The organism is Pseudomonas sp. SDO524_S393 (assembly GCF_054071875.1).
On sequence record NZ_JBSVVZ010000006.1, the window covers coordinates 1 to 57,671 of the forward strand.

Sequence of the window (57,671 nt, forward strand, 5' to 3'; positions counted from 1 at the left end):
CAGATATTTCAGCTGAACCACCGCATTCGCGAGCAAGCCCGCTCCCACACAAGCCTGCTCCCACACAGGCCTGCTCACCACAAAAAGCGCTCGCTCTCTTAATAGTGATACCACTTCACTTCCAGCATCACTTCATTGACCGGCGTGGACAAATGGCTGTACTCGCGTTGTGCACTCAGGCGCAGGCCCAGGTTGCGCGACAGTTCCCACTGCTGGTTCAGGCTGATGCTGCGGCGGACTTCGCCATTGGTGAAGAAGTCGCCCTTGGCTTCCAGGCTGAGGTTGCCCAGAGGGTTTTTCCACAGCACGCCGGTATTGAAACCGGCGGCGGGGGAGATGGCTTCGCTGAAATCATTGTTGTGTTCCACGCGCACGGTGCCGAGGGCGAAGCCGAGCATGTCGTCGCGCAGTTGCCAGGTGCCGCCGGCGCCGCCGTTGACGTGGCTGACCAGGGTTTCATCGTCGTGTTTGCCCGGCACCCGCTCCAGGCCGCCGGTGACTTGCCAGGACCACGGCTGCAACAGCGCGTTGCGAGGGGTCAGGGAGCGAATGGTGGCCAGGTCCAGTTGTTGCAACTGCCAGTGGTTGCCTTCGTACTGGCGCAGTTTCATTTGCAGGATTTCGATCTGTGCGCCCAAGGGGAAGCCTTCGGCGTTGTCATTGAGGTCGTGGTAAGCCATGCGCAGGCCATATTCGCCGTAGGCCTTGTCGCCACGGGTACCGATGCCGGCTTGCCAAGTGCGGGATTCGTGGCCGTTTTCCGGCAGGCCGGGCGGTGTGATCTTGAGATCCGGCGCGGGGTTCTGGTTGATCGCGCGCAGCAGTTCGAAGCTGCGCTGGGAACGTTCGCTGTCGCGCTCCAGGCCATTGGCGCGGTAGCGGCCCAGGCGATAGGCAGCGTCGATGATCAGGGCTTGGCGGTCTTTGGCGAGGGCCTTGAATGCCGGGGCTTGCAGTTGCTTGGCGTCGTCGCTGATGTTCAGTACCCATTGCTGCTCGTCACCGTCCAACGGTTTGGCGCGTTCCAGCAACTCGCGTTCACGGGAAGGGCGATAGTCGATCTTTTCCACCAGACCTGCGTCTTTCACGGCCTTGACCGTGTCCGTGGGGATGGCGGTCAGCGGGAACTGTTCGGTCAGGCGCAGGCCGGGGCGGGCGACTTGCAGCAGTTCCAGCAGGCGGTAGGAGCAGTTCTCGTCGAAGAAGAAGTAGTCGAACTGGATCTGCTTGAGTTCCCACACGTGCTCGACCATGCGCTGGGTTTCGACTTGTGTGAGGTTGAGGCGGTATTCCCACAGGTCGCGGTTCTCGAGGCTGCGGTATTCCGAGAGTTTTTCCTGATAGGGCACCAGGGCGAACAGGCCGGGGTAGCCGCCCATCAGGCCTTTCCAGGCATAGAGGATGCTGTTGTCCGAGCCTTCGATATAGGCGCCGAAGTTGATCGCATAGCTGAGCAGAGCGGTTTTGTCCCGTTGCACGTCGGCCTGGTCGATGCGCAGCAGGGTGTGACCGAACATCGACGACGGGCTGTTGAGGTAGGCCGCCGGGAAGATCATCACCGCGCTATGGGGCGCGACGTCTTTGAACCATTGTTTGAATTCCGTGCAGTCCACGGCGGGCAGGTCGGTCAGGTGCAACTGATCCTTGAGCCAGCGGGTGCGTGCGGGGTAAACGCATTGAGCGTGTTTTTCGCCCAGGCTGGCCGGCGCGTAGAGCGCTTCCACGGTGGCCTTGAGCTCGGCATCCGGATGATGGGCGCCGTCGGGGGCGAGGAAGAATTTCTTGTCGCTGACGTAACTGCGCCAGCCGCTGAGCTTGCCGGCTTCGTAATGGCCAAGGGAATGCCAGAACGGATCGTTGGCCAATTGCTGCAAACGTTGATCATCCAGATGCGGGGCCGCGTAGAGCGGGGCGCAGGCGAAGAGTGCCAGCCAGGCAAAGCGTTTGAGCATAGGGGCAACTTAAGTCGGAAAAAGAGAGACCCAAAGGGGAGGCGGGTCCAAAAATAAAGCCCGCGCCTCGAAAGACGCGGGCGGGTCGAGCTTATGCCTGGGTGGCGTATTTGGCCAGACGGGCATCGCCTTTCAAGACGGCGAGGGTGTTGGTGTGCACGTCGTCAGCGGTCACGTCGGCTTTGCTGAAGATTTGCTGGAAGTGCTGGTGAGTCACTGCTGCGAAGTGCTCGCGGTCTTCCGGTGCCACGCCCAGTACCACCGCGTAGGTGGTCAGCGCTTCGCCATTGCCTTTGGCCATGTCTTCGGAAAGCTCGTTCATCATGCCGTTCATGGCAATCCAGGACTTGCCGCCGTAGGTCAGGGCGCTGTTGGTGCTGCAGCCGTTGGTGCCCGAGGTCATGCCGAACGTGGCGTTACCCGAGGTGCCGTTGGTGGTGGAGGCGAGGAAGTGAGCCGGAGTGCCGCGCTGGCCTTCGAACAACATGTTGCCCCAACCACAGTTCGGGCCACCTGGTGCTTCTGCCATTGCATTGAGGGAAACGACGGTGAAGAGAGTACCAAGAAGGATCCGTTTCATAGCTTTGTTCTCTTTGTGTGCAAACCAATGGACAAGGGTTCAGGCGCGTCGCAGCGCCCTGAGGGATCGGTTATTAGTCCAACCCGCGCAGTTTGGAGTTTAGGCACGTTCCAGGGGTTCCGTGGTTTTTTATAAAACAATCAGCGATGTCGCGATTTTTTTGTAGGACGTCTCCCGTGTCTATGCTTTCCCAACGGCTTGCCTTGCCAGAGCGCGCAAGCGAGAGCCAGAATGCCGTCATCTGCCCCGCCTGATGTAAGGAAGCCCGATGCCTGATCCTGTTGCTGCCAGCTTGCGTCTAGCGCCCGAAGCGCTGACACGTCCTTTCTCCGCTGAACAGTTCAGCTTCTCGACCACCAATGATTTGGAGCCCTTTCGCGGTGTGCTTGGCCAGGAACGCGCGGTTGAAGCGTTGCAGTTCGGTGTGGCCATGCCACGCCCCGGTTACAACGTATTTGTCATGGGCGAGCCGGGTACCGGTCGCTTTTCGTTCGTCAAACGCTACCTGAAGGCCGAGGGCAAACGCCTGCAAACCCCGGCGGACTGGGTTTATGTGAATAATTTCGATGAGCCGCGCGAACCCCGTGCGCTGGAACTGCCAGCGGGCGGCGCGGCGGCGTTCATCAGTGACATCAGCGGGTTGATCGACAACCTGGTGTCGACCTTCCCGGCGGTTTTCGAACACCCCACTTACCAGCAGCGCAAAAGCGCCATCGACCGCGCGTTCAACCAGCGTTACGACAAGGCTCTGGACGTGATCGAGCGCCTGGCCCTGGAAAAGGACGTGGCGCTGTACCGCGACAGCTCCAACATCGCGTTCACCCCGATGCTCGACGGCAAGGCGCTGGACGAGGCCGAATTTTCGCAATTGCCTGAAGCTGATCGCGAGCGTTTCCATACCGATATTTCCGAGCTGGAAGAGCGCCTGAACGAAGAACTCGCCAGCCTGCCGCAGTGGAAACGCGAGTCCAACAACCAGCTGCGCCAGTTCAACGAAGAAACCATCACCCTGGCCTTGCAGCCTTTGCTCGCGCCGCTGTCGGAAAAGTACGCGGAAAACGCCGCGGTCTGCGGCTATCTGCAAGCCATGCAGGTGTATCTGCTCAAGACGGTGGTCGAGCAACTGGTGGACGACGCCAAGACCGATGCCCAGGCCCGCAAGCTGCTTGAAGAGCAATATTGCCCGAGCCTGGTGGTGGGACACCCGGTCAACGGTGGGGCGCCGGTGGTGTTCGAGCCGCACCCGACCTACGACAACCTGTTCGGCCGTATCGAATACAGCACTGATCAGGGCGCGCTCTACACCACCTATCGCCAGTTGCGCCCGGGTGCGCTGCACCGTGCCAATGGCGGTTTCCTGATCCTCGAAGCCGAGAAGATGCTCGGCGAGCCCTTCGTGTGGGACGCCCTCAAGCGCTCCTTGCAGTCGCGCAAACTGAAGATGGAGTCGCCGTTGGGCGAGCTGGGCCGTCTGGCCACCGTGACCCTCAACCCGCAGATGATCCCGTTGCAGGTCAAGGTGATCATCATCGGCTCGCGCCAGCTGTACTACGCGTTGCAGGACGCCGATCCGGACTTCCAGGAGATGTTCCGCGTACTGGTGGATTTCGACGAAGACATCCCGATGGTCGACGAGAGCCTGGAGCAGTTCGCCCAGTTGCTCAAGACCCGTACTTCGGAAGAAGGCATGGCACCGCTGACCTCGGACGCAGTGGCGCGCCTGGCCACCTACAGCGCACGGCTGGCAGAGCACCAGCAGCGCTTGTCGGCGCGAATCGGAGATTTGTTCCAGTTGGTCAGTGAGGCGGACTTCATTCGCCACCTGGCGGGCGACGAGATGACCGACTCCGGCCATATCGAGCGGGCGCTCAAGGCCAAGGCCACGCGCACGGGCCGGGTGTCGGCACGGATTCTCGACGACATGCTCGCCGGGGTCATCCTGATCGACACCGCCGGCGCAGCCGTCGGCAAGTGCAACGGGCTGACGGTGCTGGAGGTGGGCGATTCGGCCTTCGGTGTGCCGGCACGAATTTCCGCCACGGTTTACCCGGGCGGCAGCGGCATTGTCGACATCGAGCGTGAGGTCAACCTGGGCCAGCCGATCCACTCCAAGGGCGTGATGATCCTCACCGGTTACCTGGGCAGCCGGTATGCCCAGGAATTCCCTCTGGCGATCTCGGCGAGCATCGCGCTGGAGCAGTCCTACGGCTACGTGGACGGTGACAGTGCGTCGCTCGGCGAGGCGTGCACCTTGATCTCGGCCTTGTCGAAGACACCGCTCAAGCAGTGCTTTGCCATCACCGGCTCGATCAACCAGTTCGGCGAAGTGCAGGCGGTGGGCGGGGTCAACGAGAAAATCGAGGGCTTCTTCCGCCTGTGCGAGGCCCGTGGCCTGACCGGCGAGCAAGGGGCGATCATTCCCCAGGCCAACGTCGCCACGCTGATGCTCGACGAGAAGGTGTTGCAGGCCGTACGCGCCGGGCAATTCCATATCTATGCGGTGCGCCAGGCCGATGAGGCCCTGAGCCTGCTGGTGGGCGAACCGGCGGGTGAGCCGGACGAGGAAGGGCAATTCCCCGAAGGCTCCGTGAATGCGCGGGTGGTCGAGCGCCTGCGGGTGATTGCGGAGATGATCAGCGAAGACGATTTGAAAGAGGCTGAAAAGGAGCTGGCGCAACAGGCACTGGCCGAGGCCAAGCCGAGCTGACGCTTTAGCGGAGTCGTTGTTGTCACTGGGTTTGCTGTGGCCACTGGACTTGTTGTGGAGAGAGGGCTTGTTGAAATGGGCGGGCTTGTTGTGGTGACGGGGCTTGTTGTGGTGAGCGGGCTTGTCCCGCGCTGGGCTGCGAAGCAGCCCTGAAACCAGTCAACGCAGTGTGCCTGGTAGAACGCACCAGCCTTGTTGGGGCCGCTTCTCGCCCCAGCGCGGGACAAGCCCGCTCACTACAAACATGCCTGTTCACCCCATGGCAGGTTTGCTCACGCCCGCGAAGGTATTTTTGTCAGTAAATTGACTCTGATTCACTGGGGCCAACGCCCGTTGGTCCCTACAACCTTGGTTTGTCGTGGTTTTCTTCTATTCTCAGCTCAAGGGATATCCACAGGAGTCGCTGGATAGAAACAGCCCCATCGTGCGGTGAGGCTGAACACCGATCTACCGAGGGTCGCCGCCATGCCGCGCAACCTTTGCCTTACCCGCCAGTGCCTGGGCCTGGTCACCCGTATCGAATGCTCCATTCGCCCTCTCGCGGGGGATAACGGGATGTGGACCTTGTTGTTTGCCGCCGGAATGACCGGCGAACAACCCTCCACCATCAAGTCCCAGGGCCCGTTCCCCGGGCCCTTCGTGGCAGAAAACATTCTGGAATCCATCGTGGAAAGCCTGACCTTGCACGGCTACGAGCTGGCAGATGATCCACAGATCTGGTGCCTGCACCTGCAAGGCCTGCTGCGCCAGATCAATGGCGGGAACAAGCGCCTGGCCCTCTAGACCGGCTACTTGCTCTCGGGTTTGTCCAGTTTGACCTCGAAGCCGTATTGCACGGTGCTCAGGTCGGTGCGCTGGTAACTCTCCAGCACGGTCGGCTGGCCGTAGAAGTAATGCACATCAAACAGCGCCGTGCCGTACTCCTCGGCGCGATGGCTCACGCCGAGAATTTCCTTGAGGTAATTGCCGCTGGCGTCCTTGGCGTAGAAGCGCCAACTGTCGGACGGAAACGCCTTCTGGTCGACGATCAACGCGTTGTCCTTGAGCGACAAGCCCTTGGGCAGCCGGGCCGCATCCAGCGTGCCCTTCTCGATGGTCGCCAGGAACAGCGGGATCGAGCCCACCACGAACGCCGGGTTTTCCGGGAACAGGTTGAGGTCATAGGTGAGCGTGCCCCGCGCCGGGTTCAGTTCGAAGGCTTCCACCGGCAGTTCGATGGGCTCCCCGCGCTCGCCTTTCTCGTCGGCGGTGAAGAACGTCACCGGCGATTCGCTGCTGTTGCGCTCGCTGCCCACCAGGTCGTCGTTGAAGGTGAAGGGGTGGTCGAACACGATATGCGCGGCGCTGGCGTCTTCGACGGACTGGCTGATGGTGACGCTGTTTTTCAGTTGGTCTTCGGTCAGCGTGGCGTCCTTGAGCCAACTGGCGGCGCTGTCGTCGTACACGGTCACGGGCATCGGCAGCGGCTGTACGGTTTTTTGCAGGCTGTTCTTGTCGAAGCGCAGCACCGGCAGGTCCAGGTCCCTGCGGGTCAGCGACGCGGTGGAAAAATCCATGACATTGACCTGCAATTGCTCGATCTGCCCGTTGAAGTAGACCTTGGCGTAGTGGTTGCTCTGGGTGTGCTCAAAGGCCTTCTGCTCGTCGGTGAGCTTTTTTTCAAAGGCTTCGGACCAGGCCGTCTGTTTTTGCATCTCGGCCAGTTGCTTCTCGTAGAACGCGACTTGGGCGGCGTTTTCATTGATCGAGCCCGCGCGGGTGAGGAATTGCCCGGTGCTGTCACGGGCCTGCACCAGCAGCGGGTTGGGGGACTCGTCACCGACTTCCGGCGCCAGGGGCGCGTTGTTGGTCAACTCGATTTCGGCGTAGTTCTTTTCCAGGAGCAGCAGGTTGACGGTGATCGCACCCTCGGTGCGCTTGTGGCCCACGTCTTTTTTCGTCAGGTCGAAGGTCAGTACTTTGCCCGGTGCCACCACTTCGACCGTCCCTTTGAGGCTGACGGGTTGTGGTTGGCTTTTGTTTTCGGTCTCGATGCCGTCGATGAACGGGTAGGTCACGGTCAGGTCATCGGGGTTGGTCAGGTTGGAGCTGCTGGGGCTCAGTTGGATACCGGGATCGGTTTCCGACCATTCCGGCTGAAAGGGGATGACTTTATTGTTGCTCAAGGTCACCGACTGCCACTCCAGGCCATGGGGGAAGGGGAATTGCTCCGGCAGGCTGAAGTTGAACGGGAAGACGGGTTGCAGGTCCGTCAGGTAGTCGGAGTGGGAGGTCTTGCGCAGCACGAACAAGCCGTTGATATAGGTGTCCACCAGTGCCTGGGGCGTGGGGTAGTGCTTGAGCAGGGCCAGGGTGTCTTCGCCGTATTCGGCTTCGATCGGCTTGGTTGCAAGCTTGACCCGGGCCCGCTCCAGCAACAGCAGTGAGCCGCCCAGATCAGCGATGGCGTCACGCAGTTTGGGGTCCTGGATGCTGTCGAGGGATTGTTCGAACTTTGCGGTTTTCTCTTCGAGGGTGGTCTGCTTCTGCTCGTCGCTGGGGGAGCAGCCGCTGGCCAGCAGCAATGCCGCTGAAAGGCCAAGGCTGGCCAAAGGGAATCGCACATCCATCATCTGGGGGTTTCCTGTCCGACGTCATCGAGCCAAGTGGATGGGCTCGACACTAGCAGAAAAATTCTCTTACAGATGCCGCCTCGGGCAGTTTTCTCGCGCGGTGACAGCGCTCCAGCGGCGGCTGGTATACTCGCCGCCATTTTCAGCCACGCTGTGTGAGAACCAATGGAACGCTTTATCGAAAATGCTATGTATGCCTCGCGCTGGCTGCTGGCGCCCATCTATTTCGGCCTGTCCCTGGGGTTGTTGGCGCTGGCGCTGAAATTCTTCCAGGAAGTGGTGCACCTGCTGCCGAGCGTGTTCTCGATGGCCGAGTCCGACCTGATCCTGGTGCTGCTCTCGTTGATCGACATGGCGCTGGTGGGCGGCTTGCTGGTGATGGTGATGATTTCCGGCTACGAGAACTTCGTCTCGCAGCTGGACATCGATGACAACAAGGAAAAGCTCAACTGGCTGGGCACCATGGACTCTTCCTCGCTGAAGATGAAAGTGGCGGCCTCCATCGTGGCGATTTCCTCCATCCACTTGCTGCGCATCTTCATGGACGCCAAGAACGTCGATCCCGAGCACCTGATGTGGTACGTGATCATCCACATGACGTTCGTGATCTCCGCGTTCGCCATGGGTTACCTGGACAAGGTCACCAAACACTGACGCCCTGGGCCGGCCTTACTGCTCGATGAAGTAGTAAGGCTGGCGGTTGACGGCCATCTGCTTGATCACCGTCACCTTCTCATTCAGTTGGTCGGTGTGGTCCAGCAGCGCGACGCTGCCGGGCTTGGCCGCCAGGTAACGGCGCAGCTCGGGCTCGGTCTGCAAAATCGGCAGATAGGCCTGGGTGTAGAACACGCTGGCCCCGGCAATCCGCTCGTTGGGTCGATACAACACCACCTCTCTGCCCTCGGCTTGCAGTGCCTGGATCTGACGAATCAGCGGCACGAAAGAGTGATGCGCGTCGGCCTTGGGCGCGAACCAGAACGCTGCCGTGAGGTAGCAAGCCACCGCCAGGGTGAATACACCGCCGATCACCGGGCGACGGAGTGTGTATAGCGCCGGCTTGTGGTCTTTCAGCCAGGCCAGCAGCACGCCAGCATACTCGGCGGCCAGGACCGCAGCGGCTGGCGTCAACGCCATCAGGTAGACCGTGCGCTTGCTCGAAGCAAGGGTCAGCAAGGTGAACTGCGCGACCAGCCATACGCTGAAGAACAAACGGTAGCGGTTACGCACCAGGCTTTTGCGGAAGTGCCACAAGCCCAGGTACACCAGGATGTTCCACGGCAGAAACGCCTCGGGCAGTTTCACCAGGTAGTAATAAAACGGCTCGTAATGCCCGGCCTCGACGAACGAGCCGCTGAAGCGTCCCACGCTGTTGGTCCACAGCACCTCGCCCACCGCCTGCAGGCCACCTCGCTGGTACAGGAAACCCAGCCAGATCAGCAGCGGCACCAGCGCCAGCACAGTGAACAGCCCGGGTTTCAGCCAGTCGCCGACGCGCAGGCGCTTGTCCATCAGGCTGGTGGAGAGCAGGTACGCAAAAATCACGATGCCCGGCATCGCCAGGCCCAATACGCCTTTGCTCAGGGTGGCGATGACCATCCCGGCGGTAAACAGCGCCCAGGCCCACGCAGCGGAGCCCTGGCGATCAGGCCGCACGGCCTGGTAGAACGCCAGCAGGGCAGTGGTCACGCCCAGGCTGAGCAACGAGTCCTCACCCACACCGCGCACATTGCCCCAGTAACTGGCCATGGTCGCCAGGATCAGCGCGGCGCAGAACGCCATAGGCTTCGGCCGTCCGAATTGGCGCAGCATGGCGTAAAACAGCATCACGCTGAACAGCCCGGCGAACGCCGACGCCAGGCGCACGGCCCAGGTGGTGCCGCCAAACGCGCGGATCGCGCCGGCATCGAGCCACAGGCTCAGCGGTGGTTTTTCCAGAAAGGGTTCGCGGAACAGGCGCGGCACCACCCAATCGTTGTCCAGGTGCATGGCCATGGCGATCCCGGACACCCGGGCCTCGGTGGAACCTTGCAACTCATGGTTGCCCAAAGCGAAGAAGAACAGCAGGCCAGCAAGCAGCAACAGCAAGGGAGCGGGACGCGTCATGGCGGGGGATCACCGGGCAGGGGGCCGCTCGACGGAGTGACCCTGGCAATCGGCTAGTATATGTATGGGTTTCTTAACAATTCGTGAACGAACAGCGGATAGTGCTCACGGCGCCTTCAAACTGGGCAATGCGGCTCGACCTTCTGCGGTCAGTACCGGCTCCAGTTGCTCCCAGGTGAAGCTCAGCTCATTGTCACAACCGTCGCCCTGAGCCGGTGTCGACAGTAGCAGGCCCTGGGTGTTGAAGCTCAAGTCGAAGGTGGAATAGCTGGTCACGCTGGGACAGCCTTCGTCGACCGTGGCTTGCCTGGCCAGCCACGTGCTGAAGGTGGCCGGCAGCTTGACCTGGCCGGCGTAGGGGCCGTCCCATTCTTCTTGGGTGCCCAGCCAGGTCCAGGGGTCGACACTTTCACCGGTTTGCAGGTTCCAGCTGTGCAGGCCCCAACTGATGCCGCCACGTCCGTAGCCCGCCGACCAGCGATAGAAGCGCACGGTGACCCAGTGCGAGGACCAGTAGACGGGGTCCACGGTGATCTCGCTGGTGGTGGTGCCGCCGCTCTGGTCCAGGGCGTTGCGCCGCTCGCGATAATAGTCGGTCTGGCCCTCGGGGCTTGTGGCCATGCGCGCGAGGTCGCGATTGATCTTGTCGAGGGCAGGGCCGTCACCGCTCAGTTTGAGCGTGACTTCCCCGCCCTGGGTCTTCACTTGATAGGGGCGCTCATTGAAGGTCTTTTTCTCGATGCTGACCGGCGGAGGGATGGCTTCGAGCGGGTTGTTATAGGCGTCGCTGGCGCAACCGTCCGTGTCTGCGCGGGTCAACGTCACGGCCAGGGTCTTGCCGCCAGGGGCCTTGCTCCAGGTGCCGTCCAGGTGATCGCCTTGTGGATCGTCCAGTTGCCAGAACCCGGTTTGCCCTTCTTCCACCCACGGCTCGCTGGCGTTGGCCTGGGTCAGCTGGATAGGCGTGCGAATACGCTGGTAGTAGTAACTGCCATTGGCGCCATGGGCGCCGTTGAAACACACAGTGATCGCGGATTTGCCCAGGGTGCCGCGCCACACGCCGGCCAGGTCGGCGGCGCAAGCGAGCAAAGGTGAGCAGGCGAGTACGAGAACAGCGAGAGGCTTGAGCACGGGTATCGGACTTCCAGTTGTCTGATCAAGGCGCTCAGGGTAATGGCAAGTCCGGATGGCTCCAAGGGGCGCCGTCGTTGATGGGCGGCCTTTGCGACGTGCCGATCGACACATCGGGACGTTAACGGTTTTGGCAGGCCCTATGCTACGCTCGCGCGATGCCTAGAATGACCAAATCCGAACTCAATGCCGAAATAATCGACCGTGCCGCCGGGCTGTTTGCCAAGCATGGTTTTGCCCACACGTCACTTCAGCAGATCGCCGATGCGGTCAGCTATTCCAAAGCCGGTCTGTTGCACCACTTCCCCAGCAAACAGGCGCTGTACGACGCTGCGCTGCGCACCGGGCTCGAGCATATGCAGGCGCTGGTCGAGCAAGTCGCCGACCTGCCCCCGGGCCCTGCGCGTGAGCGCGCGGTGATCGAAATTCTGGTGGATTTCACCTTTGACTGGCCGGGTATTTCAGCGTTTGCCAACCGTCTGGTGGAAGGCGAACAGAGCGAACTGCCCGAACTGATGCAGATGGGCCTGATGGTGTACGAAGCCCTGGGCATCGACCTGACCAGCGCCTCGCAAGAACGCCTGGTGCGGGTCACCAGCGCACTGACCGGACTCGGGGCCACAGCGCTGGTGGCAGTGCGTTCAGGCATCCACCATGTGTGGCGCCCGCTCATCATCGTCGCCGCCATGGATGCCCTGGGGCATCACAGCGTCACAACCCCCTGACCAACCCCAGCAACTTGTGGCTCCACACCCCGTGCCGCGTCCCCAGCGACAGCCGAAACTCGGGGAACGACACCGTCATCGCCACACTGTAGAACGCGACGCCCAGCAGGATCAGCAACCACTTGTGTTGCTTGATCAGCAGGCTGGCATGACGAAACGTCTTCACACGAGATACGGCATGAGGTAAATCACTTCGAGTGCCTCATAGACCGCCCCGATCAGCAAGGCCAGCACCACCAACACATACAACCGGCCCGTCGCATGCAACCCCGCCCGGTACCCGCTCCAGCGCGAGACCAGCCCATAACGCGCGGGCCACAACCACATCCGCCCCTGCACATACACCGCAAACGCCGCCAGCACATAAGTCTGCCCTTCGATCAGCAACGTCAGCGAATGCGGAATCAACGTCGCCCGATCAGCCCCCACCGGCGAAAACATCACCCCCCACAAAAAGCCCCGGTGCAACGTCACCGCAATCCCGGCGAACGGCAACACAAGCGAAGGCAGCGTCGTCATCCCCACCGCAACACCCAGATTCACCAGAAAAGTGATGGCAATCGCCAACGGCACATTCTTGCTGGCATAGGCATCGCCCGCCATCTTGAACAACCCGGGCTCGGCGAAGGCTTTGTCGATATTGGGCTTGAACACCCCTTGCAGTTCGGGGGTGAAGGCGGTGACCAGCATCAGCAGGGCGAATAGCCCGTAGAACGCCAAGTTGAGGGCGATAAACGCCCGGCGGTGCTGGTGAATGAGAGCGAAAGCGCTGCGCAGGAAAGGCACCGGAAAGTCCTTGTGGGATTTTTCGGGATTATTCTACCGAATTGGTTGGTATGCAACCTTTTTGGTTTGGGGGAGGGGGAGGAGGGGATTTGCTTTATCCAGAAACGACAAAACCCGCACAGGGCGGGTTTTGGTGGTGCTTTGTATTTGGTGGGCCGGGGAGGTCTGAATCAAATTTCTAATCTGCTGATTTATCTAGTTTTGGTTTGTTTGAAATGATAGGCGGGATACCGTCTGGCATACCGAATCCATGCGTATAGCTGAAAAATTTTGGGCTTTCGTCCGAGAAGGTCAGAACTGGACGTCGACGGCTCGACGCGGCCGATCTCTCAAACATGCTGCCGATCCTCGACCTTGGTACTCAAGCGCCGTGGAATAGTTCCAGCTCGCCGATATCGCCTCAGCCGGCATGTACGGGGTGTACGGCCACGAGCGGCAGAGCTCAGGCACTTTTCATTCATCGCGAAGGTGCGCCCGGCGGCTACTAAGACCCAGGAACGCGAGCTTTTAGGCAAAGATGATCAATGGGCGCGTATGGTAGATTTGGTGCTGGTACCGCTCCCGCGACTCCAGGGAGACAAGCTGGCCGTGACCCACTCCGCTATGTGCGACAATGCGTTGATTATTGAAACGCGGACCGCTTTGCCGGGCTACATTTTTGGGCGCAAGACGGTCAGAACTTACGACCCTGGTCTTGATTCCGCATACTATTACCCTTGGCTTAAAGGCGCTTTAATGCATCACGGTGTTAGAGCGCCCCGCCTGTGGCATAAGCCAAACGTGACGCCTCTGTATGACTGCTAGTAAAACCAACGACAGCGAAGCCATCGGCTTCTTCCATGGCCATCGGCGCGCCAGGCGTTCGATCGAACAAAAAAGGAACGATTCTTATGAAGCTCGAAGCCATAGCTAAAGGCGCGCTGATCTCTGGAATCGAAGAGGGCAAGGTCGTACGCGTCGTGAGCGCCGATCCGCTGGGCGACAACGCTATGACTGTCATCTATAAATCTGATGACGGCCGTCTCGGCGAGCGAGTGGTGTTTCGCAGGGATGAGCCTGCGCTTTGTCTTGCGACTGCGGGGCGTCCTTGGGGGTTCGATGCGGATGGTGCCGATTTTAAGTTGGCCGCAGAGGCGTACCGGATCAATTTGGCTCATCTGTTCGACCCGATGATGGCCATCCACACTTCAAACGTTGACCCTCTTCCCCACCAGATCACTGCTGTCTATGAGTCGATGCTGCCAAGGCAACCACTACGATACGTGTTGGCAGATGATCCTGGTGCCGGGAAAACTATCATGGCCGGGCTTCTGATCCGAGAGCTGCTGATGCGTGCGGATGCCGCCCGTATTTTGATTGTGTCTCCTGGTAGCCTTGTCGAGCAGTGGCAAGATGAGCTCTATGAGAAATTCGGCTTGGAGTTCGCCTTGTTCTCACGCGATCTCGAGCAACAAAGCCGTGGTGGTAATGCCTTCGAGGATAATCCGCTCATGGTGGCTAGGCTTGACCAGCTCTCCCGTGCTGAAGACCTCCAAGAGAAGCTTGAAAACAGTCGATGGGACTTGATTGTCGTCGACGAGGCCCACAAGCTTTCCGCCACGTGGTTTGGCGCGAAGGTCAACGAGACCAAGCGCTTCAAACTTGGCAAGCTCTTGGGCGGAATTACACGCCATTTTCTGCTGATGACCGCTACGCCGCATAACGGCAAAGAGGAGGACTTTCAGCTTTTCATGTCACTGTTGGACTCTGACAGGTTCTACGGAAAATTCCGCGATGGAGCGCATAAGGTCGACGTGAATGACATGATGCGTCGCATGGTCAAAGAAGACTTGCTTAAGTTCGACGGCACGCCGCTATTTCCTGAGCGAAGAGCCTATACGGTCAACTATCAGCTTTCGCCAGCGGAGTCTACGCTCTACGCCAGTGTCACGGCATACGTCAAAGAGGAAATGAATCGTGCCGAGAAGCTAGGTGGCGGTCGAAAAGGCACGGTGGGATTCGCTCTAACAGCATTGCAGCGCCGCCTAGCTTCGAGCCCAGAGGCCATCTATCAGTCCTTGAAGCGCCGACGCGAGAAATTGAAGCGCCGTGTTGAAGACGAAAGAGTCAAGCAGCGCGGCGGCAAGCTGCTGGCCGAAACCGTTCTAACCGTAGGTGTCGGTGAGGATATCTGGGACAGCGCTGAGGACATGAGCCCCGATGACTATGAGCAGTTCGAAGAGGAGGTAGTCGACCAAGCCACTGCCGCACAGACAATTGCTGAGCTCGAATTGGAGATCCTTACGCTTGGCCATCTAGAAGAGCAGGCTCGCGCGCTGGTTCACTCTGGCCAAGATCGGAAGTGGGAAAGTTTGCGGGAGCTTTTGCAGCATACCCCTGAGATGCTTGGCCATGACGGCCTGCAGCGCAAGCTCATCATCTTTACTGAACACCGCGACACACTCAACTACCTCGCAGTCCAAATCCGCGGGCTTCTAGGAAGCGCCGAGGCAGTGACTATGATCCATGGTGGAGTCAAGCGCGAGGATCGCCGGAAAGTCCAAGAGTTGTTCCGTAACGACAAGGATACTCGTGTTTTGCTTGCCACTGACGCAGCAGGCGAAGGTGTCAACTTGCAAAACGCCAATCTAATGGTGAACTACGACTTGCCATGGAATCCGAACCGTTTGGAGCAGCGCTTCGGCCGCATTCACCGTATTGGGCAGACAGAGGTTTGTCACCTTTGGAATTTAGTTGCCAACGAGACCCGCGAGGGCGACGTCTTCCAGAAGCTATTCGATAAGATCGAGATTGAGCGCAAGGCCCTCGGAGGTCGAGTATTCGATGTGTTGGGCGAGGTGTTCGATGGGGTCAGCCTTCGTGAGCTCCTAATCGACGCCATTCGCTATGGTGACGATCCAGCCGTGCGCGCGCGGCTTCGCCAAAGAGTAGAGGGGGCGCTCGACACAAGCCACCTCCGCGATATCATCGGCCGCAACGCGCTAGCTGAGGAAATCATGGATGAACGTCGACTTTTCGCGTTGAAAGAAGAAATGGAGAAAGCAGAAGCGAGAAAGCTTCAGCCGTATTTCATCAGGTCCTTCTTTTCGCAGGCATTCGAGCGTCTGGGTGGAGACCTTCGCCCGCGCGGCTCAGGGCGATATGAGATTACTTTCGTGCCGAGCGTAATTCGTGAGCGTGATCGCCAGATCAGCGGCCGTGATCGACGGAACATGGATCCGGTCTTGATTAAATACGAGCGCGTCTGCTTCGAGAAAAAGTTTGTTCGCCTTCTTGATCGACCTAACGAGGCGATGGCCAGTCTGGTCCATCCTGCGCATCCGCTTATGCATTCTGTGGTCGATCTGATGCTCGAGCAGCATCGGGGCAAGCTTAAGCAAGGTGCCACGTTTGTAGATCCCAACGACGAAAGCCTTGAACTGAAATTACTATTTCTCATTGATCACTCAGTTCGCGAGGGTGACGAAAGAGCGCTGGTAGTATCCCGCCGCTTGCAGTTCGTGTCGGTAGATAGGTACGGCGTAGTTCAAAACGCGGGCTGGGCGCCCCACCTGGATCTCAATCCGATCAGCGCGGAGGAGCGCGCGCTTGCCGGCCCCGAGCTTGACGCTGATTGGATCACCAAAGACTTTGAGGAACGGGCACTCTCGCATGCTTCCGAAAAGCTTGTGCCGGAACACTTTGAGGAAATCCGGGAGCGTCGCGAAACCCACGTTGACAAGAATCTTACCGCCGTCCATGAGCGCTTGATTAAGGAGATCGATTACTGGTCGGATCGCCATGAAAAGTTTAAGACCGACTTGGCTGCGGGTAAAGACGTGCGCTTGACGCTCGAGAACGTCCGCCGAACCGTGGACGAGTTAACCGCCCGCCTGGAGTCGAGAACCAAAGAACTTCGCGCCTCCCGCCATGTAGTCTCAGCGACGCCGGTGGTGGTCGGCGGGGCGTTGGTGATCCCTGCTGGTCTACTCGCGCAGCGTCGCGGGGATGCAGAGGGCCAGACCTGGACCGCTGATGCCACAGCCCGTGCTCGCGTTGAGCGGGTTGCCATGGAGGCCGTCCGTAAATCCGAGGAGGCCATGGGGCATCAGGTAGTCGATGTGTCCGCTGAAAAGTGCGGTTGGGACATGACTTCGATTGTTCCCTCCCTAGACGGCAAGCTTCCCCAGGCAAGGCATATCGAGGTCAAAGGGCGGTCCAAAGGTCAGTCGACAATCACGGTCACGCGCAATGAAATTCTCTACGGGCTCAACCAAGCCGATAAATTTATTTTGGCCATCGTAATCATCGACGGTGAAAGCCACGAAGGTCCTCACTATATTCGCAACCCATTCACGCAAGAGCCTGATTGGGCAGTGACAAGCATCAACTTGGACCTCGCGTCCTTGCTCTCGAAGGCTAAATCTGCATGACACTGATTAAAACACCCAAGAAGCTGATTGAAGTGGCACTGCCGCTCGACGACATCAATGCGGCCTCCTCAAAAGAAAAGTCAATCCGCCATGGGCATCCATCGACGCTCCATCTCTGGTTTGCCCGGCGTCCGTTGGCATCTGCACGCGCCATCCTTTTCGCACAGATGGTCAATGACCCTGGCTATGAGCGACATCTAGGCCGCGGCGTAAACAAGGAGAGGGCAAAGGTCGAGCGGGAGCGACTTTTTAATATCATTCGGGATTTGGTCAAGTGGGAGAACACGGACAACCAAGAGGTCCTTGACCGCGCGCGCGCGGAGATCCGCAAATCGTGGAAGGAGACGTGCGACCTCAATCCTGGCGTTCCCGGATTTGATCCCGAGGTGCTGCCAGTGTTTCATGACCCGTTCGCGGGTGGCGGATCTCTACCTTTAGAAGCACAGCGCCTCGGCTTTGAGAGCTACGCTACCGACCTCAATCCTGTTCCTGTTGTTCTGAACAAGGCGATGATCGAGATCCCGCCGAAGTTTAAAGACATGGCTCCGGTTGGACCACTGTCACTGGCGGCACGGCAGCAGCGCATTCCCGAGCTTTGGACCGGTGCACGGGGCCTGTCCGAGGATCTCCGCCGATACGGCACCTGGATCGGTCAAAAAGCTGCAGAGAGGCTGGGGGAGCGCTATGCGCAGATAAAGTTACCGGCCAGGTTGGGCGGCGGTACGGGTACGGTCCTAACTTGGCTATGGTGCCGAACAGTAGCCAGTCCTAATCCGGCTGCTGGTGGCATGCATATTCCGCTCGCAAAGTCCTTCCAACTCGCGAAACGTGAGGGCCGCGAGATCTACATGGTGCCTCAGGTCGCCGACGACAAGCTTAGTTATTCGTTCGTTCTGCAGGAGGGTGGCACACCAGCCATCAAGAGCACGGTCGGAGGCCGTGGCGGTGTTTGTATTTTAACCGACTCGCCGATTCCGCTCACCTATATCCGAACGGAAGGGCTGGCTGGGCGTATGGGGCAGAGACTGATGGCGGCGGTCGTGCAGACGACGAAAGGCAAGGTCTATGTCGCGGCTAGCGAAATGGAGGAGCCAGACTTCTCGGCGATGGAGCCTAGCGCGCCCGAGGCTGAAATCCTTCATTGGTCGGGTTGCACCAATGTCGTTGTCTACGGCATGAAGACCTTTCAAAGCCTTTTCAATCTGCGACAGCAATTCGCGCTAACAACGTTTTGCGCTCTGGTAGTTGAAGCTAAAGAGGAGATTCGCAAAGACGCGATCAAAGCGGGGATGAGGGACGACAACCTGGGCCTCGAGCAAGGGGGCACGGGCGCGACCGCATATGCTGAGGCGGTATCAGTTTACTTGGCCTGCGGTGTGGGTAGAGTGGCGAATTACTGGAACACTTTGTCTTCATGGGAATCTGGTGGTGAATTTGTTAAAGGCGCTTTCACTACACATGCTTTGCCCATTGTTTGGGACTATGGCGAAGTCAATCCTTTAACGGACGGCGGCGGATCTTGGATAAGCGCCCTTGGCTGGATAGCCAGGGTGATAGATTTGTTGCCAGCCACGGCAACTGGCCACGCCATGCAGCTCGACGCGGCTAATGCGTCGTTGCCAATCGAAACTCAAACCGTAGTGTCGACTGACCCGCCTTATTACGACAACGTGCCCTACTCGAACTTGTCCGATTTTTTCTACATTTGGATGCGGCCTTGCCTGCGTCAAGTGTTTCCAGACATTTTTGCGACACGGCAAACGCCTAAGGCCGACGAGTTAGTCGCTTCGCATAGCCTCTACGATGATATCAACGATGCGATGAAGCATTTCACTGACGGCATGACGTTGGCTTTAAAGCGGATGCATGATAAGGCCAACGAATCGGTACCGGTGACCATCTACTACGCGTTCAAACAGAGCGACACTGGAGCGACGGGCACAGCGTCGTCCGGATGGGAAAGCTTCCTTGAGTCCGTCATCAAGGCTGAATTTGTAATCACGGGAACGTGGCCGGTACGAACGGAGCGAGGCGTGCGAGGACGAGCTATTGGCTCCAACGCATTGGCTTCATCCATTGTCTTGGTTTGTCGCAAGCGCGACGCGGATGCGAAGGCTATTTCCCGGCGCGAATTCCAACGCGAACTCAAAGAGCATTTGGCCGAGGCACTCGATGTAATGATCGGTGGTGCAGAAGGCGTTTCGCCGGTGGCCCCAGTCGATTTGGCGCAGGCCGTGATCGGGCCAGGTATGGCGATTTTCTCGAAGTACTCGGCCGTCCTTGAAGCCGACGGCAAACTTATGACCGTCCACACCGCGCTCACATTGATCAATAAGATGCTGACCGAGGGTGTAGATGACTTTGACTCGGACACCCAGTTTTGCCTCTCCTGGTTTGATGGCCAAGGTTGGGCAGAAGGCGATTTTGGTCAAGCAGACGTATTAGCTCGCGCGAAGGGAACCAGCGTACAAGGCCTGGGTGCGGCAGGCGTTGTGGAGTCTGGGGCCGGAAAGGTCCGGCTACTCAAACCTTCGGAATATCCAGCCGATTGGATGCCAGAGAACGACAACAACACTCCAGTTTGGGAGGCTTTGCATCAAATGATCAGGGCTCTCCAAACGCAAGGGGAGGCCGCATCTGGCTCGTTGCTAGGGGGAATGCCGGCACGAGCGGACAACATTAGAAATCTCGCTTACCGCCTTTACACGCTGTGTGAGCGGAAAGGCTGGGCCGACGAGGCCCGCGCCTATAACGAGTTGATCGCTTCGTGGACTGCCATCGAAGTCGCTTCGCATGAGAAGGGCCAGTATGGCTCGCAAGGCATTATTGAAATCTAAGGGAGCAAAAGAATGAGCCTTAAACCATGGCGCGAGATCGCCATTCCTCATGAGGACGTCCTCAAAGGCACGTTTCAGCAGGCCGAATTCGCGGCCGATATTTCGCGTGTTCATCAAGGCTCGGCATCCGAGGAATACCAGGACGCTGCGCTGTTCTTTCAGCGTACGTTCATCACCGAGGGTATGCGCCTGTTGCTCGACTCGGTAGTCAAGCGCCTCGCTGGCAAAGGTGGCGATCCGGTCGTCCAGCTTCAGACTGCGTTTGGCGGCGGTAAGACACATACCCTGCTCGCCGTTTATCACTTGGCGAAAGGCACACTTCCAGCAAGTCAGCTCCAAGGCATCTCGCCAATCCTTGACGCGGCAGGTATCCAAGAACTGCCGAGGGCAAACGTCGCGGTGCTAGATGGTGTCGACTTGCTCGACTTGGCTAGCAAGCCACGCAAGCATGGCGAGTTCGCTGTGAAGACGATCTGGGGTGAGCTCGCTTGGCAACTTGGAGGCGCGGAGAGCTACGCGATGGTGCAGGAGGCCGATGAAAATGGCACTGCGCCTGGTAAGGGCGCGCTAGCCCAGATGTTGGCCTCGCGTGCGCCTTGCATCATATTAATGGATGAGTTGGTTCGTTTCGTCTCCCAGTTTGAGGAGGGTAAGACTCTCTCTGGCGGCACATACGACACACAAATTTCTTTTGTCCAGTCACTCACCGAGGCATTAAAGGCAGTGCCAACGGCAATACTCTTGGCATCGCTGCCGTACTCTGATCGGGAGGCAGGCAGCCAACAAGGGATAAAAGCTTTACGGGCTTTAGAACATTATTTTGGACGTGTTCAGGCGCTATGGAAGCCTGTGGCAACCGAAGAAGCGTTCGAAATTGTACGCCGGCGTTTGTTCGCCAACATCTCTGATCAGCTAGGCGCAGAAGAGGTGTGCCGGGCTTATGCGGACTTCTACTCAGCCAACGCTGGAGATTTTCCCCCAGATACACAAGACAGCCACTATTTTGAGCGGATGAAGCATGCGTATCCGATCCATCCGGAGGTCTTCGATAGGCTCTACGAGGATTGGTCCTCGCTTGACAATTTCCAGCGCACCCGCGGTATTTTGAAATTCATGGCCAAGGTGATCCATCGCCTTTGGACTGACGGCAATAATGATCTAATGATCCAGCCTGGAAGTCTGCCGCTGTATGACTCGGACACCCGCAACGAGGCTATCTACTATCTGCCACAGGGGTGGGATCCCGTCCTCGAGCGCGATATTGATGGCGAGCGGGCGATCACGACTGAACTCGACAACGCGAAGCCGCTGTTCGGGTCCATCTTGGCTTGCCGCCGAATCGCGAGAGCCGTATTCCTCGGATCTGCTCCAGATGCCGGGGCTGTTGGCGGATCAAAGCACCATAGGGGCATTGAGCTTGAAAACCTGATGCTGGGCTGCGCGCAGCCTGGGCAGGTGCTGGGACACTATAAGGATGGCGTCCGCTCCTTGGTTGACCGTCTTCAATACTTCAACAGCGCGAATAACAGATACTGGTTCGATACCCGGCCAAATCTTCGTCGTGAAATGGAAGACCGCAAGCGCCGGTTCAACCTACGTGAGGATGTCTACCCTTACATACGCGAAAAACTGCGTTTTACGCCTGGATCCTTCGGCGGAGTACACGTCTTCACTGAGAGCGCGAGTGTTCCTGATGATTTGGCGTTGCGGATCGTGGTCCTGCATCCAGAGGCCACATTTGGGCGATCTGCGCAAGGCCCAGCGACCGATGCCGCGTTGGCGATCTTGAAGCAACGCGGCGATCTGGCCCGGCAGAAACAAAATCGGCTGATTTTCTTGGCGCCGGACGCCGACAACGTCAGCCGCCTCAAGGATCATGTGTGCTCAGCGCTCGCTTGGCAGTCCATCGTGGCTGATGTGAAGGAGGGCCGCCTCAATCTCGATCAGCACCAAGCCAAGCAAGCGTCGAGTAGCCTCGAACAGGCCAACGAAGGTCTGGCGCGCATGGTGCGCGAGACCTACAAATGGCTATTGGCCCCCATGCAGGAGGCTAAGCCTGGTAAGGGCATCGGTGATCTCCAATGGGAGCATTTCCAAGTTAACCCGGCAGTGGCGAATCGTGCCGACGAGATTGAGAAAATTCTCAAAGAACACGAACTACTCATCACCGAATGGTCACCCATCCATCTGTCAAATCTGATGCGGACATGGTTTTGGAAAGATGATGCTCCCGCCTTTAGCGCGGTCGAGACTTGGCACAAAACATGTCATTACCTGTATCTGCCTCGGCTCCTCGACGCGGATACTCTACGGATGGCGATTGGTGTCGGAATAAGTTCGCGTGACTTCTTCGGCGTCGCCTATGGCAATGAGGAAGGCCGCTATCAGGGCTTCCAATTCGCCGAAAACACTTCGGTGATTTTCGACGACACATTATTGCTGATCGAACCCAAGGCAGCTTCCGACTTTTCGGCCAAGCTTGCGGCCGAGGCCGCTGAGCGCGAGGCCGCTGCTATGCCTGCGACGCATGGACGCGACGTGTCGGGCGCTGGATCAGGAAGTAATGCTACAGGGAATGATGCGGATGACGATTCTGGACCTTTGCCTTCGCCCTCCAGCAGTGGCTCTCCGGCCCCTATGCCAGCACCGGGCCCTGTTGCCAAAAAGCGGATGTTCTTCGGCACCGTTGAACTCGATCCGGTCAAAGCTAAGTTGCAGTTCTCAGACTTGGCCGACGAGGTATTGATGCTGTTTACACAGAAACCGGGGGTCAATGTGAGAATCTCAGTCGAGATTGAGGCCGAATCATCTGCAGGATTCGATGACAGTACGCAGCGGGCTGTGCGTGAAAACTGCAATCTGCTTAAGTTCAAAAATCAAGCGTTCGAAGAGTGACTGAGTTCTAGGATGGAGCTGAGCGGAAACTGGCTTACGGTCAGCGACCGCACAGCCTAGTCAGTGCTATCGAAAACAATCCGTCCAAACATTTGCTCCGGGCCCATATGAAACTTATCAATACCTACGATGATAGAGACGATGCTGAAGAGGCGGTGGAAAAGCTTACGGGCGACAAACGACTTGCTAGTGAGCGTGATGGTACCGTGGTGATCTACAATCTATTTGGCACTCCGAGCTGGGGGAACTTCCACCGGCTCAAGATGTACAATTTAGCAGAGCTGAAAGCTCTTCTTGCTCGACGTGCGCACTGGCAAGAGATAGAGCGCGCTCGTCACACGGAAATCATCGCAACGCTCCAATCCGTGGCTAAAAATTATGTAATACCCATCCCAGAGCACTGGCTCTAATCGATGAAGCGAATCTCCAGATAAACTGGTGGATCGTCTTCTCCCTCGACCTTGTAGCCCCCGGACTGATTGAGCAATTCAGCCACGACCTGACTTCAAGCTCCGTTGTAGTTGTCGCCTTCAGTGACGATGAAGGCGTTACTGGGTAATTCATCCTTTAATGGCTAAGTCGGCGCATACACGCAGGACACCGTCGCGCACATTGTTGACCGCATCTTGCACAGTCAATTCATTGCGGCAGGAGAACCACTGATACTTCGCGATGGCATTTTCGAATGCAGCTGAGCAAGCTGAGTGTTCTGCAGCGTTTTTGATCACCAGGCTATTCAGTCCGCGAGCGCGCCTCGCAGCACGTTCCCACGAGATATCCGGCGCTGTGATAACCCCAACGTGTAGGTCAGGGATCCGTACGCCCATGTCGAGGTTCAGCTGCAGTATCTCAGGAAAGGGCAGGATTCTCCGGAATGCGGAGTCTGACGGGTACCAGCGATCGATCAGGACAATGCTGCCAAGATCCTGTGACTCAATGGCGTTCTCTGTGATCCATGCCCTTCCTTTAGCCAACTGTAGACATACTTCACGTTCCAACCCTAGGTTCGGATTTGAAGTGAGCTCCTTGATCAGTTCCAATGTTACCGGCCGGAAAGGGTCGAGCTCCTTTTCACAAAGACAAACCACATTGTAGCCTGCCGCCCGCAGGCAAGGAGCCGTAGCTTCAAGCACAGTCGTCTTGCCTGTGGCTTTCGGCCCGTCAAAGGATACGACCAACTGGCGTTTCAAGCGGCGACTACTGTTGAAGTCGACTCGTTGGCGCTGGCCATCTGTGTAGGTTGCCCGCTGATGCTCCCATCCCGATAAAGAGATACCCCAACGCAACCACTTGCGCGGGCGTTCAGAATAGCCTTTGCAATGTCGTCTAGAGTGCTACTGGAGGGCAGGTTGATTGTCTTTGAAATCCCCCCATCGATGAACGACTGGAACGTAGCCTGGGTGCGAATGTGGTCGCTTGGAGTGAGATCATGTGCACGAATCATCGTTTCCCGTATTGCGGCTGGGATCAGAGCGATCTCACACGGTGCATCTCCATTGATCAACTGATTAGTGATTTCATCAATCACCGCAGCACTTAAGTCATGCCCTATAAGCAGGCGGCGGAGGGTGGGTTGGAGCTGGTGAATTACCCGGTTCTCAACAGTCTGGCGAAGCACATAGCTAAAAACCGGTTCGATTCCACCAGACACGTTTGCCATCAGGCTCAAAGTCCCATTTGCAGCGATGGCCATCAGGGAAGCGTTTCGGCGCAGCGGCTCGCCGGGGTGCAACAGTTTAGGGCTGCAGCTGCCTCGGTTGGTTGCTAAGAGCTCACTGGTTGACCGAGCAGCCGATTTCATCAGTGCCATCACGCGTGAGGCAAACTCCAGTGCCTGCTCAGTCCCGTAGCGTTTTCCCATCAGCAACAAAGCGTCTGCATATCCCATGACGCTCAGACCGATCTTGCGACTTTCCTTGCATCGTTCAGCAACCTCCTCAGAGGCGTGATTCTGAATGTCGTGAAGGTTATCCAGGCAACGCACTGCAAGGCTTACAGCCTCTTGAAAGCGGTTTTCATCGAACACACCAGCGTGGATGAACCTCGAAGCGTTCAGTGAGCCGATCAGTGAGGACTCGTTTTCGCGAAGCAAGCTCTCTCCGCAAACGTTCAGAATCAAACGTTCCCCATTTGGAGAGCGAAGGGACTTATGCTCGCCGAATGCGATGGCGGGGCGACCGGTGCTGTAGATTGATGAGCAGACAGCGTCCCAGGTGGCAGTGGCCTTAGTGTCTGTGCGATGCAACGCGGCGAAGAACTCACCGTCGAGTTCGACGTTAGTGTGTGTGATCTCCAGCGAACTGCTCATGCCAATGAAAGAGGACACCATTGGATGGTCGGCATGGAGAGTTACAGCGCTGTGAGCTTTGCGTTTACGGGTTGGATTGAGGATTGCTGTCTGCTGCTCAATGAACATTGTCATGGCCACAGGATCGTCGACCGATGTCAGGTCGTATCCAATGCCGCCACATCCGTCGTGGATCTTTCCGGCGACTTTCATGGCGCTGGTATTCAGGGGGGGAGCCAGTACATGGCAGGCGAATAGATTAGCGCTGTTCTCGTGTTCACTATTCATCATCACGGGGGAGTTGGGCAAGAACGCCCCATCATGCAGCAAAGCATGCAGTTTCATCCCCAGAGCTTTCGCTTCAGCTTCAGATGAGTATTGCATCTCAACTGTTTCAAACATCCGAACCACTCGCCGTGGTAGATCGGACCAGTCACAAGCGTTCACGTCAGCGAAAAATCGCGGTGCCAGAATCCCAAGGTATGGGTTGTTGACCGCCCATGCTGGTTGAACTTGAAGTGCAGGCTGATTTGTCTGGTCCATGATTACTACCGGGGCTGAAGACACCGCCCCGACTCCTTCTGATCTTGATTGATGGGGCGCAGCCGGGTGGGGCGGCGAGGATAGGAATCTACACGTTATCGGTAAAACGGGAGATACCTCAAGTGCAGAGCCTAAAGCACCCTGCCGGACCCACATAGCGGCAAAACCATGTCCAGCGAGAAAGAACAGAATATCTACTCAGTAGTGCCATCGACGCCGAGCGATCGACTGGGAACGTATTGAATACGGCACAATCGTTATTGGAGCGTAAGCGCTCCAAATTTTATATTTATGGATCGCTAGCACTCCACTAATGATGGCTACTACCCATCTTCTTGAGTAATCTCCCGCCATCGAATACGGGAGATCAACATGGACAGCCGGTCACCAGAAAACCCACCTAAGCCGCTTGGACGCTTCTTTAGCGAGAATCTGAGTGCGGTGATGGCGGTTGCAGGTAAGCAGCGCGACAGCGGCTTACCAGGGCCAGTCACATCCACCAGGTTGCAAGCCGAGACGGGGATTGCTCGAAGCACACTTCGCTCGCTCAAATCGCTAGAGGATGACTCGGCCGCCAATCCAAACCTCGATACGCTTGAGCGCATTGCCGATGTGCTGGGAGTGCCGCCTGCATTCCTGCTCATGCGTCCTCAGGACTGGTTAGCCCTTGGTAACGCTTTGGGTGATATCGGTCACTATTTGCCCGCCGCCGGCAAACTCCAGCAAAACGGTTTACTAGAAGCCAGGAGTCCGGTGGAAAAGGTGCTGCGTGAGTCAAAGATGCATCCTGATCCACGACCAATTGGGGTTGGTGCTTCGCCAGAGGTAGCGCGTGCAAATGCTAGAGACGAATGGCGCCGGCGGCACTGCCTTACCCTTGATGCATTGATACTCCGGCAAGTCCGAAGTCCAAACCAGCGAGTTGCCCTAGCGGCTATTGCCGGCGCGCTGGCCAACCGGGCAACACCGAACGATCCGAAGATCGAAAACTAATTCATCCAAATTCAGAAGGAGTTCTAGCATGGCACTGATTCACGATGCGGACCTCGCAGATGTGCTGATGAGCTCAAGCGCAGATGATGTCAGGCTACTTATTGACGTCATCACCGACAACGGCAAGGGGCGGGTCTCTCTGTCCTCAACAGTGTGCGGACAATTGGTTGCAGGCAAGGAAGGCGAAGTCAATGAATTCATGCGCGCCTTGGTGGCAGAAGAGCTGACACGCTTTGGCGGTAACTCGTTGATGAACCTTTTCCGCGGGGGCAGCGGTGTCCCCTACAAAGAAATGCTCAGCGACGTTGCAAATCATGTTGGCGTAGCCAAGATCAGCACCGCCAGTTGCGGCGATTTAGAGATGGCAATCATCGTGAAAGTAATTGAGCAATCGCTCAGCCGTATGAGCGAGGAAGACAAAGCTACCTTCTTCGAGTCAGTAGGACCCGGATACCGCGCCGGGATGGGTCCGAGCGCTCTCGCCACGCTCATCGCCAGCCTGAGTGCCTCCGGGCTCACGGCTTACTCCCTCTCTGCCATGGTAGCGAGCGCAACAATGAGCAGCCTTGTGGGGCGGGGCGTGGTCTTCGCCGGTGGTGCGACTCTGGGCAGAGGTTTGGCAGTTCTCACAGGCCCCGTCGGTTGGGCGATCACCGGGATCTGGACTGCCTTCGACCTCGCCAGCCCGGCCTACCGGGTAACCGTCCCCTGTGTAATTCAGATCGGTCACATGCGCCAGAAGATGTTGCTTAAGCCGACCTGTTCAGAATGCCACTTTCCACTCACGGCAGACGCTAAGTTCTGTGGCAATTGCGGTGCACGGGTGACAAGCCGGTAAAAGCGCTTTCGCTCAATCGCAACTGGAGTATTCGTTGATGAATCCTACGATTTCACCACTTGAGTTTTTACTGACCAATGCAATCTGTTTCGCCGCCGGCGCTGCAATGGTTGTCGCGCTGCAACTAGGAGGCAAGGCCGTTTACCGGGCAGGGCAGCGCAAGACGCCCCCCGCTTTCTGATCTCAATCAGAAGTGCATCAGGCGAAACAATCAATTAAGGGATGAGTTATGTACACCAACAAGCATGCTACCCGTCTGGCGCAGCAAACACTTCAAGCTGTGCAGATGATCGACGACATCAGTCGGTGGAAGTCCGACCTGGAGTGGTTCAGCACGTTCGATATTGAAGACGCTAATACCAAACTGGGGCATGCCAAACGTGCAGTGCAGATGGTCGCCAATCGCCTGGCTGAACACAAGCATAAGATTATGTCATCTCAGCAGCGCTTGGACGAGTTAAAGGAGATCGCGGGGGGCTTTTTCTCCAGTTTCTGGCGGTCGGCTGAACAAACCGTTGCCCATCGACAATGTACTGAGCTTGAGTCCCTTCTTAAATCTCTCCGCCAATCTGCGGCCGATGACCAAGTCATGCTGGATGCCTACGAAAAGGATGTATGCAAGCTAACCGAGTCGCTTCTTCGCCATCGTGGCCTGAATCCGCTTGAAGCCCAGGCGACCATGGCGAGCAAGAGTCAGGAGTTGGCGCGATTGCAAGACGAGATCGAAGAAACCCGCCGTGCAAGTGAGCATTGGGAGTCGATGGCCGGCGAGGTGCTGCGCAAATGGAAATGTGCACTCAGTGAGTTGGCCAAAATAGAGCGTGACATTGCTCAAGCTGAAGGCTTTGAAAGAGAGTTGAGTAGTGCAATGACCTCTCGCGAAAAAGCGATGATCCACCAGCGTTGCGAGGCTTGTTTTCAAAATGGTAGACCAGGTGCCGTCCTTAGTAGACTGAACGGCGAACAACGCAAGTTGCAACGTGACGCCGATAAACTACAGTCCCGTCTGAAAGACATCATTCGGCTGCTGGATAAGCAAATTAGGACGCTGATAATCGATGGCAATAACCTTTGCTACGAACCTATGGAGCAAGGTAAGGGGCGTTTCATTGGTCTGGCCGCATTGAAGGCACTGGTGCCGCACCTTTCTAAAAGCTACAACGTGACGTTGATGTTCGATCCAGGCATCCGCCAGCGTCTATCGCTGGATGACTTCGCGCTGAAGGAAATGTTTCCCGAGGCTAACGTCATCGTGATGCCCCCGGAAATTAAAGCCGATGAAGGATTGCTTGCTGCTGCCGAGTTCGACACGGGCGCCTATGTAATCAGCAATGATCATTTTGCGGATTACCCCGAGCAGCCGGCAGTTCAAGAGAACCGGATTTTAAAGCATATCGTTCACCCAAGGTCGGTGCAGATCCACCAGTTGCAGTTGAATATTCCGTACTGAGCCTGGCACACGTACCGAAATATGTGGCTGAGACATATCGTAATACTGCAGCAATTTCGAAATTTATTTAAGTTGTAGGCAGCGCGACTATTGGTGGTGCAGGACTCTTTGGCACAACCGTTCGCGCCTTTCGATTTCAGTAAGATTCGTCAAAGAATTGATACAAACCTCCAAAAATCGATAACAGCTCCGACTCAGCTCAGTGGGAATCAGCTAGTTCAAAGCAATCAGTACACGGCTGTGGCAGAGAGACTACCTGCGTCCGTTTTATGAGTTGGGGACTAATGGTATGCGGCTTGTCTGTCCCCTCCGCTGAAGGTTCGCCCGCGATCCAACCCCCCTGGGGCGATGAGTTCGCTCCGACGATCAAGGATGGCGTTCGGTGTGCTGAGACCTGGCTCGAAGGCTCATCATTACCGTTGTGGGGGGCTCTGGCGCAGAACCGAAAACGTCATCGCCCTGGGGACTTTCAAGAAGCGTTCGAGGCCGGTTTTCTGCTGCGCTTGCAGCAGACGCTGCTTAATCTCCGTGAAGCTACTGCATCTCGACCAACCAGTTTCGATGCTTGAGGCTCTAATTGACGCTTGAGACTTTTCTTTTCCCGCCAAACCCTCCGATCAAGCGATCTTTGATCGCGCCGATCGGCGGGTTCACTCGCTTTTTCTCGAAGCCACCTAGTTCCATCCTCCCATTTCAAATTTGATTAGCGCCACGCCTTCTTTTACCCGCCAGTAAATGCCCACGATCTCGATCGAGTACACCGCAGTTTCAGCGTCAGAGTCGAGCTTGTCGTAGGGCTATGGCTAGAGAGGTGGCGACACCGGCGACAGCGGCGACAACCCATGCAGAACGTGACCTTGAGCGTGGCGACAGAAGTGGCGACAGTCGCCACTTTCTGAGCATATTGGCCGTGACGCTTGACCGCCTTTTCGAGTGGGTATAAAAAATGGGGCACGGATCGCTGTCGTTGACAGCACCAGCCCAGGTAGCCAGAACCTTCAAGGCTACGCCACTTTTTGGTGGTTCCCCCGAAGTGCGATTAGCGTCCGGAGGCTCGCACGGTCACTCCCCAAGAGTGATGGATGCCTACTCGACTGATCTGTCCACCGCGGCAGACGATAGGCCTACCTCGCTGCACTGCGGCAACCTCACCTCTCGGCACACTTTGCTGCGCCAATCCGCGCCCGTCTCTTTCTCCTGGAAAGAGACGGGCGCTCCTACTACTGCTGCAAGCCACATCGTACAAGGCACTGCCGCAACTCTCCTCGTGACAATCGGCCTGACAAATCCGATTCGTCACCATCCGCAACGACACAGGCACCGGTGCTGCAGCCTATGGAAAGGCTGCACCTGACTGACAGTCAGGCATGCCCCAGGTGTCCATGTCTTTGCCTTCTCCCACCCAGGATCTCCAGGTGTCGAACTCGTCAGTCGGCACAGCCTCTACCTGCCCGCATTTTCGGATGCGTCTAAGGAGGCCAGATTCATGGGTTCATGCCCTTGCTCCCGGTCGTAAGGAGCCGTCCGTTCCGCGTCAGTGAACACCTCACAGGCCGCAGGGGCCTTGATCCCTGATAACACTCAACAACCGTGGCGGGACTACGTGAGGACAACCAGCAATGAACGAGGAGAGGGCCCATGCAGCAAGTAGATCCGAAGCTTGAACTACCACGACCGCCTCGACCGCTGATTGAGTCGAATCCCGTGGCCCAGCCTTATCCAGTCCAGGCACTGGGTGGGATTCTTGGGCCTGCGGTGGAGCGAATGGCCGAGGTCATCGGCGTGCCCCAGGCGCTGGCCGCGCAATCGGTGTTGGCTGCCACGGCGCTGGCCACCCAAGGACATGCGGGCTTACAGCTCGACGGGAGAAACTATCCCCTGTCGCTGTACCTGATCACAATGGCCGCATCCGGTGATCGCAAGACCGCGGCAGATCGATGTGCATTGCTGCCTGCACGGCAATGGGAGCGTGAGCAGTGGCAGCGCTACCGCGAACAACTTGCTCGGTACCTCGCAGCGCAGCGACAGGCGCAACGTGCCAACCCTGTCGATCCCGCCCCCACAAACGGCGTACCGCTCGAAGCGGAGCCCTCTGCACCTAGGTTGATCACCACGGACCCGACGATCGAAGCGCTGATCAAGGGGCTCTGCCATGACCTGCCCAGCATGGGACTGTTCTGCGATGAAGGGGGACAGTTCCTCGGCAGCAGCACCATGAGTCGGGATCACCGTTTGAAAGCGGTCACGACCTTGTCGTCACTCTGGGACGGTAGCCCGATTGATCGAGCGCGCTCCATGGCAGGCGAAAGCCTACGGGCTTATGACCGGCGCTTGAGCCTGCACCTGATGCTGCAACCGTATTTGGCCATGCAGTTACTCAGTGACCCGTTGCTGCAGGGGCAAGGTATTCTCGGTCGCTGCCTGATGACCTGGCCTACCAGCCTGGCCGGACAGCGCAGTTACCAGGCCGTCGACTTGTCCAAAGACGCCGCCCTAAAACGCTATCACCACCGTCTTTCGGCCCTGTTTCGTCAGCCGTGGTCACTTAGCCCTGACGGTGCTCTACAGCTATCACTACTGAACCTCAGTCCGTTGGCTCGTCGTCGCTGGATTGATTTACACGATGCCATCGAATCCCAGTTGGGTGAGTTTGGCGAGCTGGCCAGCGTACGGCCCAGCGGATCGAAGGCTGCCGAAAACCTGCTGCGTGTCGCTGGCATTTTGGCCGTGGTGGAGGAGAGCAGTGTCGTGGAGGTCGACCACATCCAACGGGCCTCGACCTTAATTGGCTATTACCTTGCCGAGATCCAACGCCTGACCGAACAGGAACCGGTGTGCCGGGTAAAGGAAGAGGCGGACCGGTTGCTGCGCTGGCTGCAGGTCAAAGATTGGAAGCGCTTTAGTATTCGAGACCTGAACCGCAACGGGCCCCGCTTTGCTCGTAAGAGCAGTCGCCATGCCGCCAAGCTGCTGGTCGAGTTGATTGATCATCAGTGGTTGATCACCGATGGCCAAACCTTCGAGGTGCGTCATGTTCAATCTTGATGAAGCGCTGCGTAACCATCTGGCTCAGCGCCAAAATGAACCAAAAGTGCGGTTTGTCGCCGCGAGTGTCGCCACTTTGTCGCCACGCTCAAAGGCAGACAAGGCAAGGGTTGTCGCCGCTGTCGCCACCCTCCGTAAAACTATCACCTCGACGACAGTCATCATTCAGTGGTTGAAAGAGGAAGGCGCGCATCTCTACGTCGTCGACAACACGCTGTGTTTTCGCCCTACTGATTGGGCCCAGTTCGCCATCGTGAGCGCACACTGGCGAGCCCTTCTACATGAGCTCGCTGCAGTCGATCAGGTACAGAAAAATGGCTCGCGTCGGTAAGCGAGTGGGGCGCAATTTCGGCTTTGGTCGCCAGCTCAGCTATGCCGGACCGCAAGCCTTGAAAGATCTGTTTGGCGACGGCCATTTTGCTACCGTCAAAGCCCATAGCGATCGCTGGCAGGCCTTCTTGAATTGGAGTCTATCCGAGGAAGGGCCGAGGCTGAATGACGCGCGACAGATCGACCGTGACATCCTCATGCGGTACGCCACTTATGTGCGTGAGCAGGTTGATCAGGGCAACGTCGGCATTGCCACCGCACAGAACCGACTGTCCAGCGTGAACCGAACGATGGCTGCGCTGCGCGGTGATCAGTACGTCAAAATTCCCAGTCCGAGCAAGGCGCTGGGCTTGCAGCGCTCAAGCGTGCGTAGTGAGGCCCCACAAGGCCAAGACCGTGTGCAGGTCAGGCTGATTGCGCAAGCGCTGTCAGAGCGACAGCAACCGAGGGTGAGTGCCATCGTGCTCCTCGCCCGGGAGACCGGCATGCGCTTGCGTGAGGCGATCTTGGCGGACCTGCCCCGACTGCAACGTGAGGCCAGGCAACTGGGCAAGATCAACATCCAGGACGGCACCAAAGGCGGTCGATCAGGCGCTTCAGCACCGCGTTGGATCGTGGTCACTGATCAAATCCATGGCGCCTTGGATAGGGCCTGGGAGGCTTCACCCAGTGGCAGTCGGAACCTGTTGGCCCCCAGCGAGAGCTACAAAAAGTTTATGCAGTCAGTTGTGCGACCGGCACGGGACATCTTGCATGAGCATGGATTGAAAGGCTTTCATGAGCTGCGGGCGGCTTACGCCTGTGAGCGCTATGAGCAACTGACTGGCTTGAATACACCCGTCAATGGCGGTCGTGTTCATCGAGAAGATCGAGAGCTTGATCAGCGTGCACGACAGCAGATCAGCCACGAATTGGGACATAACCGCATCGATGTGGTGAGTGCCTACATCGGAGGTCGGCGATGATGGCCGAGTTCGACATAGCGTTGTTTCTGCGCCCCGTGCTCAAAGGTGCACATGCCACGCAGCAGCGGCACATCAGGCAAGCAGAAAGGATGCACGAGGTGATTCGTGAGCGCTGGGGTTGCGCGACTCCCTGGTCCTGGAGAGAAAAGCACGTGAGATGGTTTCTGGAGCACTACCTGCGATGCTCAGCTCCAGCTACCGTCTACTACTACGACTTAACAGCAGGGTTGATCCGCCGAAGAAAGGCAAAAGTCGTGTTTGCCTGATAGACCTTTAAGCGTGAGTCCCTGAGTATGGGAATGCGGAGCCTTCCCATACTCAGGGACTTGGCTGAAGAGGCGCAGGCATACCAAAGATCTAGCGACTGTCGTCACTCCTTTCGCCCTGCTACACGACACTGATGGTAGCCGGTGTCGCGTACCTTTTAGATGTTCAGCGAATTGGTACGACATTGCGGTCCCTGGTTTGATTGATGGCAGATGCCGACAGGCTGCCGGTGGCCGCCTTCTGGATATGTTCACTCCACCAAGCCATCATCGGACGCCGGCGTTCGATGTAATCCGTCCGGTTGTAGGCACTACGAACTTCGTCTTTGTCGACATGCGCCAGCGCGACCTCGATCAGCTCCGGATCCCAGCCATGCTCATTCAGGATGGTACTCGCCATCGAGCGCAAGCCGTGGCTGACTAGACGGTCCTGAAAGCCCATGCGCTTCAACGCCATGTTGGCGGTCTGGCTATTGGCATGGGTGCGGGGGTTTCTATCTGAGGGGAACACGTACTCTCTGTTGCCGCTGAGTTGCTTGAGGGTCTCCAGTAACGAAAGTGCCTGATCGGTAAGGGGGATCGTGTGCGGCCGACGCTTTTTCATGCGCTCTGGCGGAATGGTCCAAATGCGCTTGTCGAAGTCGATATCTGCCCATCGTGTGGTGGCTGCTTCGGCAGGGCGGGTCATTGTGTGCAACTGCCATTCGATCAGGCAGCGGGTCGTTCGCTTGATGCTGGCGTTCGCGATTTCCATCATGAGCTCGGGAAGCTCCTCAGGTGGTAGCGCAGCCATGTTCTCTTTCTTGGGTTTCTTGAACACCGCCCGAATACCACTGAGGGGGTTCGCAAATATCAGCCCGGAGTTGACCCCGTAGGTCATGATCTCGTTAAGTCGTTGACTCAATCGCTTCACGGTTTCGAGGCTCCCTTTGGCCTCGATTGGGCGAAGGATCTTGATAACCATCGGAGCAGTGATTTGAGAAAGCGGCGTTGTTTTCATGCTTGGGAAAACATGGAGTGTCAGCGATCTCCAAATGTCTTCGGCGTAGGCTTTGGTTACGGAGTCTTTCTTCAGCTCGAACCAGGCGGTGGCCACTTTCTCGAAAGTGTGTTCAGTCTCAGCAAGTTTGGCTTGCCTTACCTCATCACGCTGGGTTTTGGGATCAGTGCCCAAAGCGAGCAGCTCACGCGCCTCTGCGGCTTTCTTCCGGGCGTTGGCAAGCGAGAGGTCGGGGTATGGACCAAGCGCCATATTGATACGGCTTCTGGTCAGGGGCTCGCGGTAGTTGAAATTCCACATCATTGAGCCGCTCGCGCGTACTCGAAGCTGTAAGCCATCGCCGTCGCTGAGGACGAAGTCTTTACCAGTTGCCTTGACTGCCTTGAGCTGGCGATCGGAGAGGCGGGTTGCGTTAGTAGGCATGGGGCTACCTCCAGCACCGTTTTGGTATCCTGAAAATAGCATTAGGCAGTCCGGGATACCACCTGGGATACCAAAGCGGCTGGAACTCAGGAACTCTCAAAAGCTCCCATAAGCGCAGAAGCCCCTGTATTTACTGGATTTCAGCCACAAAAAAAGACGTCCGTGGACGTCTTTAGTTGATCAAATGGTGGAGCCGGGGGGATTTGAACCCGCGTCTAACCCTTGATTATCGCGGGCTGCAGCGTCAAGGCTGCCATAATGCTGTCATTGTACAGGAGGTAACACGCTCATGGACGCCCAGGCTCGCAGCTGGACCTCGGGAAAGCTCTTGGTGATGCCTTTAAAAATTTGCTTGTAGACTGCGGAGTCCTCGCGCCCGAGAATGCCTGCAGCGTACAGATTTCTATAGGTTTCGCCTCCAGCTTTCTTGTGTTTTTCAAAAAAACGCAGGGTCGTCACATCTGCATATATCTCCGCCTTGACTAGACTTACTGTCATATTTGACATGTTGAAATTCTTCTGTAGGTATAAGTCCTTAGGGAAACTCCGAACAAGTTGCCATCAGCCGAAAATTGACGGCATGAGGATGCCGAAAAGCCTGATTTTCAGCCGCTGATTATTGGAAAACCAAGGCAAAGCCTTGGTTATCTGCCCTCACGGGCGCACCTCTCCCGCGGCCGGCAATAATTGCCGGCGCACCATCCACAGATTCGACAGGGCAAACAGCGTGGTCAGTTGCGCCGTGTTCTTGGCCAAGCCACGGAAACGGGTTTTCACATAGCCGAATTGGCGCTTGATCACACGGAATGGATGTTCGACTTTCGCTCGCACCTGCGCTTTGACCTTCTCGATCTTGCGTCTGGCCTTGTAGAGCACGCTTCGTTTGCTCAAGTGTTTATAGATGCTCCGACGAGCCGCAATCTGCCAGATCACCGGCCGCCCTTCATGCTCCGGTCGCTTCTCTACGCCGGTATAACCCGCATCGGCACAGATAACATTTTCGTCGCCATGCAGCAGGTGAGCGACCTCCGTTACATCAGCCACATTCGCCGCTGTGCCGTGGATGTGGTGCACCAGACCCGACTCGGCATCTGCACCTATATGCGCCTTCATGCCGAAGAAATACTGATTACCCTTCTTCGTTTGATGCATTTCAGGATCGCGCTTGCCGTCATTGTTCTTGGTCGAACTGGGGGCGTGGATGATGGTGGCGTCGACGATGGTGCCCTGGCGCAACGATAGGCCCTTGTCTCGCAGGTAATTGTTGATGGTTTCCAGAATGCCCGCCGCCAACTGATGCTTCTCCAGCAGGTGCCGGAAATTCATGATCGTCGTGTCTTCGGGGATCGGAGCGCTGAGCGTCAGACGAGCAAACTGGCGCATCGAAGTGATCTCGTACAGCGCCTCTTCCATGGCGGGGTCGCTCAACGAGAACCAGTTCTGCAGCAGATGAACACGCAGCATGGTTTCCAGTGGGTACGGCTTGCGACCACCGCCGGCCTTTGGGTAATGCGGCTCGATCAACGCCACCAAACCGCTCCACGGCACCACCTGCTCCATCTCGGCCAGGAAACGCTCGCGACGGGTTTGCTTGCGCTTACCGGCGTACTCGAAATCGGAAAAGCTCATCTGACTCATGGGATGGCGGGCTTAAAGAGGACAGTTGGACGGAGGGCTATTTCAGCACAGGTCAGACGGTCTGTGCTGACTTGATCGGAGAATTCTTAGCGTGCATTAATTCGTGATGAAGCAGAACTGTTTGTAGAGCCCAGTAGATATTCGGAGCTTCAATCTCTGTAATTCCAGCAGGTGCTTGATCAAGAAATATGGCGGTTCCTACGATGTCGTTCTTGACGTAATTCGTAGCGAATCCTCCAGCGTTGGCCATGGTATATCCGACTTCGCTTAAGGAGGGTATTGAAGGGTCTTTGAAACGAAGAATAGAATCAAACTCAATTCCCTCTTCCCTCAGGCTCTCTTCGGGCGGCTTCGAAAAAGAGGTGGATTCGATAAAGCTGACCTGTGTGTTCAACTCTGGATATATGTTGGCGACCGCATAGAAAAGCTCCTTAGTTTCCAGGCATTGTTCCAACGTTCTTACCCCTTTTTTTCGTTTGAGCTGATGACCAAAATTTCTCTGCTTTGAATCCCGCTTCAATGTCTGCTGATGGCATCCATCTACCATAGACGCGGGCTATCATGGTCCAGTCAGTATGCCCCATTTGCTTGGCTACCCACATCGGGTGCTCTCCTGCAGAAAGCATCATCGATGCATAGGTGTGCCTGGTCTGGTAGGGGCGCCGATACCGGACCCCGGCCTTCTTCATTGCGGGGTGCCACATAGTTTTGCGTATCGGCTGATCGCCGGCCCAGCGCTCAAGGGTGCGCGGGTTCTGAAAAACCTCTTTGTCAGCCAGAAAGGTATGCTCTTTCTGCGCCTTGAGCGCTTCCATGGCGGGGCGCAACAGCTTCACTGAACGCCGGCCTGCCGCCGTCTTGGTCACCTCGGCCTCTCCGCCTGCGGCTTGGGTCATTGCGCGGCTGATCATCACCTCACCCCGCACCCAGTCCACATCACCCCAGTCCAGCGCAACCAGCTCGCTTGTCCGAAGACCAGTCCAGAGCGCGAACTGCACCATGTTTCTGGCCTGGCCGCTAAGGGCAGCCAGAATTGCCTGCTGCTCTTCTGGTGTGAACGGGTCCACGTCGTCCTCCTTCGGCGGAGCCTCCTTCCGGGCGTATGTCCAGCCGGCCAGCGGGTTCGTATCGAGCAGTTCCTCGTCGACCGCGTCGTTGAGAGCCGACCGCAGGCAGCTCTGGATATTGCTCAGCGTTTTGTTGCCCACCTGCAGCGTGTCCAACCAGTCCTTGATCGTCTTCCTCTTAAGGTCTATGACCAGGTGGTGGCCAATGGTGGGGAGGAGGCGGAGCTCGACGATTTTTCGATACCCCTCGAAGGTGCTGCTGGAGATATGTTTCTTCTTCGCCTGCAGCCACTTGGTCAGGTATCCACCGGCCGTTTCCTGGCTGGTTTCCGGCGCGAACTTGGCGGCCCGGGGAGAGCCAGGGAACGTGACGGAATAGTCGAACGTCCCCTGGGCGATGGCATGCTCGATCGCCGCCTTGTGCTGCTGGGCCTTCTTCAGATTAGTGGCGGAGGGCTTGAGCGCAACGCGCTCGCGGCACCTAACACCCCGGAACATGAACGTGATCTCGATGCTCGAGTCTGAGACTGCCCTGACCCCACTCCCGCCTCTACCCATGTTTCATATCCTTCCATATCGATAAGCGTCCGGCCGTCCGGCGCTTTCAACCAAATCTCACCAAGCCGCCATACACCATCACGGATCTTGGAGCGGATCGCGTCCTCGCTGTAGCCAGACTCGGCAGCAAATTTCCTGACGGTTACGTAGCGCATGGGTCGTCAGTCCTGGTTATTCAGGGGTAGCGAGTGCGCAGCGGCCACGTATCGATTTGTCGTTCTCGGCTTGCTCGCGTAAGCAGCGTCTAACGGTACTGTTGCTCATATCCGACTCCCTTTAACTACTCGGATACAGCCTACGGACGGCTTCCAGGCTTGTGTTTCGCTTTCAGACAACAAAATCGACGGAAATTAGAAGTCTGAAAATCCCCCAACCAGGGGCATGCACAAGCCGCATGACGCAACCAGATTTTTGGCTGCTCTCAAAGCCCAAGGCCAAAGTCACGTCGGATGCAGCTTTTTCTGCTCAAATGCGATGCGGTTCATAACGCAAACTGGAATTGCGAACCCTTGGATATTGGTTTTGAGAGTTTCGTGGCCTTCTTCGACGATTCCGCAGGGCACTCCCCGCCGGAAGCGCATTCCCCTGCCGATGTAATTGCGAAGGATGATTTCCCAAGACTCATCGTCGTAGTAGGCGCCAGTGATATCAGCCCAGTCGGCCGTAACACCGCATCCAACAATTCCTTCAGATGTCAGGCAGAAAATTTCTACTTGGTTTTCCTTTGTAACAGGTACGGCGTAAATCCGGCCGTTGGGTGCTATGGGAGGAAACGTCTGCCCGTTACCGAGGTGACGAAATTCCATGGTGGATCTCCGGTGCATTGAGTTGCATAGCACCCTATGCCAGTTCATGGAAAACCCAAGCCGGCACAAATCGAGTACAGATGCAGTTGGGTTTCCAGAGGGCCTTCATAAGCTGTGGCAATCAAAACAGGGAGTGGCGCCATGGGTAACAAATCAACCACGATCCGAATCGGCTTGCTGGCCGCGACGGTAGCTCTTCTGGTTGGGTGTTCTGGCACCCGGGGGACTAGCACTGCGCAGCTTCCTGAGCCGAGAGATGTACCGAGGGAAAAATGGTCGGATGCTATGCATGTTCTGACCGCCATGGGGATTTCAGGGCAGCGTGACGTTCCAATCGAGTTGGCAGGGGCAGTTGAAAGGGCGAGCCCACCCAGCGGCTCTGGAACAGTGCTCGGGGATGCTGGATTAAGCGCGGTTAGCTTCGCTTCGCCACCTACAAGCTTGAGTGGTGGCGCAGCAGCGGGAATTGGCTTGGGCTTGATGCTGTCGGGTGGGTCGAGCGATCCGGTGCGTGCAACTCAGGTTGTAGCGTGGGTACCTGCTGACCAGGCAAGCTCGCCGGAGGCTGCGTCTTCTCTCGCATTGCGTAAGGTCGAAGATGCTCGCAAGAGAGTTCTTGCCAATGGCCTATCGAAGTTGCGAATGCAGACCGGTAAATATCCTGATGGTCATCACCTCAGCTATGCATCCCTGGCAGATAGCTATGCGGAGCGGTCGATTGCATACAGGGAAGAGATTGCTAAATCGCCGAGCTTTCTGAGATCGCCACTCAGCTACGGGCCGATATTCATACGTGACAACCAGTTCACGCTAGATGCCTACAAGAACGACATGACAACGTCGGAGGCCATGCTGCTTGCATCGCAGCATCTGCCTGAGTGGATCTACATCTACCACCCTGGCCAGCGGCTGAGGAAAAACTCGATCCCTGCGGCAATCTTCAATCAGGGCAGAGTGTTCTACTTCGTAGGGAAATAATTCTGCTGGGATGTATCGCTGTAGGTTTTCGCAAATCTGCGGCGATCTTTTTGGGTATGCCTCAGCTGATACACGCACATTCGCATTTATTTTGGCTTTTCGCTTGATAAGTAACACCCATAGTACAAGAGAATTAGTAGGACACCCTAACTGATACAGGGACCCATCATGTTCATTCGCGCATACCTCCGAGCATCCACCGAAGAACAAGACGCCAGCCGCGCCCAGGCCTCGCTTGAGCAGTTCGCCAGCGCCCATAACAAGGTCGTCGCGAGCGTGTATCTGGAGAATGCCAGCGGCGCCTCCGCAGACCGGCCCGAGCTGCTGCGTTTGCTCAAAGATGCGCGCAAGGGTGACGTGCTGCTGGTGGAGTCGATAGACCGGCTCTCCCGCTTGCCGGTAGAGGACTGGCAGAAGCTCAAGGCCACGATTGATTCCAAGGGCCTGCGCATCGTCGCGCTCGATCTGCCGACCAGTCACCAGGGAATGCAGGACACGAAGGGCGACGAGTTCACCGGGCGGATGCTGGGCGCTATCAACTCGATGCTGGTGGAAATGATGGCCGCCATTGCGCGCAAGGATTACGAGCAACGCCGCGAGCGCCAGGCCCAGGGTATCGAGAAGGCCAAAGCTGCCGGTAAGTATCAGGGCCGGCCGGTCGATGAAGATCTGCACAAGCGCGTTACGGAACTGCTCGGTGCCGGCCTTGGCATCCGCGCAACAGCCAGGCACGCCAACTGCTCAACCACCACAGTCCTCAGGATCAGGGACTTGGCCAACGCCTGAAAGCACTTTTCCAGGAGCCGGCACGCTTCAGCTCGCCGAGGTCTTCAGCCATGGCCTTGGCGTAGACGTAGACGTAAGCGGCAAAGGTGCGCGCGCCTTTTCCAATATGGTAGCCGGCCAGCGTAATACCTGCCTGCATGATTTTCGGGTCGATGCCCCTGTTTAGCTGAGTCAGCTTGGCCGTCAGAATGGTGCGCGCCTTCTCGGCTGCATCCTCGGTGAAAATCGTGTTCTCGGTGACGGCTGATTTCGCAGGAGCTTCGGTCTTGGCTATTTCTGCGTCAAAAGCGGCTACGTGTGGTTGCGACATTGCACGCATTTGCATTCGTTCTGACCACCGATTGCATCGGATTTGACCAGCACGCTTCGTAGCCATGATCGGCAGAAAACGACGCATTGCTGCCTTTCACGGACGGCGGATATCGGCCGTTGGCGTGGATTATCCACGCCATGCAGAGGGTTGTGAAAATGTCTTATGCGTAGTCACCGATCAGGGTGAGTACGTCGTCGATGAAACGCCCCTCGGCAGGGTCGGTGCCCTCGCGCAGGTAGCCCGGCAGCCGCTGCTGAAACTCACTGCGGTCGGCCGGTTTGAACTCCAACAGGGCTTCGAGCATGGCGGGGCGCAGCAGGCGGCGATTGTCAGACGTGTTGGGAAGGGCTGCGCGGATGATCTGCTGATCCAGGTAGAGCAGTCTCTCGCGCAAGCTGGTATCTCCGTCTTGGGTGATACGTTCGGCGTGCTGGTTCTGCTCCTCGGCGACTTGCTGGATGATCTGTTCTTCGGCCTGTTCTGGCTCTGCCTCCATGGCCGGTTCGGTACGCAGTGCGGCGAGTTCCTGAAGGATAGGTTCGAGCTGTAGCCTGGTATTGCGGAACCAGTCCACCGACCAGATGCGGCGGATACGCCAGCCGAGCTGCTCCAGCACGCTCTGGCGCAGGCGGTCGCGGTCGCGGGCTGACTTGGCCGAGTGGTAGGCCGCACCATCGCACTCGATGCCCATCAAATAGCGGCCAGGCTGGCCAGGATCGCGAACGGCCAGATCGATGAAGAAGCCGGCGACACCGACCTGAGGCTCGCACTGATAACCGTGGCGTTCTAGTTCCTCGATAACAGCGACTTCGAAGTCGCTGTCTGAGGATCTGCCCGTTTCGCGGATATGGGGCATATGTCCCGATTCGGCGAATTGCAAGAAGTCGCGCAGGGCAAGCACGCCACGGCTTGATGTACCAGTCGCAACCACGTCGCTGGCGGTGAAAGAAGCGAACACTTGCATGCGCTTCTTGGAGCGGGTGAACAGCACGTTCAGGCGGCGCCAGCCATCTGCGCCGGTGATGGGGCCAAAGCGCTGCGGCACGGTACCGCCGATCTCCATTGGGCCATAGGTGGTGGAGATGTAGATAACGTCGCGTTCGTCACCCTGGACGTTCTCCAGGTTCTTGATGAACAGCGGCTCATCGATTTCTTTGTTACGGCTGAGGGCCTCCTGCAGCGTTGGATTCTGTTTGGCGAGCTGCTCTAGGGCGCGGTCAATTTGTTCGGCTTGTTTGACGTTCATGGCGACGACGCCGAGCGACTCTTCGGGGCGGTGTAGCAAATGGTGCTCGATGGCTTTGGCGATGATCTCTGCTTCTTCAATGTTGCGCTGTTCAACAAAACGCCCGCGAGCTACCCGCACAAACTTCACGCCGAATTCGTTCGATTCACGGTGAGGTGATGGGTAGACCACCAGGTTGCTGTCGTAGAAAGCTTTGTTGGAGAAGGCGATCAGGCTTTCATGACGCGAACGATAGTGCCAGCGCAGGCGGCGCAACTTGAACAGCGGCATGGCCGCTTCGAGGATACTTTCCGAATCCTGAGCCAGAGAGGTTTCGTCGCTGTATTCGTCGTCATTACCACCTTGACGGGAGAAGAAGCTGGTAGGAGGCAGCTGTTTGGGATCGCCGACGACGACCAGTTGGCTGCCTCGGGAGATGGCGCCTAGGGCTTCTTCCGGTCGCATCTGCGAAGCTTCGTCCATGACGATGATGTCGAAGTGCACCTTGCCGGCGGGCAGGTACTGAGCGACTGCCATGGGCGACATCATGAAACAGGGTTTCAGCCCTTGTAGTGCTTCAGGGGCGCGCAGCATTAACGAGCGAATGGATTCGTGTCGAGTTTTCTTGCCAGCCTCATGTTTCAGCAAGGCGAGCTGGGTGCGATCTTTGACTTTGCCAGAGTTGTTGCCTTCTGGAACCTTGTGCTGATCGATCTTAGCGGCCAACTGCTCACGTTGAAGTTTGGTGAGCTGATTGTCTATCTCGACAAAGCGAGCTCGGATGGCCTCTTGGTCCTTGCCGGAGAACTGCCCCAGCGCCGGATTGTTTTCGAGTATTTGTTTGGCCCAGAGATCCATAAGGCCCAGCAGGCAGGCATCTTTGGCCCTATCCGCCGTTAGTGTTTGGTTCTCGGCCGCGAAGATCACTGCTTCAAAGCCCAAATCAGCAAGTCGCTTGCGTAGGCGACGGTATTCCAGCCAGTGTTCAATCAGCTCCTCGTTCTGCGCTGCCCATTGCATGCGTTGATTGAGGCAGGTGAGGTCGTCCTGATCGACGTGCTTCCACCAATGATCCGGCTCTACTTCAGCCGCGTTAATGAAGCCGGTCAACGCCTGCTCCCAGGCCTGCAGCGCGGTAGCCAGCTGCTGGCTCAGGGCGTTCCAGTTGCCAACTAACTGCTCGGCCTGTTTGGTGGTACAGACTGAGAGCTGGGGTACTAGCAGGTGGCGTATCGACAGCGCCATGATCGGGCGGACGAACGATACGGTGTGGCGCCAGGCGATCAGACGGCCACGCGCTTCGGCCAGATTGTCGAAGCTAGGCAGCTCTTCTCCTTTAAGGCAGGCGAGCAGCTCGGCATTGTTGTGCAGAGCTGCGGCACGTTCCTGCCAGTTCTCAACGGCTTTCGCGAGCGCCAGTACGCGGCCGGTGGTCGGTGCCTGTTCGCTAATGAGCGGCAGAAGCGCATTGAGCGCGGCACCTATTTCCTTGATGAGTCGCATGTATAGGCCGTTGGGGGCCAGCAAGTCTTCTGATTTTAGCTGGTGACCATTCAAAGGCAGAGTGCTTTCAAGCTCACTGCGATGGGACATTACGTCCGAGAAGTATTCTTTTAGCTCGCTAGCTTCACCAAGCAGGCGCTCCAGCACCAGGGGGTTTTCTTTTAGAAGGTATTCAGCAACCCAGACGCAGCCTCCGAAGCCGCGCCCACACTTGTCCCGAAGCGCACGGTACCAGTTACGCAGGGCAATCAGATCAGCGGTTTTGGTTCCCACATCCTTGAAGTGCTCGCCGAGCACCTCGCGGTAGGTTGAGTCGGTCGCTAGGCGGTTATAGTTGCGTTTGTAGGCGATTCCGTCCGGCAGTATTTGAAGGGCTGACTTCAGCTTGATACCTGGCCGTACCATGGCAAGAACCTCTGCCTTGGCTGAGCGCCAGCTGCTCTTGAACCAGCGGAATAGCGAGCCGTCTGCAAGCACTCGCTGCAGGTCCTCCAGGCGAGTGTGATCCGGGAGTCGGTCAAGTATGAAGACGCTGGCGGACTGCTCTTCGAGCTGTTTGATATTGGTTAAAAGTTCGCTGAGCTCAGGTAAAACTCTGTCCAGCGAAGCATCTTCGAAGCGTTTGTGGCGCCACTCCGCCAAGGCGATGGGCATTTGCAGCATGAGTTCAAGCAACAGGCTCAATTGCTCGATGCCCTGCTTGTCTGTTCTGAGCGACTGAGTAGCTGGCGCTTTCGCGATGGTTTGTATCAGCAACTGAGCTTTGGGGGCTTCATCAATGAGCTCCTGGGCTTCTTGGATCAACTCTAGGAGGTCATCTAGTTTCAGATTGCTACTATCGTTGTGCTGCCGTATCTGCGCGCAGGATTTCTTAATCAATTCGAGGGCTTGAGGAGAGCCGATGACACTGGGGTGCAAGGCCTGGTTCAGGGCAATTTGCTGCTCCATCAACTGATCCATGCCTTCTAACCAGGCCTGGAGCGCCTCACAGCTAGAGGCATCGAGTCGGTTGATCAAGTCCCAGTCTTCGTCTCCTTTGGGCATTGGCATTGCCGATAATGCGCTTGCCAACTGCTGGATGGCCTTGGGGGAGAACGAGGCAGCATCAGCTGCTTTAAGGTCAGTCGAGGCCTTGGCTCGCACTGCGCTTAACTCATCAAGTGCGTCTATAGTGTTTTTCAGCTGGAGCAAGATATCGGATCGTTCTAGTCCGCTTATTTGCGTTTTGGTGCAGCCAAACCATGGATGAGTTTCAAGCTTGCCGCTCTGGCCGGCTTCCTGTGCAGTTTTGGTGTAGATGTGGGCAAAATAACCCGCTTGCTCATGAACCTGACTCTTATCCAGGCTGACAGCGTTGGAGGGATGGAAGTCAGCAGGTCGGATGGTCAAGCTTTCACGTAAGCGCGTGGCTTGCATCAGGATCTGGTGAGCAGTTAGCCCAGTATTGGCATGGAGGCTATGCAGTTGCCGGACATGATCATTGAGCTGCTGCTTCAGTCGCTCGTAGTTGTTGATCAAATCGTTCAGCTGACCGGGCTCACGGTAGCTACCTCGATTACTTATGCGCTGCCCAATACTTGCAGCCACCGCACTCTTCTGGCTTTTGTGGCTGTGTATCTCCAGGCAGAACTCTCCCAGCCCAGCGCGCGTGAGTCTGTTCTTAACAACCTCCAATGCAGCACGTTTTTCAGCAACGAAGAGCACTTTTTTGCCCTGCGCCATCGCTGCGGAGATCATGTTGGTGATGGTCTGCGATTTACCTGTACCAGGCGGCCCTTCGATCACCAGGTCTTCGCCGCGCATCACATCGACCAATGCACTGTGCTGTGAGCTGTCTGCGTCATCGATCAGTGGATAGTTCCGGTGCACATCTTGGAGTTGGTCGATAGCGTGCTCGCTGCTGAATCCACTGGCAGTGGACTCGGGCCGTTCACTCTCTGCCAGGCCAATCAGCCGCTGAACCAGACTGCTCTGGAGTAACACTTGGTTTTTGCCAGGCTCAAGATCCAGATACATCATCAGCTTGCCGAACTCGAACAGGCCCAAGGAGGCAAAGCGGTGCAGTTTCCAGTCCGGCTTCACTTCGAGAACTGTGTCCCGTACTCGAGTGAAGTACTCCTCTGGCAGTAGGTCTTCGGTGATACGTGGCAGCGCAATGCCAAAATCTCGACGAAGTTTCTCCCTGAGCGAGAGGTTGGTGAGGATGTCTTCGCCGGTGTAAAGAACCTCGTAGTCGAAGGTCGCTGTTTTGGGGTTGAGCTTTCCTTTCTCCAAGCGGACGGGTAGCAGCATCAGTGGGGCAAGGCGTGCACTATTCTTCCCGACGATTGACTCATCCCATTCGAGGAATCCTAGTGCCAGGTAAAGGATGTTGGCGCCGGTTTCATCGAGCGATAGGCGCGACTGCGCATGCAGGGTCTGCAGTCGTGACTCCAGCTCAGTTGGGTAATACAGGGTTTGAATGGCATCGTCAGCGTATTTGTCGCTGGGCACTTCCGATCCTTTTGGCAGTTCGTAGCTGGTTTCCATGCCAAGAATCTGCGCCCAGGTCTCCGCAGTTGGCGGTTTCTTAAGCTCGCTGACACTGCCGGTTTGCTCGTCGTACTTGAGATAGCCCTGTTCGATTAACTGGCGCTCTGTCGGCTCGGGAACCGGCGCGAAACGCATTGTCTGGTCGGTCGTCAGCGTTTCAAAAAGATGGTCGGGGAGTTCGTCGATAATTCGCGCGAAGCGCTTGGAGCGAGCATGCGAGAAATTCAGAAGCCGGTTTCTCGCACTGAGGTCTAAAAGGCGGCTGCGCAGTTTTTCCAGGCTTTCCGGGCTGTCGCTGGCCGGCTCATCCAGATCCTCCCAGTTGGATTGCTCATAGATGGATGTCTGTTGGGCGCTAGGTTTCCAGTTGGTGTCGAAGCGGAACACTGAACCGCCCCGGCCGCTGCCTTTTTGCAGTTTGCCTCGTGCGATCAGTTCTTCCCTAATTAACCAATAGTCTTCGTCAGTAACCGCGAAGTCATGAAGTTCTGCTTTCTGTTCAAGCCGCTGCTTGAGGGTCTTGTTGCCTACTGCTGCTCCGTCTCCAGGTACCAGATCCAGTATCCAGTCCTGTACGAGCTTCCTTTCATTGACTGTCAAAGGCCGGCTGGCTGGAGATTGCACCGTCATGTAATTCATCCATCGGGAAACGTAGAGGCGGATGCAGGCCGAGCTTGCCGAGTCAGGACAGATGGGATGGCGGGGGCTTAAGAGGCGCCTAAGACGCTGCTTCACTTGCTGAAGCCGTCCCTGGTGTCATGCAACAAACTGTGACTGCGTTCACGTCACAGTAGCGGGTGGGCTGGATGTGGTAAAGCGAGAAAGAGACTGCACGACCTGAAATGCCCCACTGACAAGTTAACTGGCCGCGACGACTCAGTAAGTCGGCCCTATTCTGGGGGGCATTTTGAATACCTGCTTCTGACCGATTCTGTTGAAAAAGTCCAGCTTGGTTCCCACGGCAGAAAAGTACACGCCTGAGATTGAAATCCTTGCTTTCAGCAGAGAGAGAGGCTTCCAGCCCCGGATTTCACATAGCAGCGCGCAAAAGAGGTGTTTTCCCCCATCAGTACGCGAGCATTTTGGGAAAACCGACTTTTTCAACAGAATCGGTCGATCTCTACCGGTCACGGCCACGAAGTGTGCTGGTAAGAGCGAATGCAAATGGGTGGGCAAGTCTGTGCAATTGCCTAACGGTCGCGCCGTTGTGTCCACTGGACGCTTCAGTGTTCGACTTCAGCCAGACCGATCAGCTGCTGCAACGCGCCTATCAATCGACCCAAATGTGGATTGAAGGAGGCGAGTTGATCCGCACCGGGGGCCCGGACTCGTTGCAGGCTTACACCCTTCATACTGGTTGATGGGTAATCTTCGCCCCGAAAGTCTTTGGAATAAAAAGTCCCGCCTGAGCATTGTCCGGCGGGGCTTTCTTTTGCCTACTGCTGCCACCCTGCTGTCACGACCAAACCGATCTATCAGGAAAAAGTCTTGAGAGGCCCGAATTATATGGTGTCCCAGGGCAGGTTCGGACTGCCAACCTTCCCCTTTGGAGGGGCAAAACTTCGGTGCTTACAAAAGGGCGGCCTGAGAAGGGGGGCTGCATCAGCGCATTGGTGAGCTGCTCGGCGCTGGCCTCGGGATTCGGGCTGCCGCTCGCCATGCAGGGGGCAGTAACACCACAGTACTTAAAATCCGCGATCAAATGACCGAGTAGCGACGCAGTTTTACGTGCTGTCGAGCAGTAGTGACATCCGTGCGAATTCTACCCCGGCTGTATTCTCCGCTTGGGTAGAATTGCGGTCGCCAGGGGTGAACTGGCTCGTTTAACGGCCCAGGCGACGGCGCAGGGCTCGAATCATTCTGGCGCGCATGAAAACGGTTGCGACTGACACCGCAAGTGCTATACCGCCCGCCACTTCACCGAAACGGACGAACGCAACGATGTTCACCAGTGCGAGAACCATAAGGCCGTAGAACTCGGCATTGGCCTTGCCGGCAGCCAGAGCCTGATGTTCGGTGAGCATCCACTTCGGCGACAGGCAAAAGGGGCATACGGACGACTCAGGGTCACGGCCGCCCACGGGTACTCCGCTGATGTAGAACGGCGCGCTGGTGACCACCTTTGGAACCATCATCTTCTTGCAGCACTGACACTCAACTTTGCTCATGACGTGAACCTGCTGGACTTGGCACATGCCTGAACGTTACCCGAGCACTGGCGAATCCCAAGTCAGCGGCTGCGGGCATGCCGGTGTGCTGACATATCAGTCGGTGTGATGTTTCTTATCGAGATGATCAGCGACCTTGTAGCCAATCACCGCAGCCACTCCCAAAGTGCCAACCACGCCAATGACCGCATAAACCAGTAGCTCAATCGCTTCCATGTCTTGCTCCTTCTGGGCTGAAAATTTGCACTGAATCCAGCTTCTCACCTGCTGTGCCAATCCCAAGGATTTCATCCTCCTGAAATCCGTTTCCGCCGGTACCTGGCTGATTGAATTCCAGGGCGACCTGCGCAGCGCTCATACCCGCTGCGCGACACGGGTTTCAAAAAATTATGCTCACACTGCCTCTCTTGCTTATGGGAGTCTGACGGTTCACCTCACATAGAGAGAATCTGCCGATTTTGGCCGAAGGGGTGTCGTGAAGGGGTGTTGCCGCTGTAGCCCGCATGGTTACTGGGTTTCAGGCTTTTCAGGGCGTCTTCTACAGGTTAAGGGGTGTCGTAAAGGGGTGTTGTCGCTCAGGTAAGGGGTGTCGTGAAGGGGTGTCGTCGCTGCAGCCAGCGTGGTTACTGGGTTTCAGGTTGTTCAGGATGTCTTGTACAGATTAAGGGATGTTGTAAAGGGGTGTTGCTGTCCAGGTAAGGGGTGTCGTGAAGAGGTGTCGTCGTTGCAGCCGCATGGCTACAGGGCCTCGGCTCTTCGCTGTGTGCCATAACGGCAGCGGCAGATCGACGACGGATGACGACTGAGCATCAGGGGGCATTCGTCAGACGCACGCTGTGACAACAGATGGTCGTCAGATGACGACGCTACGGGCGAGCGAAAGGGCGCATGCAACCAATGAACAATAGATGACGACGATGAGCTGCATTGGGGCGATTCAGTTGCTCAAATGGCAAAGCCGGCTGATCCATTACCTGTCGGATAATCACTGCATAGGTCGCTAAAACCCGATTTCAAGAACGCGTGCAGCAGACATGCCGTTGCTGGCGACACGTTCGGGTGCGGCCTGAGCATCCTCGGGTATTGGGAACGGAGCGCAAATGAGCCGTCGGGCCTGTGACATGCAGCCAGCTCGACGGGTTAGACTCGCGTTTTTGCCCGTACTCCAAGGAATTATTGCGTGAACACGGAGAATCATTCCCAAACGGCCGCTTTCCTCTGGTCGATTGCCGATCTGCTGCGCGGTGACTTCAAGCAGTCCCAGTACGGCCGCATCATCCTGCCGTTCACCCTGCTGCGGCGCATGGAGTGCGTGCTGGAGCCGACCAAGGATGCCGTGATCAGCCAATCCTGCGCCCAGGAAGGGCGGCCTGACCTGGTGCGCGAGAAGCTGCTGCTGCGCGCTGCCGGTCAGCAGTTCTTCAATGCATCGCCGCTGTCGCTGGGCACGTTGTCCGATACCCAGACTAGCGAAGACTTGATGAGCTATGTGCAGTCCTTCAGCACGGACGGACGCGAGATCTTCGAGCATTTTCACTTCGAGGACTTTGTCCAGCAACTGGCCAGCGCCGACTTGCTGTATCTGGTGGTGCAGCGCTTCGCGGCGGTCGACCTGAGCCCCGAGCGCATCAGCAACTTCGGCATGGGCATCATCTTCGAAGAGCTGATCCGCAAATTTGCGGAAAGCTCCAACGAAACCGCCGGGGAGCACTTCACCCCGCGCGACATCGTGCACCTGACCACCTCGTTGGTGATCACCGGCCAGGACGACAAGCTCAAGCCCAACAGCATCGTCACCATTTACGACCCGACGGCGGGCACCGGCGGCTTCCTGTCCGAGGGCGACGAGTACATTCAGTCGATCAGCGAGCAGGTCACCGTGTCCCTGCATGGTCAGGAACTCAACCCCGAGTCCTACGCCATCTGCAAGGCGGACATGCTGATCAAGGGCCAGAAGGTCGAGAACATCAAGCTGGGCAACACCCTCTCGGACGACCAACTGGCCGGCGGCAAATTCGACTTCATGCTCAGCAATCCGCCGTTCGGCGTCGAGTGGAAGAAGGTGCAGAAGCGGATCACCGACGAGCACAAGGAAAAGGGTTTCGCTGGCCGCTTTGGTCCCGGCCTGCCGCGGGTGTCCGATGGCTCGCTGCTGTTCCTGCTGCACCTGACCAGCAAGATGCGTGACCCGCGTGAAGGCGGTTCACGGATCGGCATCATCCTCAACGGTTCGCCGCTGTTCACCGGCGGTGCTGGCAGTGGCGAGTCGGAGATCCGCCGCTACCTGCTGCAGAACGACCTGGTCGAGGCGATCATCGCCCTGCCCACCGACATGTTCTACAACACCGGCATCGCCACCTATGTGTGGGTGCTGTCCAACCACAAGGCCCCCGCGCGCAAGGGCAAGGTACAGCTGGTCGATGGCACCCAGCACTTCAGCAAGATGCGTAAATCCCTGGGCAGCAAGCGCCAGTTCATCACCGACGAGCAGATCGACGACCTGGTACGCCTCTACGGCCGCTTTGAGCAAACTGCGCAGAGCAAGATCTTCCCCATCGAAGCCTTCGGCTACCGGCGCATCACCGTCGAGCGCCCGTTGCGCCTGAGCTTCCAGACCACCCCGCAACGCATCGAGCGCGTCCTCGAAGAAAAAGCCATGCAGAAGCTGGACGACGACGCCCGCCTGCGTCTGCTGACCGCGTTGCAGTCAATGGATGCCGGCATCGTCCATCGTAACCGCGAGCAGTTCGCCAAGGTGCTGAAAAAGGCCCTGGCCGGACATGGCATCAGCCTCAGTACCGCCGAGCAGAAAGCCGTGATGAACGCATTGGGCGAACGCGACCCCGAGGCCGATATCTGCATGACCAAGGGCCAGCCCGAGGCCGATAGCGGTCTGCGCGACAACGAAAACGTACCGCTGGGCGAGTCGATCTACGATTACTTCGAGCGCGAAGTGAAGCCCCATGTGCCGGACGCCTGGATCGACGAGAGCAAGCGTGACGCCCAGGACGGCGAAGTCGGTATCGTCGGCTTCGAAATTCCGTTCAACCGGCACTTCTACGTGTTCCAGCCGCCGCGCCCGCTGGAAGACATCGACCGCGACCTCAAGGCCTGCACCGACCGCATCAAGCAAATGATCGAGGCGCTGTCGGCATGAGCGAGCCAAACACACCCCGCAGTGCAACGGACGAGCGTTTCGACGAAGTGCTCGCGCTGATCCACAGTGCCAGGCAGCAGGCCATGCAGGCGGTGAATACCCGGCTGATCGAGCTGTACTGGCAGGTCGGCGCTTATATCAGCCGCAAGCTGGAACAGGCCGAGTGGGGCGATGCCGTGGTCAGCCAGCTGGCCGATCATCTGGCCCGGACCCAACCAGGGCTGCGCGGTTTTACCCGGTCGAATTTGTTCCGCATGCGCCAGTTCTACGAGACCTACCGCACCGAGGAAAAAGTCGCACCACTGGCGCGACAATTATCCTGGTCGCACAACCTGATCATCTTCAGCCAGAGCAAGCTCCCGGAAGAGCGGGAGTTCTACCTGCGCATGGCGGCTCAGGAGAAGTGGTCGAAGCGCGAGCTGGAGCGCCAGTTCAAGGCGGCGCTGTTCGAGCGCAGTGTCACCCAGCCGGCAAAAGTCTCAGCAGTCCTGAGACACACTCACCCCGCCGCGCTGGAAGTGTTCCGCGATGCCTATATGGTCGAGTTTCTCGACCTGCCGGGCGGCCATGCCGAGGCCGATCTGCACCGGGGCTTGCTGGCCCGGCTCAAGGAGTTCCTGATCGAGCTGGGCCGCGACTTCTGTTTTGTCGGCTCCGAATACCCGCTGCAAGTCGGCGGGCGTGATTTCGCCCTGGATCTGCTGTTCTTCCACCGTGGCCTCAATTGTCTGGTGGCCATCGAGCTCAAGGTCGGCCGCTTCGAGCCGGAGTACCTGGGCAAGCTCGGCTTCTACCTGGAAGCGCTGGATCGCGACGAGCGCAAACCCCACGAAAACCCCGCCATCGGCGTGCTGCTCTGTGCCAGCAAGGACGACGAGGTGGTCGAATACGCCCTCAACCGCAGCCTGTCGCCGGCGCTGATCGCCGAATACCAGACCCGTCTGCCGGACAAGCAGTTGCTTCAGGCCAAGCTGCATGAGTTCTATGCGCTGAATACCGCACAGGGAGAGGCGCAATGAGCCAGTTCAAGCCATATACGGCGTATAGGGAGTCTGGGGTGGAGTGGTTGGGGGAAGTGCCCAAGCATTGGATGTTGACGCCTATAAAGCATCTCGCATTACTCAATCCGAGGAAGTCAGGTTTCGCCGGTGATACTGAGCAGCTATGTAGCTTCGTACCCATGGAGAAGCTGAAAACTGGTGTCGTGCAGCTGGACGAAGAGCGCCCCATCGAAGAGGTTATTGGTGGCTACACCTACTTCGAAGATGGCGACGTACTGCAGGCTAAGGTCACGCCGTGCTTCGAGAATAAGAATATTGCGATTGCCAAGGGACTGACCAATGGCATTGGGTTCGGCTCCAGCGAAATAAACGTACTAAGACCATGTCAGGGTGTTAATGCTGAGTACCTTTATTACCGTGTGCAGGAAGACAGTTACATGAGCTTCTGCACTTCCAGCATGATCGGTGCTGGAGGACTCAAGCGGGTGCCCACTGATGTGATCAATAACTTCAATGTCGCTGCACCCGAGCTATTCGAACAAATCCAAATCGCCCGCTTCCTCGACCACGAAACCGCCCGCATCGACGCCCTGATCGAAGAACAGCAGCGCCTGATCGAACTGCTCAAGGAAAAGCGCCAGGCCGTGATTTCCCATGCCGTGACCAAAGGCCTTGACCCGACGGTGTCGATGAAGGACTCCGGGGTGGAGTGGCTGGGCGAGGTGCCGGCGCATTGGGTGATTGTTCGAATTGGCGCAGTTTATTCCGAGGCTGTAGAAAAGGGATTGGCCGAGCTTCCGGTTCTGCGTGTATCGATACACTACGGTGTTTCGGATAAGGAGCTTACAGAAGAGGAGTCTGATCGGAAGATAACTCGTATTGAAGATCGCGAGAAATACAAGCGAGTTCGTCCTGGAGACCTCGTCTATAACATGATGCGTGCTTGGCAGGGTGGATTTGGTGCTGTTCTGGTTGATGGGTTGGTTAGCCCCGCTTATGTGGTTGCTCGTCCTAAGAGTGGAGATTTTTCTCGGTACGTAGAGCGGCTGTTGCGTACAAGTTGTGCTGTAGAGGAAATGCGGAAAAACTCATACGGCATTACAGATTTTCGGTTGCGCCTATATTGGGATCAGTTCAAAAACATTCGTATTGCACTTCCCCCTGAGGAGGAAAGGCAGAGCATCATGGAACGTATCGACGCCATAATTGGTGAGTCGGAAGCTCTGAAAGACGAAGCAGATCAATTGATAGGCATTCTTCAAGAACGCCGCGCCGCCCTGATCTCCGCTGCCGTCACCGGCAAGATCGACGTGCGCGGCTGGCAGCCACCGACCAGCGTGTCCTCCCCAGTATTAGAAGAAGAGGCCGTGTAATGGCGGACAGCAAGGAAGCCCAGTTCCAACAGGACATCATCAGCGCCATGACCGCCCAGGGCTGGCTCACCGGTCCGGCCAGCGGCTATGACCGGCGCACGGCGTTGTATACCGAAGACCTGCTGGCGTACTTCAAGGACGCCTGGCCGGAGCGCTGGGACAAGTTCAGCAAGGCCAATCCCAATGACCCGCAAGGCGTGCTGGTACAGAAGGTGGTGCGCGAACTGGAGCAGAGCGGCACCCTGGATGTGCTGCGCCATGGCTTCAAACTACCGGGGGTGAAGGTCGATCTGTGCAGCTTCCGCCCAGACCACGGCATGAACCCGGACACCCTCAAGCGCTACCAGTGCAACCGCCTGCGTGTGGTGCCGGAAGTGTCTTACTCGCCACATGCGCGGGAAGCCGCGAGCGGCGGCCAGAGCTACAACCCGCGCCTGGACCTGGTGCTGTTCGTCAATGGCATCCCCACCGCCACCCTGGAGCTGAAAAGCGAGTTCAAACAGTCGGTGGAAAACGCCAAACGCCAGTACTGCAAGGATCGCCCGGTCAAAGATCCGCTGACGCGTAAGTCCGAGCCATTGCTGACCTTCAAACGCGGTGCTCTGGTGCATTTCGCCGTGGGCCAGAACGAGGTGGCGATGACCACTAAGCTGGCCGGCAAGGACACCTTCTTCCTGCCGTTCAACCTGGGCAGCGAAGACGGCGGTGCCGGCAACCCGCTGCCGGAGGACGACAGCCAGTACGCCACCAGCTACCTGTGGCAGCGCCTGTTCCAGCCGGATGCCTGGCTCAAGGTGCTGGGCCGCTTCCTGCACCTGGACAAGCAAACCTCGGAAGACTTCGACGGCAGGCCGATCACCAAGGAGACCATGATCTTCCCGCGTTATCACCAGTGGGAAGTGGTCAACAGGCTGATCGATACGACCAAGACCGAGGGGCCGGGGCGGCGCTACCTGATCCAGCACAGCGCCGGCTCGGGCAAGTCCAACTCGATTGCCTGGACCGCCCACCAACTCGCCTCGCTGTACGACGAGGCCGGGCAACGGCTGTTCAACTCGGTGATCGTGGTCACCGATCGCACCGTGCTCGATAGCCAGCTGCAGAACACCATCTACCAGTTCGAGCATGCCCAGGGGGTGGTCAAGCCGATCACCCGCGACGTCGGCACCACCAGCAAGTCCGAGCAGCTGGCCGAGGCATTGGCCGAGCAGACGCGGATCATCATCGTCACCATCCAGACCTTCCCGGCGCTGTTCGATGCCCTGGACAAGTACCCCAAGCTGGCGTCCGGGCGCTATGCGGTGATCGCCGACGAGGCCCACTCTTCGCAGACCGGCTCATCGGCCAGCAAGCTGAAACAGATTCTCGGCAGCGATGCGCCGGATAAAGCTGACGAGGAAGAATCGGTCAGCGCCGAGGAGCTGCTGGACGCCGCAGTGGCCGCGCGTAGCCCCAATGAGCGCATCAGCTACTACGCCTTTACCGCCACACCCAAGGCCAAGACCCTGGAGCTGTTCGGCCGCCCGGCCAATCCCGAGCTGCCATCGAGTGCGGATAACAAGCCCGAGGCGTTTCATCTGTATTCGATGCGCCAGGCCATCGAGGAGGGTTTTATCCTCGACGTGCTGCAGAACTACACCACCTACAGCACCGCCTGGAAAATCGCCCACCCGGATGCCGAGGACGAGGAAGTCGACTCGAAGAAGGCCCGCAGCAAACTGGCGCGCTGGGTGCGCCTGCACCCGTACAACATCGGCCAGAAGGTCGAGGTGATCGTCGAGCACTTCCGGCAGAACATCCGCTACCTGCTGGGCGGCCAGGCCAAGGCCATGGTGGTGACCAGCAGCCGCCAGGAGGCGGTGCGTTACCAATTGGCGATGCACGAGTACATCAAGCAGCAGGGCTACAGCGATGTGCATCCGCTGGTGGCCTTCTCCGGCAGCGTATTGCCCGATGGGGTGATCCCCGAGGAAGTCACTGAGAACAGCAGCCTGCTCAACCCCGGCCTGAATGGCCGCGATCTGGCCAAGGCGTTCGACACTCAGGACTTCAACGTGATGATCGCCGCCAACAAGTACCAGACCGGCTTCGATCAGCCCAAACTGTGCGCCATGTACGTGGACAAGAAGCTGCAAGGCGTGGACTGCGTGCAGACGCTGTCGCGCCTGAACCGCACCTTCCCGGACAAACGCACCTTCATCCTCGATTTCTTCAATGATCCCAAGGACATCCTGGAGTCGTTCCTGCCTTACTACACCAAGGCCGAACTGACCGACGTGACCGACCCGCAGCTCATCTACGACCTGCAGAAAAAGCTGGATGCCGAGGGCATCTACCACTGGCAGGAGATCGAGGCGTTCGCCAGCGCCTTCTTCGACCCCAAGGCCGCCGCCAGCAAGCTCAGTTACTACTGCCAGCCGGCCAGGGAGCGTTTTGCCAAACGCTACAAGCTCGCCGCCGAGGCGCGCGCCCAGGCGCTGGACTTCAAGCGTACTGCCGCAGCCAATGGCGACAGCGCCGGCCTGAAAAAGGCCGAGCACGCGGCCAAGGAAGCCGGCGAGCAGGTCGATCAGTTGGACCTGTTCCGCAAGAACCTGCAGAGCTTCGTGCGCCTGTACGAGTTTCTCTCGCAGATCGTGCCCTACGAGGACCGCGAGCTGGAGCAGCTCTGTGTGTACGCCAAGCACTTGTACCCGCTGCTACGCATCGACCGCCTGGAAGAAGACGATGTGGATGTGGGCGAGCTGCAACTGACCCACTACCGCCTGACCAAGCGTGCCGAACACCAGTTACGCTTGAGCGAGGAGCAGGGCGAATACGGTCTGGAGCCCGCCACCGACATCGGCAGCGGCAAGGCCCACGATCCCGAGAAAAAACACCTGTCGGAAATCATCGCGGCGCTCAACGACATCTTCGGTGCCGAAGTCAGCGACGACGACCAGCTGCATTTCCTCACCGGCATCGCCCAGCGCATCAGCCGCCAGGAAGACGTGATGGCCCAGGTCAACAGCCAACCGGCCGACCAGGTGATGCACGGCCTGTTTCCCAAGCGGGTGGAAGACATCGTGCTGGACGCCATGACCGACCACGAAAAGCTGTCGCTGGAAGTGCTGGATAACGTGGCCAAGAGCCGGGCGTTTGCGCTGGTGATCTACAAAATGCTGAAGGCGATGAACAGCGTTGATGAGCACGCAATGCGCGGGCTCTGATGGTTTTTCAGCGGGCTGAGTTGCGATTATGGAGAAGGAACCAGGATGTCGATTCCGGATTTTCAAAGTGTCATGCGCCCGGTGCTGGAGGCGGTTCGAGACGGTGTAGCGATACCGCTCAGCGTGTTGCGCGAAAGCATCGCCGATGTATTCCAGTTAACCGAGGAAGAGCGCAAAGAGCGGCTGCCGTCGGGGCATCAAACGGTGATCAACAACCGGGTGGGCTGGGCCAGGACCTACCTGAACAAGGCCGGTCTGCTGACTATTCCGAGCAAGGGTATGGTGCAGATTACTGCCCGTGGTCGGGAAGCGCTGGCCAACGGCCCAGAGCGCATTACCGTCGCCTGGCTGAAGCAGTTTCCGGAGTTCGCCGACTTCCATACCGCTAAACCGCAGAGCGTTGATGTGCTTGGAGTGGTTGAAGTCGAAGTTGCCGAGACCACACCGGACGAGCAATTGGCCGAGGCCCATCAGGCA

The 57,671-nt window shown here is 57.6% G+C and carries 42 protein-coding genes and 2 pseudogenes (1 of these 44 running past the window's edge); 26 read left to right on the plus strand and 18 right to left on the minus strand.

The window, feature by feature from the left end:
- Positions 1-98: 98 nt before the first annotated feature.
- The gene (locus ACW9IB_RS04355; protein ID WP_457412511.1) at positions 99-1,952 is read right to left on the minus strand and encodes an Lnb N-terminal periplasmic domain-containing protein; all 1,854 of its coding nucleotides are present in this window, start codon (positions 1,950-1,952) and stop codon (positions 99-101) included.
- 91 nt (positions 1,953-2,043) lie between these two features.
- A complete protein-coding gene (locus ACW9IB_RS04360; protein WP_457365732.1) occupies positions 2,044-2,532 on the minus strand; it encodes a DUF3015 domain-containing protein in 489 nt (162 codons plus the stop codon).
- A gap of 268 nt (positions 2,533-2,800) precedes the next feature.
- Here ACW9IB_RS04360 and ACW9IB_RS04365 point away from each other — a divergent pair, with 268 nt between their 5' ends.
- Both ACW9IB_RS04365 and ACW9IB_RS04370 read left to right on the plus strand, forming a co-directional pair.
- The gene (locus tag ACW9IB_RS04365) at positions 2,801-5,239 is read left to right on the plus strand and encodes a Lon protease family protein (protein ID WP_457412512.1); all 2,439 of its coding nucleotides are present in this window, start codon (positions 2,801-2,803) and stop codon (positions 5,237-5,239) included.
- 465 nt (positions 5,240-5,704) lie between these two features.
- Positions 5,705-6,022, plus strand: a complete 318-nt coding sequence (locus ACW9IB_RS04370) for a PA4575 family protein (protein ID WP_457412513.1) — start codon at positions 5,705-5,707, stop codon at positions 6,020-6,022.
- 5 nt (positions 6,023-6,027) lie between these two features.
- Here ACW9IB_RS04370 and ACW9IB_RS04375 read toward each other — a convergent pair whose 3' ends face one another.
- Positions 6,028-7,851, minus strand: coding sequence for a hypothetical protein (locus ACW9IB_RS04375; protein WP_457365735.1), 1,824 nt, complete (start codon positions 7,849-7,851; stop codon positions 6,028-6,030).
- A 165-nt stretch (positions 7,852-8,016) separates the two neighbouring features.
- On the opposite strand from ACW9IB_RS04375, the gene ACW9IB_RS04380 reads away from it, so the two are divergent.
- Complete coding sequence (locus ACW9IB_RS04380) at positions 8,017-8,505, plus strand: TIGR00645 family protein (RefSeq protein ID WP_457365736.1); 489 nt, start codon at positions 8,017-8,019, stop codon at positions 8,503-8,505.
- Positions 8,506-8,520: 15 nt separating this feature from the next.
- Here ACW9IB_RS04380 and ACW9IB_RS04385 read toward each other — a convergent pair whose 3' ends face one another.
- The gene (locus ACW9IB_RS04385; protein ID WP_457412514.1) at positions 8,521-9,954 is read right to left on the minus strand and encodes an ArnT family glycosyltransferase; all 1,434 of its coding nucleotides are present in this window, start codon (positions 9,952-9,954) and stop codon (positions 8,521-8,523) included.
- A gap of 105 nt (positions 9,955-10,059) precedes the next feature.
- Positions 10,060-11,085 (minus strand): hypothetical protein, encoded by a 1,026-nt coding sequence (locus tag ACW9IB_RS04390; RefSeq protein ID WP_457412516.1) that lies wholly within the window; start codon positions 11,083-11,085, stop codon positions 10,060-10,062.
- 167 nt (positions 11,086-11,252) lie between these two features.
- Here ACW9IB_RS04390 and ACW9IB_RS04395 point away from each other — a divergent pair, with 167 nt between their 5' ends.
- Positions 11,253-11,810, plus strand: a complete 558-nt coding sequence (locus ACW9IB_RS04395; protein WP_457365739.1) for a TetR/AcrR family transcriptional regulator — start codon at positions 11,253-11,255, stop codon at positions 11,808-11,810.
- On the opposite strand, the gene ACW9IB_RS04400 is transcribed toward ACW9IB_RS04395, so the two are convergent.
- Positions 11,797-11,976, minus strand: a complete 180-nt coding sequence (locus ACW9IB_RS04400) for a hypothetical protein (RefSeq protein ID WP_457365740.1) — start codon at positions 11,974-11,976, stop codon at positions 11,797-11,799. The genes ACW9IB_RS04395 and ACW9IB_RS04400 overlap by 14 nt on opposite strands.
- Entirely contained in the window at positions 11,973-12,596 is a 624-nt protein-coding gene (locus tag ACW9IB_RS04405; protein WP_457412517.1) for a hypothetical protein, read from the minus strand. Before ACW9IB_RS04405 ends, ACW9IB_RS04400 begins: the two co-directional genes overlap by 4 nt.
- Positions 12,597-13,435: 839 nt before the next feature.
- Here ACW9IB_RS04405 and ACW9IB_RS04410 point away from each other — a divergent pair.
- The 4 genes from ACW9IB_RS04410 to ACW9IB_RS04425 all read left to right on the plus strand — a co-directional run bounded on the left by ACW9IB_RS04410 (position 13,436) and on the right by ACW9IB_RS04425 (position 23,150).
- Complete coding sequence (locus ACW9IB_RS04410; RefSeq protein ID WP_206663211.1) at positions 13,436-17,008, plus strand: helicase-related protein; 3,573 nt, start codon at positions 13,436-13,438, stop codon at positions 17,006-17,008.
- Positions 17,005-19,845 carry a DUF1156 domain-containing protein gene (locus tag ACW9IB_RS04415; RefSeq protein WP_457412519.1) on the plus strand — a complete coding sequence of 947 codons (2,841 nt, stop codon included), beginning with the start codon at positions 17,005-17,007 and terminating at the stop codon, positions 19,843-19,845. Before ACW9IB_RS04410 ends, ACW9IB_RS04415 begins: the two co-directional genes overlap by 4 nt.
- A 12-nt stretch (positions 19,846-19,857) precedes the next feature.
- Complete coding sequence (locus tag ACW9IB_RS04420) at positions 19,858-22,740, plus strand: ATP-binding protein (RefSeq protein WP_457412521.1); 2,883 nt, start codon at positions 19,858-19,860, stop codon at positions 22,738-22,740.
- A gap of 107 nt (positions 22,741-22,847) precedes the next feature.
- Positions 22,848-23,150: a hypothetical protein gene (locus ACW9IB_RS04425; protein ID WP_457412523.1), complete on the plus strand. Its 303-nt coding sequence runs from the start codon at positions 22,848-22,850 to the stop codon at positions 23,148-23,150.
- Between the two features lie 150 nt (positions 23,151-23,300).
- Here the strand turns inward: ACW9IB_RS04425 and ACW9IB_RS04430 are convergent, their stop codons facing one another.
- Positions 23,301-23,930, minus strand: coding sequence for a thymidylate kinase (locus ACW9IB_RS04430; RefSeq protein WP_457412524.1), 630 nt, complete (start codon positions 23,928-23,930; stop codon positions 23,301-23,303).
- Positions 23,927-25,570, minus strand: coding sequence for a hypothetical protein (locus ACW9IB_RS04435; RefSeq protein ID WP_457412525.1), 1,644 nt, complete (start codon positions 25,568-25,570; stop codon positions 23,927-23,929). Before ACW9IB_RS04435 ends, ACW9IB_RS04430 begins: the two co-directional genes overlap by 4 nt.
- A gap of 372 nt (positions 25,571-25,942) precedes the next feature.
- Between ACW9IB_RS04435 and ACW9IB_RS04440 the strand changes: the two genes are divergently transcribed.
- From ACW9IB_RS04440 to ACW9IB_RS04480, 9 genes are all read left to right on the plus strand, one after another.
- The gene (locus tag ACW9IB_RS04440; protein WP_457412527.1) at positions 25,943-26,563 is read left to right on the plus strand and encodes a helix-turn-helix domain-containing protein; all 621 of its coding nucleotides are present in this window, start codon (positions 25,943-25,945) and stop codon (positions 26,561-26,563) included.
- A gap of 28 nt (positions 26,564-26,591) precedes the next feature.
- A complete protein-coding gene (locus tag ACW9IB_RS04445) occupies positions 26,592-27,401 on the plus strand; it encodes a hypothetical protein (protein ID WP_457412529.1) in 810 nt (269 codons plus the stop codon).
- A 37-nt stretch (positions 27,402-27,438) separates the two neighbouring features.
- Positions 27,439-27,582 (plus strand): hypothetical protein, encoded by a 144-nt coding sequence (locus ACW9IB_RS04450; protein WP_177434924.1) that lies wholly within the window; start codon positions 27,439-27,441, stop codon positions 27,580-27,582.
- A 48-nt stretch (positions 27,583-27,630) separates the two neighbouring features.
- Positions 27,631-28,851 (plus strand): hypothetical protein, encoded by a 1,221-nt coding sequence (locus tag ACW9IB_RS04455; RefSeq protein ID WP_457412531.1) that lies wholly within the window; start codon positions 27,631-27,633, stop codon positions 28,849-28,851.
- 284 nt (positions 28,852-29,135) lie between these two features.
- Entirely contained in the window at positions 29,136-29,420 is a 285-nt protein-coding gene (locus tag ACW9IB_RS04460) for a LasR-specific antiactivator QslA (RefSeq protein WP_457412579.1), read from the plus strand.
- Between the two features lie 1,069 nt (positions 29,421-30,489).
- A complete protein-coding gene (locus ACW9IB_RS04465; RefSeq protein ID WP_457412532.1) occupies positions 30,490-31,896 on the plus strand; it encodes a YfjI family protein in 1,407 nt (468 codons plus the stop codon).
- Positions 31,883-32,227, plus strand: coding sequence for a hypothetical protein (locus ACW9IB_RS04470; RefSeq protein ID WP_457412534.1), 345 nt, complete (start codon positions 31,883-31,885; stop codon positions 32,225-32,227). Before ACW9IB_RS04465 ends, ACW9IB_RS04470 begins: the two co-directional genes overlap by 14 nt.
- Positions 32,211-33,191, plus strand: coding sequence for an integrase domain-containing protein (locus ACW9IB_RS04475; RefSeq protein WP_457412536.1), 981 nt, complete (start codon positions 32,211-32,213; stop codon positions 33,189-33,191). The genes ACW9IB_RS04470 and ACW9IB_RS04475 overlap by 17 nt, the downstream gene beginning before the upstream one ends.
- Positions 33,188-33,457 (plus strand): hypothetical protein, encoded by a 270-nt coding sequence (locus tag ACW9IB_RS04480; RefSeq protein WP_457412538.1) that lies wholly within the window; start codon positions 33,188-33,190, stop codon positions 33,455-33,457. Before ACW9IB_RS04475 ends, ACW9IB_RS04480 begins: the two co-directional genes overlap by 4 nt.
- A 166-nt stretch (positions 33,458-33,623) precedes the next feature.
- On the opposite strand, the gene ACW9IB_RS04485 is transcribed toward ACW9IB_RS04480, so the two are convergent.
- The 6 genes from ACW9IB_RS04485 to ACW9IB_RS04510 form a co-directional block, all read right to left on the minus strand.
- Positions 33,624-34,880, minus strand: a complete 1,257-nt coding sequence (locus ACW9IB_RS04485; RefSeq protein ID WP_457412539.1) for an integrase domain-containing protein — start codon at positions 34,878-34,880, stop codon at positions 33,624-33,626.
- A 264-nt stretch (positions 34,881-35,144) separates the two neighbouring features.
- Positions 35,145-35,387, minus strand: a complete 243-nt coding sequence (locus ACW9IB_RS04490; protein ID WP_457412540.1) for a hypothetical protein — start codon at positions 35,385-35,387, stop codon at positions 35,145-35,147.
- Between the two features lie 147 nt (positions 35,388-35,534).
- Positions 35,535-36,518 carry an IS5 family transposase gene (locus ACW9IB_RS04495; protein ID WP_340612749.1) on the minus strand — a complete coding sequence of 328 codons (984 nt, stop codon included), beginning with the start codon at positions 36,516-36,518 and terminating at the stop codon, positions 35,535-35,537.
- Positions 36,519-36,570: 52 nt separating this feature from the next.
- Positions 36,571-36,972 (minus strand): hypothetical protein, encoded by a 402-nt coding sequence (locus ACW9IB_RS04500; RefSeq protein ID WP_457412541.1) that lies wholly within the window; start codon positions 36,970-36,972, stop codon positions 36,571-36,573.
- Positions 36,950-38,143 (minus strand): Arm DNA-binding domain-containing protein, encoded by a 1,194-nt coding sequence (locus tag ACW9IB_RS04505; RefSeq protein ID WP_071984708.1) that lies wholly within the window; start codon positions 38,141-38,143, stop codon positions 36,950-36,952. Before ACW9IB_RS04505 ends, ACW9IB_RS04500 begins: the two co-directional genes overlap by 23 nt.
- Positions 38,144-38,583: 440 nt before the next feature.
- A complete protein-coding gene (locus tag ACW9IB_RS04510; RefSeq protein WP_071984707.1) occupies positions 38,584-38,949 on the minus strand; it encodes a hypothetical protein in 366 nt (121 codons plus the stop codon).
- Between the two features lie 141 nt (positions 38,950-39,090).
- On the opposite strand from ACW9IB_RS04510, the gene ACW9IB_RS04515 reads away from it, so the two are divergent.
- Positions 39,091-39,927 (plus strand): hypothetical protein, encoded by an 837-nt coding sequence (locus ACW9IB_RS04515; RefSeq protein WP_071984706.1) that lies wholly within the window; start codon positions 39,091-39,093, stop codon positions 39,925-39,927.
- A 168-nt stretch (positions 39,928-40,095) separates the two neighbouring features.
- Positions 40,096-40,713, plus strand: a complete 618-nt coding sequence (locus ACW9IB_RS04520) for a recombinase family protein (protein ID WP_071984705.1) — start codon at positions 40,096-40,098, stop codon at positions 40,711-40,713.
- Here the strand turns inward: ACW9IB_RS04520 and ACW9IB_RS04525 are convergent.
- A complete protein-coding gene (locus ACW9IB_RS04525; protein ID WP_457412542.1) occupies positions 40,691-41,110 on the minus strand; it encodes a hypothetical protein in 420 nt (139 codons plus the stop codon). The two genes, ACW9IB_RS04520 and ACW9IB_RS04525, sit on opposite strands and share 23 nt — an antisense overlap.
- A gap of 76 nt (positions 41,111-41,186) precedes the next feature.
- The gene (gene hhe, locus ACW9IB_RS04530) at positions 41,187-46,916 is read right to left on the minus strand and encodes a DUF4011 domain-containing anti-phage protein Hhe (protein WP_081366131.1); all 5,730 of its coding nucleotides are present in this window, start codon (positions 46,914-46,916) and stop codon (positions 41,187-41,189) included.
- A gap of 566 nt (positions 46,917-47,482) precedes the next feature.
- Here hhe and ACW9IB_RS04535 point away from each other — a divergent pair.
- Both ACW9IB_RS04535 and ACW9IB_RS04540 read left to right on the plus strand, forming a co-directional pair.
- Positions 47,483-47,647 (plus strand): annotated as a pseudogene (locus ACW9IB_RS04535) (patatin-like phospholipase family protein); the annotation flags it as partial.
- 236 nt (positions 47,648-47,883) lie between these two features.
- Positions 47,884-48,000 (plus strand): annotated as a pseudogene (locus ACW9IB_RS04540) (recombinase family protein); the annotation flags it as partial.
- 109 nt (positions 48,001-48,109) lie between these two features.
- On the opposite strand, the gene ACW9IB_RS04545 reads toward ACW9IB_RS04540, so the two are convergent.
- On the minus strand, positions 48,110-48,454 hold the full coding sequence (locus ACW9IB_RS04545) for a hypothetical protein (RefSeq protein WP_071984703.1): 345 nt from the start codon (positions 48,452-48,454) through the stop codon (positions 48,110-48,112).
- A gap of 1,180 nt (positions 48,455-49,634) precedes the next feature.
- Between ACW9IB_RS04545 and ACW9IB_RS04550 the strand changes: the two genes are divergently transcribed.
- The 5 genes in view from ACW9IB_RS04550 to ACW9IB_RS04570 are tightly spaced (at most 45 nt apart) and all read left to right on the plus strand, a layout consistent with a single transcriptional unit that may run on beyond the window.
- Entirely contained in the window at positions 49,635-51,611 is a 1,977-nt protein-coding gene (locus ACW9IB_RS04550) for a type I restriction-modification system subunit M (protein WP_071984701.1), read from the plus strand.
- Positions 51,608-52,630 carry a PDDEXK nuclease domain-containing protein gene (locus tag ACW9IB_RS04555; protein WP_071984700.1) on the plus strand — a complete coding sequence of 341 codons (1,023 nt, stop codon included), beginning with the start codon at positions 51,608-51,610 and terminating at the stop codon, positions 52,628-52,630. Before ACW9IB_RS04550 ends, ACW9IB_RS04555 begins: the two co-directional genes overlap by 4 nt.
- Entirely contained in the window at positions 52,627-53,985 is a 1,359-nt protein-coding gene (locus ACW9IB_RS04560; RefSeq protein ID WP_071984699.1) for a restriction endonuclease subunit S, read from the plus strand. The genes ACW9IB_RS04555 and ACW9IB_RS04560 overlap by 4 nt, the downstream gene beginning before the upstream one ends.
- The gene (locus ACW9IB_RS04565) at positions 53,985-57,194 is read left to right on the plus strand and encodes a type I restriction endonuclease subunit R (RefSeq protein WP_135192660.1); all 3,210 of its coding nucleotides are present in this window, start codon (positions 53,985-53,987) and stop codon (positions 57,192-57,194) included. The genes ACW9IB_RS04560 and ACW9IB_RS04565 overlap by 1 nt, the downstream gene beginning before the upstream one ends.
- Before the next feature lie 45 nt (positions 57,195-57,239).
- A protein-coding gene (locus ACW9IB_RS04570; RefSeq protein ID WP_071984697.1) for a restriction endonuclease crosses the window boundary here: on the plus strand, positions 57,240-57,671 show its start. Its footprint extends 480 nt past the window's final position; the window shows 432 of its 912 coding nt (coding positions 1-432); its start codon is at positions 57,240-57,242; its stop codon lies off the right edge, out of view.

What these genes read in the sequence shown, in the direction of transcription:
- ACW9IB_RS04510 (WP_071984707.1), bottom strand. Translation starts at nt 38,949, where the DNA reads ATGGAATTTCGTCACCTCGGTAACGGGCAGACGTTTCCTCCCATAGCA.
- ACW9IB_RS04515 (WP_071984706.1), top strand. Translation starts at nt 39,091, where the DNA reads ATGGGTAACAAATCAACCACGATCCGAATCGGCTTGCTGGCCGCGACG.
- ACW9IB_RS04370 (WP_457412513.1), top strand. Translation starts at nt 5,705, where the DNA reads ATGCCGCGCAACCTTTGCCTTACCCGCCAGTGCCTGGGCCTGGTCACC.
- ACW9IB_RS04360 (WP_457365732.1), bottom strand. Translation starts at nt 2,532, where the DNA reads ATGAAACGGATCCTTCTTGGTACTCTCTTCACCGTCGTTTCCCTCAAT.
- hhe (WP_081366131.1), bottom strand. Translation starts at nt 46,916, where the DNA reads ATGACGGTGCAATCTCCAGCCAGCCGGCCTTTGACAGTCAATGAAAGG.
- ACW9IB_RS04395 (WP_457365739.1), top strand. Translation starts at nt 11,253, where the DNA reads ATGACCAAATCCGAACTCAATGCCGAAATAATCGACCGTGCCGCCGGG.
- ACW9IB_RS04545 (WP_071984703.1), bottom strand. Translation starts at nt 48,454, where the DNA reads ATGAGCAAAGTTGAGTGTCAGTGCTGCAAGAAGATGATGGTTCCAAAG.
- ACW9IB_RS04475 (WP_457412536.1), top strand. Translation starts at nt 32,211, where the DNA reads ATGGCTCGCGTCGGTAAGCGAGTGGGGCGCAATTTCGGCTTTGGTCGC.
- ACW9IB_RS04505 (WP_071984708.1), bottom strand. Translation starts at nt 38,143, where the DNA reads ATGGGTAGAGGCGGGAGTGGGGTCAGGGCAGTCTCAGACTCGAGCATC.
- ACW9IB_RS04470 (WP_457412534.1), top strand. Translation starts at nt 31,883, where the DNA reads ATGTTCAATCTTGATGAAGCGCTGCGTAACCATCTGGCTCAGCGCCAA.
- ACW9IB_RS04420 (WP_457412521.1), top strand. Translation starts at nt 19,858, where the DNA reads ATGAGCCTTAAACCATGGCGCGAGATCGCCATTCCTCATGAGGACGTC.
- ACW9IB_RS04450 (WP_177434924.1), top strand. Translation starts at nt 27,439, where the DNA reads ATGAATCCTACGATTTCACCACTTGAGTTTTTACTGACCAATGCAATC.
- ACW9IB_RS04560 (WP_071984699.1), top strand. Translation starts at nt 52,627, where the DNA reads ATGAGCCAGTTCAAGCCATATACGGCGTATAGGGAGTCTGGGGTGGAG.
- ACW9IB_RS04365 (WP_457412512.1), top strand. Translation starts at nt 2,801, where the DNA reads ATGCCTGATCCTGTTGCTGCCAGCTTGCGTCTAGCGCCCGAAGCGCTG.
- ACW9IB_RS04435 (WP_457412525.1), bottom strand. Translation starts at nt 25,570, where the DNA reads ATGGACCAGACAAATCAGCCTGCACTTCAAGTTCAACCAGCATGGGCG.
- ACW9IB_RS04415 (WP_457412519.1), top strand. Translation starts at nt 17,005, where the DNA reads ATGACACTGATTAAAACACCCAAGAAGCTGATTGAAGTGGCACTGCCG.
- ACW9IB_RS04520 (WP_071984705.1), top strand. Translation starts at nt 40,096, where the DNA reads ATGTTCATTCGCGCATACCTCCGAGCATCCACCGAAGAACAAGACGCC.
- ACW9IB_RS04460 (WP_457412579.1), top strand. Translation starts at nt 29,136, where the DNA reads ATGGTATGCGGCTTGTCTGTCCCCTCCGCTGAAGGTTCGCCCGCGATC.
- ACW9IB_RS04555 (WP_071984700.1), top strand. Translation starts at nt 51,608, where the DNA reads ATGAGCGAGCCAAACACACCCCGCAGTGCAACGGACGAGCGTTTCGAC.
- ACW9IB_RS04385 (WP_457412514.1), bottom strand. Translation starts at nt 9,954, where the DNA reads ATGACGCGTCCCGCTCCCTTGCTGTTGCTGCTTGCTGGCCTGCTGTTC.
- ACW9IB_RS04440 (WP_457412527.1), top strand. Translation starts at nt 25,943, where the DNA reads ATGGACAGCCGGTCACCAGAAAACCCACCTAAGCCGCTTGGACGCTTC.
- ACW9IB_RS04380 (WP_457365736.1), top strand. Translation starts at nt 8,017, where the DNA reads ATGGAACGCTTTATCGAAAATGCTATGTATGCCTCGCGCTGGCTGCTG.
- ACW9IB_RS04565 (WP_135192660.1), top strand. Translation starts at nt 53,985, where the DNA reads ATGGCGGACAGCAAGGAAGCCCAGTTCCAACAGGACATCATCAGCGCC.
- ACW9IB_RS04465 (WP_457412532.1), top strand. Translation starts at nt 30,490, where the DNA reads ATGCAGCAAGTAGATCCGAAGCTTGAACTACCACGACCGCCTCGACCG.
- ACW9IB_RS04375 (WP_457365735.1), bottom strand. Translation starts at nt 7,851, where the DNA reads ATGATGGATGTGCGATTCCCTTTGGCCAGCCTTGGCCTTTCAGCGGCA.
- ACW9IB_RS04480 (WP_457412538.1), top strand. Translation starts at nt 33,188, where the DNA reads ATGATGGCCGAGTTCGACATAGCGTTGTTTCTGCGCCCCGTGCTCAAA.
- ACW9IB_RS04410 (WP_206663211.1), top strand. Translation starts at nt 13,436, where the DNA reads ATGGCCATCGGCGCGCCAGGCGTTCGATCGAACAAAAAAGGAACGATT.
- ACW9IB_RS04445 (WP_457412529.1), top strand. Translation starts at nt 26,592, where the DNA reads ATGGCACTGATTCACGATGCGGACCTCGCAGATGTGCTGATGAGCTCA.
- ACW9IB_RS04490 (WP_457412540.1), bottom strand. Translation starts at nt 35,387, where the DNA reads ATGTCAAATATGACAGTAAGTCTAGTCAAGGCGGAGATATATGCAGAT.
- ACW9IB_RS04525 (WP_457412542.1), bottom strand. Translation starts at nt 41,110, where the DNA reads ATGCGTCGTTTTCTGCCGATCATGGCTACGAAGCGTGCTGGTCAAATC.
- ACW9IB_RS04495 (WP_340612749.1), bottom strand. Translation starts at nt 36,518, where the DNA reads ATGAGTCAGATGAGCTTTTCCGATTTCGAGTACGCCGGTAAGCGCAAG.
- ACW9IB_RS04355 (WP_457412511.1), bottom strand. Translation starts at nt 1,952, where the DNA reads ATGCTCAAACGCTTTGCCTGGCTGGCACTCTTCGCCTGCGCCCCGCTC.
- ACW9IB_RS04485 (WP_457412539.1), bottom strand. Translation starts at nt 34,880, where the DNA reads ATGCCTACTAACGCAACCCGCCTCTCCGATCGCCAGCTCAAGGCAGTC.
- ACW9IB_RS04425 (WP_457412523.1), top strand. Translation starts at nt 22,848, where the DNA reads ATGAAACTTATCAATACCTACGATGATAGAGACGATGCTGAAGAGGCG.
- ACW9IB_RS04455 (WP_457412531.1), top strand. Translation starts at nt 27,631, where the DNA reads ATGTACACCAACAAGCATGCTACCCGTCTGGCGCAGCAAACACTTCAA.